This window comes from Pseudomonas sp. UBA2684 (assembly GCA_002354655.1).
In the GTDB taxonomy this organism is placed as follows: Bacteria; Pseudomonadota; Gammaproteobacteria; order Pseudomonadales; family Pseudomonadaceae; genus Aquipseudomonas.
In genome coordinates this window covers 1-55159 of sequence record DELY01000035.1, presented here as the reverse complement: position 1 = coordinate 55159, position 55159 = coordinate 1, and the positions used below count along the sequence as shown (strand labels likewise).

The window sequence follows — 55159 nt, the reverse complement described above, 5'->3', positions numbered from 1 at the left end:
TCTGGCCGGCGGTGGCCTGGGCGCTATCGAAAGCTCGGCCTGGGCAGCCGGCGGTGCCGTAGCCGGTGCGGTGATCGGCGGCCTGATGTGTTATGCCCAAGATGGTGATGCGGACGGCGACGGAGTATTCGATCGCCGTGATCGTTGTCCGAACACGCCCGCCAATACCTGGGTGCACCATGATGGTTGCCCGCTCAGGACGTACCCCGCAAGTGACATAGCGCCCACACCCGCTCCGGTGGTTGCGGACGAAGTGATCGTGCTCAGCGACCTGGGCAATGTGCTGTTTGCCTTCGATTCAGCCGAGCTGACTGCGCCAGCCGAGACGTTGTTGGTCGAGATCGGCAAGCGCCTGGTCACGTCTAGCGCGGTTGGCATCAACGTGACCGGTCACACCGATAGCGTGGGCGCGGATGCCTACAACCAAGGTCTTTCCGAGCGACGCGCGAAAAGTGTCGCGGACTTTCTGCTGCGCCAGGGTATTGCCGCAAGCAAGCTGAGCACGGAAGGGTTTGGGGAAAGTCGGCCGATGGTGGATAACGCAACTGATGCCGGGCGGGCGCAGAATCGCCGGGTTGAGTTGCATGTCGATCGTTAGCGGCTGTTGATGTTTCGTGGCGCAGGCCCGCATCGCGTCACCGCGCGAGCAGGGAAAAACGGGGGCCTTTGCGCCCCCACAGTTTTTCCGGCGGCTGGCCTCACTCCCCCTAAGCAGTTAAGGTGCGGCAAAACAAAAATCGGCAAGGGGCGGACATGAAAACGTTGCTGGGGTTGGGGAAGGCGCTGACGGCGCTGTTTTGGGGTGTCGTGTTGGCCAATCTGTTGAGCCCGTTCGCGCAGCCGTTCGCACTGCTGCTGCACGTGGCAGGTGCGTTGATTCTGCTGATCCACGGGCTGGAATTACTGCTGTTCAATGCCCGCCTGAGCGAGCGTGGGCAGCCGGCGCGGGAGCGTGTGCAGGTCATGCTGTTCGGCATTTTTCACTTGCTGGGCCTGCCGCAACCGCAGGCGCAATCACTGAGCGTCGCGCCGCTGGAGGTTGAGCATGCGTAATCTGCTGTTGCTGGCTGCGCTGGGCAGTCCTGTGGCGCTGGCGCAAGCGATAATCGAAGTCGAATCGCATACGTTGCTGCGATTGCCGGCGACTACCAGCGTGCTGCTGGTCGAGCGCCTGGAAATTGCCGACCACGGCACGTTGTTGATTCCCGCTGGGTTGACCGACATTCGTATTGCCGAGCTGCGCCTGGGGCGTGAGGCGCGTATCGCCATTGCTCCCAGCGAGCAGGCCCTACGCCTAGACGTTGCGGCGGGTGAGATCGCGCCTGGCGCGCAGATCACCGCACGTGGTGCGCCGGGCTCGGTAAGCACGCCAGCGTTGCCGGGGCGCACCCTGAGCATTCGTCTGGAGCGCGTGGTGACACAAACCTTGCTGGTCGATGTCCGTGGCGGCAGGGGCGTGCCCGGTTACGCGGGGCTGGATGGCGCGGATGGCAAAGCTGGCGGTTGTACCTGGGGCCAGGCCAGTCGCGGCCACGATGGTCAGGGCGGCGGCGATGGGCATGCAGGCGCGGCTGGCGGCCAGGTGCGTCTGGAAGTGCCAGCAGACTTTCCGGTCGACGGCGTGCAGGTGCATTTGGCCGGCGGTGCCGGCGGTGCAGCCGGTAGCGGTGGCAACGCCGGTGTCGGCGGTGCGAGCACCGGCTGCTGGCTCTACAGCGTCGACGGTGCGCGTGATGGCCGGCCAGGTCTGGCCGGGCAGCCGGGTGCCGTCGGTGCTGCGGGCGAGCTGAATGTGGTGCGTTTCTAGCAGGCTGTTGAACATGTAGGCGAGGTAAACACAGGCGAGAAACGCAGCGTAGCGGAGTAACAGCCCATGGCTGGCCCGCAGGGTGAGCGCAGCGAATCAAGTGGAGTTAATGAGCATTTTTAGCCTGTTTTTAACGACGCATCGGCAACGTAGGTAGTTTTTCAGTGGCTGTGCTAGAGCGATTGTTGCGCCACTACCTACGTGCCTCGCGCTCCGGCCGCCGCTTCAGAGGCTCGGGCGGGCGGCGGCAATGCTTACCAGAAACAAGCCCAGCAGCAGGTTGATCCCCACCAGGCGGCGAATCCGTCCCAGTACGGCGCCGCCATTCGGCCAGTCTTCGGCCGCTACCGCGCGGCGCAATTCCGGTAATTGCAGGGCTTGTACGCGGATAAACAGCGCCAGCATGGCAATGTACAGGCCCATCATGATGTGCACGTAGCGCGGGGCGCTTTCAAAGCCGGCAAAGCGCTGGTGCAGCATGCCCACGCCGGTAATCGGCAGCACCAGCACGGCGGCCCACACCCAATAGAAGAAGCGCTGGAACACCTCGATCCACAGTTTCAGCCGTGCCGGCGCGTCCAGCGCGCTGACGGCCGCCGGTCTGAGAATCATCCAGGCGAAGAACATGCCGCCGACCCAGACGAGTGCGGCGAGCAGGTGCAGGGCGTAAGTCATGGCGTAAGGGGTCATGCAGGTACTCCAGTCAGGTAGCGGCGCGGCACTGCTGCGGGCATACGCTCGCGGCGGGTACGCGGTTCTGCGCGGGATCGATTAGCGCGCTATGATAGCGGCCGTTTGCAAACACTGAAAATTTATCCAGCCTTTTTGCGCCCAGATCACCATGCTCAGTACCGAACTCAAGTCCCAGATCCAGGGCGCCTACTCCCGTTTTCTCGACGCCAAGGGGCTCAAACCGCGCTATGGTCAGCGGCTGATGATCGCCGAGATCGCCAAGGTGCTGGGGGCAATCGAGACCGACGATGAAGGCAAGCGCGCGGGCGAACCCGCGGTGGTGGCGGTCGAGGCTGGCACCGGCACCGGCAAGACCGTGGCCTACAGCTTGGCGGCGATTCCCACGGCGAAGGCGGCCGGCAAACGCTTGGTCATCGCCACGGCGACGGTGGCGCTGCAAGAGCAGATCGTGCACAAGGACCTGCCGGACTTGATGCGCAACAGCGGCTTGAATTTCACGTTCGCCCTGGCCAAGGGCCGTGGCCGCTACCTGTGCCTGTCCAAACTCGACCTGTTGTTGCAGGAAGGCCAGGCGCACAGCGCCACCGCGCAGCTGTTCGAGGAGGAAGGCTTCAAGATCGACGTGGATGAGCAGAGCCAGAAGCTGTTTACCGCGATGATCGAAAAGCTCGCCGGCAACAAGTGGGACGGCGACCGCGACAGCTGGCCCGAAGAGTTGGAAGACACCCGCTGGTCGCAGCTGACCACCGACCACAGCCAGTGCACCAACCGGCACTGCCCGAACTTCCAGCAGTGCGCGTTCTACAAGGCGCGCGAAGGCATGGGCAAGGTCGATGTGATCGTCACCAACCACGATATGGTGCTGGCCGACCTGGCCTTGGGCGGCGGTGCGGTGCTGCCCGACCCACGCGAAACCCTCTATGTATTCGACGAAGGCCATCACCTGCCGGACAAGGCGATTGGTCACTTCGCCCATTTCACCCGCCTGCGTTCGACCGCCGACTGGTTGGAGCAGACGGCGAAGAACCTCAGCAAGTTGCTGGCCCAGCACCCGTTGCCGGGTGACCTGGGGCGCTTGATCGAACAGGTGCCTGAACTGGCGCGCGAGATCAAAACCCAGCAGCAGTTCATGTTCAACGCCTGCGAGCAGGTGGCCGAGTTCAAGCCTGGTGAAGACATGCAAGGGCGCGAGCGCCCACGTCACCGCTTTATCGGAGGCGTGGTTCCGCCCCATCTGGGCGAACTGGGGGTGGAGCTGAAAAAAGGTTTCAGCAAACTCACCGACCTGTTCACCGGGGTCACCGAAAAGCTTAAAGAAGCGATGGACGGCGAGGCCACCATCGGCATCGCCAGCCACCAGGCCGAGGAGTGGTACCCGCTGTTCGGCAGCCTGTTGGCGCGTGCTCAAGGCAACTGGGAACTGTGGTTGGCGTTTACCGCGGAAGACCCCGAGTCGAGCCCGCCGATGGCGCGCTGGCTGAGCTTGGCCGAGAGCGGCGCGCTGTTCGATATCGAAGTCAATGCCAGCCCGATCCTGGCGGCCGAGACCCTGCGCCGCAACCTGTGGAATGTCGCCTACGGCGCCTTGGTGACGTCGGCGACCCTGACGGCGCTGGGTACCTTCGACCGCTATCGGATGCGCGCCGGCCTGCCCAAAGTAGCCGTGACCACCGTGGTGCCGAGCCCGTTCCACCATGCCGACGCCGGCGTGCTGCGGGTGCCCGATCTCAAGGCCGACCCGCGCGATGCGGTGGTCCACACCGCCGCGATCATTCGCGACCTGCCGGGCCTGGTGGAAGGCTCGCGCGGTACGCTGGTGCTGTTTTCCTCGCGCAAACAGATGCAGGACGTGTTCGAGGGATTGGAGCGCGACTGGCGCAAGCGCGTGTTTATCCAGGGCAACCTGTCCAAGCAGGAAACCCTGAACAAGCACAAGGCGCGGGTCGACAGCGGCGAGGAAAGCGTGTTGTTCGGCCTGGCCAGTTTTGCCGAAGGCGTCGATTTGCCGGGCGCTTACTGCGAGCACGTGGTCATCGCCAAGATCCCCTTCGCCGTGCCGGACGATCCGGTGGAGGCGGCGCTGGCCGAGTGGATCGAAGCGCGTGGCGGCAATCCGTTTATGGAAATCGCCGTGCCGGATGCCTCGCTACGGCTGGTGCAGGCCTGTGGGCGGCTGCTGCGCACCGAAGAGGATCGCGGCATCATCACCTTGCTGGATCGGCGCGTGGTGACGCAGCGTTACGGCAAGGCGATCCTCAATGCGCTGCCACCGTTTCGCCGCGAGATCAGCTAGCCACAGCCGTTTGCCCAGCAGCGGGAACCCAGTGACGCAGGAACGCGTCAGAACCCAGGCGTTTGCCGCGTCCGTCCTGGCGGTCGTTGCGGCGGCGCTTGCCGGGGCGCACGCGCTTTGCCGCGCGTCGGGTAACCGGCGCACTATTGCGCGGGCCATGGACGGGCGTGTTTTTTCTGCTCCGAGCGATGCCGCTCGTGGGTGCTCGATCAATGTTGCGAATGGGGGAGAGTGGTTCGTGAAGGTGAATGTCAGGCTGCAAGCCAATCGACTGAGTGGAGCCCTGCTGGCGGCGCTGCTCGGCTGTTCCGCCGTCGCGATGGCTGAGGATAAGCAGGTGCTGTTCAACTTCGTGCGTCCTCTGGACGCCGTGCAGGTGACCACCCAGGATGCGGTGCTGCCCAGCGTCACCGCCGAGCCCACGCCGGAAGGCGAGATCTTGCGGCGCGTCACTTTCAACCCTGCCGAGCAACCGAGCCTGCGCCTCGCACCGCAGAGCGGCAGCTGGGATTGGTCGCAGCAAGGCGCCATGAGCCTGCGTCTGCAAAGTGCGATGGATTGGGCGCTGACCCTCGATGTGCAGATCGACAGTGCCGACGGCAAACGTCTGAAAACCCGCATCGCCCTGCCGGCCGGACCGGCGCAGACCCTGTTGGTACCGTTGCAGGCCACCTCGCCACGCGACCAGGGCATGCGCGCCGGTGTGCCCATGCCCTGGAACCACAAGGGGCGCCGCTTGCTGCTGGCCGAAACCGTGAGCGGCGAGCTGAACCTCGCACAAGTCACCGCGGTAACCCTGTCGCTGCCCCAGCCGCAGGCGGCGCAGAGTATTCTGCTCGGCCGTTTTGGCGTGCGCAGCGATGCCGAGCGTACCGCCGCCTACCAGGGCATTGTCGATGCCTACGGCCAGTACAGCCGGGGCGATTGGCCGGAGAAAGTCAAAAACGACGAGCGCCTGACACAGGCCGCCGCGCAAGAGCAGCAGCAACTGCAACGCTGGCTGAGCGAGCGCCCGCAGCAGGATGCGTTCGGCGGTTGGCTGGGTGGGCAGCGTTTCGAGGCCAGTGGTTTCTTTCGCACCGAGAAGCGCGACGACCGTTGGTTCCTGGTCACGCCCGAGGGCAATCCCTTCTATTCCCTGGGCGTCAACACGGTCACCGCGCAGCAGAGCCGCACCTATGTCGAAGGCCGCGAGGCGATGTTCAGCGCGCTGCCGCAGCCCGGCGAAGCCCTGGCCGAACATTTCGGCAGCAGCGACAACCGCAGCGATACAGGGGCAAATAAAGGCCGTGCGTTCGCCAACGGCCGCTGGTTCGATTTCTACGGCGCCAACCTTGAGCGCACCTATGGCCAGGCTGCCGATCCGGCGCGTTGGCGCGCGCACAGCCAGGACCGTTTACAGGCCTGGGGTTTCAATACCCTGGGCAATTGGAGCGAGCCGGCGTTCGCGGACGATGCGCGGATGCCCTACAGCATTCCGCTGTCGATTCATGGCGACTACGCCACCATCAGTACCGGTCTCGACTGGTGGGGCGGCATGCCCGACCCGTTCGACCCGCGTTTCGCCATGGCTGCCGAGCGCGCGATTGCCATCGCCTCGCGCGATCACCGCGACGACCCATGGCTGCTCGGCTACTTCGCCGATAACGAGCTGGCTTGGGCCGGGCCGGCGGACGATCCGCCGGCGCGCTATGCCTTGGCCTATGCCACGCTACGGCTGACCACCGACGTGCCGGCCAAACGTGCGTTCCTCAAGCAGTTGCGCGACAAGTACCGCAACCAGAATGGGCTGTCCCGCGCGTGGGGGATCAAGCTCGAAGCCTGGGAGCTAATGGAAGATCCTGGGTTCCAGGCGCCGCCGCCCAGCGCCGAGTTCCCGGCCATCGAAAAGGACATGCAGCGGTTTCTGCGTTTGTATGCCGACACCTATTTCAAGACCATCGCCGATTCGCTGAACTGGCATGCGCCGAACCATCTGTTGCTGGGTGGCCGCTTCGCCAGCAGCATCCCCGAGGCGGTGAGTGCCTGCGCCGAGTTCTGCGATGTGCTGAGTTTCAACTTCTATACCCGCGAGCCGCAGCACGGCTATGACTTCGCCGCCCTGCGTAAGCTCGATAAACCCTTGCTGGTCACCGAGTTCCACTTCGGTTCGCGCGATCGCGGGCCGTTCTGGGGCGGCGTCGCCGAGGTGTACAAGGAAGAAGAGCGCGGCCCGGCCTATGCGCACTTCCTGACGAAAGCGCTGGAGGAGCCGCAGGTCGTCGGCGTGCACTGGTTCCAGTACCTCGATCAGCCCGTCACCGGGCGCCTGCTCGACGGCGAGAATGGTCACCTCGGTCTGGTGGCGATCACCGACCGGCCCTGGGACGGCTTCGTCAGCGCGGTGCGCAAGGCCAACCTGGGCGTTGTCAAGCGTCTGCTCAAGCCTGCCGCCGCGTCGCCGGTGCCGCCTGGTGCAGCGCAACCGGAGGTCGCGATAAGCGCGGCTCAACCCGCGGCACCGCTTGCCGCCGATACGCCAGCGCCCTGATCGATTCGTTGTCTGCGTCCGCTGAGCCGCGAGCCAGGCTCACCGCGCACGTCAGGGGCTGTAACCATTCGCGCAGTATTTTCAGAGGAGCAGAGCGGTGCAGATACAGGGCTATTTCGACCTCAAGTTCGAGGCGTTGAAAGAGGCGTTCGCCGCGTTATTCGATGACCCGCAAGAGCGCGGCATGGCGCTGTGCGTGCAGGTCGGCGGCGAGACCGTGCTGGATGTCTGGGCCGGCACGGCCGATAAGGATGGCCAGCAGGCCTGGCAGAGCGACACCATCCTCAACCTGTTTTCCTGCACCAAGACCTTCACCGCCGTGACCGCCTTGCAACTGGTCGGCGAGGGCAAGCTCGAACTGGACGCCCCGGTCGCCCGCTACTGGCCGGAGTTCGCCGCGGCCGGCAAGGAAAAAATCACCCTGCGCCACCTGCTCTGCCACCAGGCCGGGTTGCCGGCGTTGCGCGAGATGCTGCCGGCCGAGGCGCTGTATGACTGGTCGGCGATGACCCGCGCGCTGGCCGCCGAGCAGCCCTGGTGGGCATTGGGCGAGGGCCATGGTTATGCGCCGATCACCTACGGCTGGCTGGTTGGCGAAGTGCTGCGACGGGTCGAGGGACGGGGGCCGGGCGAGTCCATTGTGGCGCGCACGGCTCAACCGTTGGGGCTGGATTTCCATGTCGGCCTGGCCGATGCAGAGTTCGAGCGGGTCGCGCTGATCTCCCGCGGCAAGGGCAACTTCGGCGACGCCGCCGCACAGCGCCTGCTCAAGACCATGATGAGCGAACCGACCGCCATGAGCACGCGGGCCTTCACCAACCCGCCGTCGATCATGACCAGCACCAACAAGCCGGAGTGGCGGCGTATGCAGCAGCCGGCGGCCAATGGCCATGGCAATGCGCGCAGCCTGGCCGGCTTCTACAGCGGCCTGCTCGATGGCCGCTTGCTGGAAAGCGAGTTGCTCGCCGAGTTGACCCGCGAGCACTGCGTGGGCGACGACAAGACCCTGCTGACCCGCACGCGTTTCGGTTTGGGCTGCATGCTCGACCAGCCCGAGGTGGGCAACGCCACCTACGGCATGGGCCCGCGGGCGTTCGGTCACCCCGGCGCCGGCGGCTCCATCGGCTTCGCCGACCCGCAGCGCGATGTGGCCTTTGGCTTCGTTACCAATAACCTGGGACCGTTCGTCTTAATGGACCCACGTGCGCAACAACTTGCGCGCGTGTTGGCTGATTGTTTGTAGGAAGCTCGGCTAAACTCCGGGCGCACTGTGCTTGCTCTACGTGTTCGTGCTGGCCTTGGGCCGGTTTCTTCTGATCGTTTTGTGTGTGGATAACCGATGCTTGCTAATAAAACTCTCGCTGTCGCCCTGTGTCTGTTGATTGCCGGTTGTGCCGGTTCCGATAAGGTGAAAAAGCCAGAGCCCGTGGCCATGCCTGACCCGAAAATCACCCAGGCCTGGTTGGACGATTACGAGCCGCGCGTGCGGGACGCGATCAAGGACAGCCATTTTGAGCTGGAGCGTCGGGAAAATCTGTTGGTGGTCACCGCGCCGGTGCACGGCTCGTTCAACCCCGACCGTCCGCACATGCTGCTGCCAGTGACCCTCGGGCCGATCAGCCGAGTGGCCAAACTGCTGGAAAACGACAAGAAAATTGCCGTGCTGGTCATCGGTCATGCCGACAGCAGTGGCGCCGCGACCCTCAACCGTGAGCTGAGCCATGAGCGGGCGCGTGCGTTTACCGCGATTTTCCGCCTGAGCGGCCTGAAGCAGGATCGCCTGATGGTCAAAGGCATGGGTTCGGACATGCCGCGCGCCGCCAACGACAGTGTGCAAGGCCGGGAATTGAACCGCCGTGTGGAGATGCTCCTGACCTCGCAGGACACCATGAAGGCGTTGATCGCTAAATACAGCCAGCCGGCTCCCGCTGCTCCAGCGGTGGCCGCAGCTTCGGCCAAGCCGGTTGACAGCAAGCCAGCGAAAATCAAAGTGGCGAAGGCTGCGCCGGTTGCAGGCAAGCAGGTAGTTGCCGCCGATCAAGCCAAGTAATCTAGGCGGTATCCGTTCTAGAGAGTCTTGCGATGACCCAGACCCTGGCCGATATGCGCCGCGACTACACCCGCGATGGCTTGAGCGAGGCGCAGGCGCCGCATGAGCCGCTGCCCCTGTTCGAGCAGTGGTTCGCCGATGCGCTGCAGACCGAACAAGCGCCCGTCGAGCCGAACGCCATGACCCTGGCGACCGTCGATGTCGACGGCCGCCCGCATTGCCGGGTGCTCTTGCTCAAGGGCTTGGATGCCCACGGGTTCACCTTCTTCAGCAACTACGACAGTGCCAAAGGCCAGCAGCTGGCGGCCAAGCCGTATGCGGCGATGACGTTTTTCTGGCCGAGTCTGGAGCGTCAGGTGCGCATTGAGGGCCGCGTCGAACGAGTATCTCCGGCAGAGTCCGACGCCTATTTTCAGGTGCGCCCACTGGGCAGTCGTCTCGGCGCCTGGGCTTCGCCGCAGAGCCGGGTAATCGCCGATCGCGCCGAGTTGGAAAGCCTGCTGGCAAGCACCGAGCAACGTTTTCTCGACGGGGCGCCGGATTGTCCACCGCATTGGGGCGGTTATCGCCTGCTGCCGGAACGCGTCGAGTTTTGGCAGGGGCGCTCCAGTCGCCTGCATGACCGGCTCAATTACCGCCTGCACGCTGGCGCCTGGATTCGCGAGCGTCTGGCGCCCTGACGCAGGCGTTCGTCGCAGCGCTGCAATCGGCGTATCGCCTGAGCAACCCCCTGCCTACAATAGCGGCCTCGTTTCGGAGGCCGCTCGCATGCTCGAACTCGATTCCACCCTGGCTCAGCATATCGTCGACCGGGCGATGGCCATCCTGCCGCACAACATCAATGTGATGGACGCCCAGGGCATGATCATCGGCAGCGGCGATCCGGCGCGTCTGCACACCCGTCATGAAGGCGCGCAACTGGTGTTGGCCAACCGCCGCGTGGTCGAGATCGACGAGCAAGCCGCCGCCTGCCTGCGCGGGGTCAAGCCCGGCGTCAATCTGCCTCTGCTGCATGCCGAACGGTTGATTGGCGTGCTCGGCATCACCGGCGCGCCGGAAACCGTGCGGCCCTATGCCGAGCTGGTACGCATGGCCGCGGAGATGCTGGTCGAGCAGCGTCAATTGCAGGCCGAGCGACATTGGCAGCGCCACCAACTGGAGGCCTGGCTGCGCCAGTTGTTCGATCCTGGCTTGCCATTGGCCAGTCTCGGTGGCGAAGCCGAGCGCCTCGGCCTGGCTCTCAGCTGGCCGCGCCAGGCCTGCTTGCTCGAGCTGACCGAGGAGGGCGATCCGCTGCCGCGGCAGGCACGCCTATTGACGGCGCTGAGCAGCAAAGCCGATTACCTCTGTGCGCCGTTGGGCGCGCGCGAACTGCTGTGGTGCCGCCCGTTGAGTGCCGGGCGTGACGACACGGCCTGGCTGGCCCTGGCCGATGAGCGCGACTGGGGGGTGCATCGTCTGGCGGTCAGCGACCCGGTGCGCAACCTTGGCGACCTGCGCCAAGCCTGCCTGGCCCTGCGTGACTTGCAGGCCTATGGCCGTGCCCGTTTTCCCGCGCAGCGCCTGTTGCGGCTGGAGGAACAGCGCTTGCCGACACTGCTGTATGCGCAACGCAACAGTTGGTTGCTGCAAGGTTGGCTGGCGCCGCTGAAGCAGATGCTGGCCCAGGACAACCATGGCACCCTGCGGGAAACCCTCGAAGCGTGGTGCGCGCATGACGGTCAGGTGCAAGCCTGCGCTCAGGCGCTGGGGATTCACCGCAATACCCTGCGCTACCGCCTGGAGCGGATTGCCGAACTCAGCGGCATCGAGCTGACGCGACTGGATCAGCGTCTGCAGCTGTCATTGGGACTGGGGCTGCTCGAAAACCCGCTATAAATCCTATTGTGCGTATGCACATAAAGCCTTGACCTTGAAGTACCTCCGCTGGTGCGTGGGTACAGGGCTTTGCCCTGTGCGGCTGGGTGACAATGCTGCGCCCTTCGGCATTCCTATACCCATAACAACAACGAGGAGACTGGCATGGCTCTGGTCCTGATACTGGTGGCGTTGATCGCGTTTATCGTGCTGTCCACCACCCGCCTCAAATTACACCCGTTTCTCGCTCTGCTGGCTGCTGCTCTGATCGCCGGTTTCGCCTATCAAGTTCCGCAGGGTGAAATCGTCAAAACCATTACCGCCGGCTTCGGCGGCATTCTCGGCTACATCGGTATCGTCATCGTGTTGGGCACCATCATCGGGGTGATCCTCGAGCGCAGCGGTGCGGCCATCACCATGGCGGAAACGGTGATCAAGCTGCTCGGCGAGCGGTTCCCCACGCTGACCATGTCGATCATCGGCTACCTGGTGTCGATTCCGGTGTTCTGCGACTCCGGCTACGTCATCCTCAACTCATTGAAAAACGCCCTGGCCGCGCGGATGAAAATCTCCGTGGTGGCCATGAGCGTGGCCCTGGCCACCGGCCTGTACGCCACCCACACCTTTGTGCCGCCGACTCCCGGCCCGATCGCCGCTGCCGGTAACCTGGGGCTGGAGTCCAGCCTGGGCCTGGTGATTGCCGTCGGCCTGCTGGTGTCGTTCGTCACCGCCATGGCCGGCATGTGGTGGGCCAACCGCTTTATCGGCAAAGACATCGCCCTGGAAGACGATGGCCTGCCGTTGCCCGCCGAGGAAGATTTCGCCGAGCTGAAAGCCCGCTACGGCACGCTGCCAACCGCCTTTCAGGCATTCGCGCCGATCTTCGTGCCGATTGGCCTGATCTGCCTCGGCTCCGTTGCCGCCTTCCCAAGCAAGCCGCTGGGCGAAGGGACGGTGCTGGCGCTGCTGAGCTTCCTCGGTCAGCCGGTGGTGGCGCTGTTGGTCGGCCTAGTGTTGGCGTGCACCCTGCTCAAGGGCAAAGGCAAGCGCCAGCAACTGCATGACCGGGTTGCCGAAGGCATTCTCGCGGCCGCGCCGATTCTGCTGATCACCGGTGCTGGCGGCGCCTTCGGTGCGATGCTGAAGATCACCCCGCTGGGCGATTACCTGGGCACCACCTTGTCGGCGCTGGGTATTGGCCTGTTCATGCCGTTCGTCGTGGCCGCTGCGCTGAAGACCGCGCAGGGCTCGACCACCGTGGCGCTGGTCACCACCTCGGCATTGGTCGCGCCGTTGCTTGGCCAACTGGGTCTGGACAGCGAAATGGGCCGGGTGTTGACGGTGATGGCGATTGGCGCCGGCGCGATGACCGTGTCGCATGCCAATGACAGCTTCTTCTGGGTGGTTACCCAGTTCAGCCGCATGACCGTGGCCACCGCTTACCGCGCGCAAACCGTCGCCACCCTGATCCAGGGCCTGGTCGGTATCCTCACCGTCTGGCTGCTCAGCCTGGTGCTGCTGTAACCCGCTCCACCACGAGGCGCCGTCAGGCGTCTCGGCGTTTTTGAGGTCGCTTTATGAAAATTGTGATTGCTCCGGACTCCTTCAAAGAAAGCTTGAGTGCGCCGCAGGTGGCGGCGGCCATTGCCCATGGTTGGGCGGCCGTGTTTCCGCAGGCCGAGTTGTGCCTGCGGCCGATGGCCGATGGTGGCGAAGGCACGGTGGATGCCGTGCTGGCCGCGACCGGCGGCGAACGCCGCGAACTGCAAGTGCGTGGCCCGCTGGGTACGCCGGTCATGGCCCACTGGGGCTGGCTGGCGGACGCCACCGCGGTTATCGAGATGGCCGCTGCCAGTGGTCTGCACTGGGTGCCGCGCGAGCAGCGCGACGCCACCGTCACCAGCAGTTACGGTACCGGTGAGTTGATTCGCGCGGCCTTGGACGCCGGCGCGCAACGGATCATTCTCGGGCTCGGCGGCAGTGCCACCAATGATGGCGGCGCGGGCTTGCTACAGGCGCTGGGCGTGCGCTTTCTCGATAGCCACGGGCGTGAGTTGGTGGCAGGTGGTGGGGCGCTGGCCGGGCTCGATCAGCTTGACCTGTCCGGCCTCGATGCCCGCTTGCTCAATGTGCAGGTTGACGTGGCGGCGGATGTCGATAACCCGTTGTGCGGGCCGCGCGGTGCTTCGGCGATTTTCGGCCCGCAGAAGGGTGCCAGCAGCGCACAAGTCAAGGTTCTGGATGCCGCGCTTGGGCGTTTGGCGCGGATCGTCGCCGGTACGCTGGGCGAGGACTTCAGCGAGTTTCCAGGCGTGGGGGCGGCCGGTGGCTTAGGCTTTGCGGCCAAGGCCTTTCTGCGCGCGGGCTTTCGTCCGGGAATCGAGTTGGTTGCCGAGTTGTCCGGCCTGGCCGAGGCACTGGTCGGTGCCGATCTGGTGATCACCGGGGAAGGCCAGTTGGATGCGCAAAGCCTGCATGGCAAAACCCCGGTTGGGGTGGCGCGCATGGCGCAGGCGGCCGGGGTGCCGGTGATTGCCCTGGCGGGCAGTCTCGGCGAAGGTTATCAGCGCATGTATCGGGTTGGCATTGAGGCGGCATTCAGCTTGGCGCCCGGACCAATCAGCCTGGAGCAGGCTTGCGCTACGGCATCCGAGGAATTGCAGGCGCGCACCACCGATATCGCCCGGGTTTGGCATATGGCGCAACAGGTTCGCGTCTGAACCGATTGCCGGACATCGGCTATTGTTGCTCTATGACCGTGACACCGCGCCTCTGGGCGCGGTCTAATGGAGTGACATCCACTGGAGGAATCGTTATGCGTAAACCCACTCTGTTCATCGCCTCGTTTACCGCGCTGGCCCTGACTCTCGGCGGTTGCGCGTCCAGCCTGACCGGTGACAGCTATTCGCGTGACGAAGCGCGTAGCGTGCAGACCGTGCGCATGGGGACTATCGAGTCGCTGCGTCCGGTGAAAATCGAGGGCACCAAGACTCCAATCGGCGCCGGTGCTGGCGCTGTGGTGGGTGGTGTGGCCGGCAGTGGTGTCGGCGGCGGACGCGGCAGCGCCGTGGCGGCGGTGATCGGTGCGGTGGCCGGCGGCCTGCTCGGTGCCGCGGCGGAAGAGGGCATCACCCGCACCCAAGGCGTCGAGATCACCGTGCGTGAAGACGATGGCACGATGCGCGCGTATGTTCAGGAAGTCGAAGAGAACCAAGTGTTCCGGGTTGGCGAGCGCGTCCGCGTCATGAGCGTTAACGGCACCAGCCGCGTTTCCCATTAAGTGAAACGGTAGCCGGATCAGCTGATGCTGATCCGGCTTTTTATTGCGTGTCGCGCCGCTGCAATGAGCGCTAATCGGACGGGTTGCCGCCGACGACCGGCAGCAGCGGGCCGCCGCAGAGCTTTTAGAAATACTTCTATCCATGACGTTGCACCGATAGATATGGATAATCGGCAAATAATCCTGTGCCGACAAAGGCTTAGATCATCAAGCAGGCAAAGATCTGCTCATCGAAGAGGGTACGCCGGCTAAGGTAAACGCGAGTGACCTTGCCCGGTGCAGCCGTTTGGACGCGAACCGCCAGCCATGATCTGGCCGGTGGGCTTTGCAGAAGGGGTTTTGTGTATGGCGCTTGCGCTGATTATCGCCTTGCCATTTCTTGGCGTCATGCTGCCTCTGTTGGCCGAGCGTCTGGGGCGTTCGGCCTGTGCCGTGGCGGCAGGGCTGGCCCCGCTGGCGGCGTTGATCGTGTTGCTGTCGCAGCAATCGGCGGTGTTCGCGGGCGAGCTGGTGCTGGTCAAGTTGAGCTGGTTGCCGACGTTGGGGCTAAACCTCAGCCTGCGTCTGGACGGGCTGGGCTTTCTGTTCGCCTTGCTGATTCTTGGCATCGGCCTGCTGGTGATTCTCTACGCCCGTTACTACCTGTCGAAACAGGAGCCAATGGGGCGCTTCTTTGCCTTTCTGTTGCTGTTCATGGGCTCCATGCTCGGCGTGGTGCTGTCGGAAAACCTCCTGCTGATGCTGATGTTCTGGGAGCTGACCAGCCTCTCGTCGTTCCTTTTGATCGGCTTCTGGAGCGCCCGCTCGGATGCCCGCAAAGGCGCGCGCATGGCCCTGGCGATCACGGGTGGCGGCGGCCTGGCGTTGCTCGCGGGGATCTTGCTGGTCGGTCATATCGCCGGCAGTTTCGAGCTGTCCCAGGTGCTCGCCGCCGGTTATGCGATTCGCGCGCATGAACTGTATCCGTTGGCACTGATCCTGGTGCTGCTCGGGGTGTTCACCAAATCGGCGCAGTTCCCCTTCCATTTCTGGCTGCCTCACGCGATGGCCGCGCCGACACCGGTTTCGGCCTATCTGCACTCGGCGACCATGGTCAAGGCCGGGGTGTTCCTGCTGGCGCGGCTGTACCCGGCGCTGGCCGGTTCCGAGTGGTGGTTCTACCTGGTCAGCATCACCGGGCTGGTGACCTTGCTGGTCGGTGCCGGCATGGCCTTGTTCCAACACGACTTGAAAGGCTTGCTGGCCTACTCGACCATCAGCCACCTGGGCCTGATTACTTTGCTGTTCGGTCTGGATACGCGCCTGGGGGCGGTGGCGGCGGTGTTCCATATCATCAACCACGCGACCTTCAAGGCCTCGCTATTCATGGCGGCGGGGATTATCGACCACGAAACCGGCAGCCGCGACATGCGGCGTATCAACGGCATGTGGAAGTACATGCCGCACACCGCGATGCTCGCCATGGTGGCAGCCTCGGCGATGGCCGGGGTGCCGTTGCTGAATGGCTTCCTGAGCAAGGAAATGTTCTTCAGCGAAACGCTCAATCAGCACCTGCTGGGCAGTTTCAACTGGGTGATTCCGGCGGCGGCGACCTTGGCCGGGGTGTTCTCGGTGGCGTATTCGCTGCGCTTTATTCACGACGTGTTCTTCAACGGCGAGCCGATCAACCTGCCGAAATTCCCGCCGCATGAGCCGCCGCGCTACATGAAGGTGCCGGTGGAGATCCTGGTTTTCCTCTGCTTGCTGGTCGGTATCGTGCCGGCCTATACCGTGGCACCGCTGCTGGCGGCGGCTGCGTCGGCCAGCCTGGGCGGCGAGCTGCCCGAGTACAGCCTGTCGATCTGGCATGGCTTTAACTTGCCGTTGATGATGAGTTTCGTCGCGCTGTTCGGCGGCATTCTCGTGTACACCTGCCGGCAACCGCTGTTTCGCTGGTATGCCGGGTTGCCGAGCATGGACGCCAACCTGCTGTTCGAGCGCGCCATGGTGGTGCTGGTGCGCGGTTGCGTGGCGATCACCCGCGGGCTGGAAAACGCGTCGTTGCAGCGCTACCTGTCGCTGCTGCTGGGTGCCGCGCTGGTGGTGGTGACGCTGGGGCTCGGCCCTTTGCCACAAGTCACCGGACCAGTGGCCTTGACCGCCATCGACGGTATCACCGCGTTGGGCCTGGGCATCATGGCCCTGGCGGCGTTGGTCACCGTGGTGTTCCATCGTCAGCGCCTGGTGTCGCTGTTGATGCTCAGCGTGGTCGGCCTGATGGTGGCCCTGGCCTTTGCCCGCTACTCCGCCCCCGACCTGGCGTTGACCCAATTGTCGGTCGAGGTGGTGACCATCATCCTGTTGATGCTCGCCCTGTTCTTCCTGCCGGCACAGACGCGCAGCGAGTCGAGCAGTATCCGCGGCCTGCGCGATTTCATCCTGGCCGTGGGCAGCGGGGTGATGGTGGCGATGCTGGTGTTCGCCGTGCTGACGCGCCCCTACGACAGCATTTCCAGCTTCTTCCTGGAAAACAGCGTGCCCGGCGGTGGCGGCACCAACGTGGTCAACGTGATTCTGGTGGACTTCCGCGGCTTCGATACCCTGGGCGAAATCAGCGTGCTGGCGATTGCGGGCGTGGGGATCTACGCGATGCTCGATGGTTTACGGCTGTTTCAGCCGCATACCGACGCCCAGGGCCGCAGTTGGGCGCGCGATCGCCATCCCCTGATTCTGGCGACCCTGTCGCGGGTGTTGCTGCCGATGGCCCTGCTGATCTCGGTGTTTATCTTCCTGCGCGGCCACAACCTGCCCGGTGGCGGCTTTATCGCCGGACTGGTCACCGCCGTTGCGCTGATCCTGCAGTACGTCGCCAGCGGCGTGCAGTGGACGCAGTCGCGCCTGCCGCTCAATTATCACCGCATGGCTGGCGCCGGTGTCTTGATCGCCGGGCTGACCGGTCTGGGCAGCTGGCTGTTCGAGCGACCGTTCCTGACTTCGGCCTTCGGGCACTTCGAGATTCCGCTGGTGGGCGAGATCGAACTGGCCACCGCCATGCTGTTTGACCTGGGGGTGTACCTGACCGTTGTCGGTGCGACCCTGCTGATTCTCGCCAACCTGGGTAAGTTGACCCAGGACAAGGCCGGACAAGAGGTACTTTGAGATGGAAGCATTGTTCGCCGCTGCCCTGGGCATTCTCACCGCCAGCGGGGTGTACCTGCTGTTACGGGCGCGCACCTTTCCGGTGGTGATGGGCCTGACGCTGATTTCCTATGCGGTCAACCTGTTCCTGTTCGCCATGGGGCGCTTGCAGACCGGCGTCGCCTCGGTGATTGGCAAGAGTGCCGAATACGGCGACCCGCTGCCGCAGGCGCTGGTGCTCACGGCGATCGTCATCGGTTTTGCGATGACCGCTTTCGTCGTGGTGTTGGCCCTGCGCAGCGTGGGTGAAACGCACACCGACCACGTCGATGGCCGGGAGCCCGCCCAATGAATCACGGGTTGATCCTGCCAGTGTTGCTGCCGATGTTTATCGGCAGCCTGCTGCTGTTTGGCGCCAGGCTGAGCATGGCGAACAAGCGCATCTTGTCGTTGACGGCAACCGCGTTGCTGGTGCCACTGAGTGTCTGGCTGATGTGGCAAGCCGATCAAGGCGACTTGCAGGTGTATGCCCTGGGCAACTGGCAGCCGCCGTTCGGCATCATCCTGCTGCTCGATCGGTTGAGCGCGCTGCTGCTGATGGTCACTTCGGTGCTGGCGTTTTTCGCCTTGCTGTATGCGGTGCGTGGCGACGACGAGCGGGGGCGCAACTTCCATGCGCTGTTCCAGTTCCAGTTGATGGGCATCAACGGTGCCTTCCTCACCGGCGACTTGTTCAACCTGTTCGTGTTCTTCGAAATTCTGCTGATCGCCTCCTACTCGTTATTGCTGCATGGCGGCGGTGCCGAACGGGTGCGTGCCGGTTTGCACTATGTGGTGCTTAACCTGGTCGGCTCGGCGTTTTTCCTGCTGGCCGTGGGGGTGCTCTACGGCATCACCGGCACCCTGAACATGGCCGACATGGCCGTGCGCGTGGCCGCCGCGAATGCCGATCAGGCCCCGCTGCTGGGCGCCGCTGGTTTGCTGTTGCTGGTGGTGTTCGGTTTGAAGGCGGCGTTTTTGCCACTGTATTTCTGGTTGCCCAGGGCTTACGCCTCGGCCTCGGCGCCGGTGGCCGCCCTGTTCGCGATTATGACCAAGGTGGGCCTGTATTCGATCTTGCGGGTGTACACGCTGATCTTCGGCGATGACGCCGGCACCCTGGCCAATATGGCCGAGGACTGGCTCTGGCCACTGGCCTTGCTGACCGTTGGCTTGGGCGTGATCGGCGCGCTGGCCGCCAGTACCCTGCAAGGCTTGCTGGCTTATCTGGTGGTGGTCTCGGTCGGTACGCTGCTCGCCGGTATCGCGCTGGGCACTCCCGCAGCGCTCTCGGCCGCATTGTTCTACTTGATTCACAGCACCTGGATCGCCGGCGGCCTGTTCCTCCTGGCCGACCTGATCGCCCGTCAGCGTGGGGTAAAGCAGGCGCAGCTGGTGCAGGGCCCGGCGTTGCAGAACCCGCACCTGTTGGGCGGTCTGTTCTTTATCGGGGCGATTGCCGTAGCCGGCTTGCCGCCGCTCTCCGGGTTTATCGGCAAGCTGCTGTTGCTGCGCGCGGTGGAGCCGGGCTTGCAGGCGCTGTTCCTCTGGCCGGTGATCTTGGGCGGCGGTTTGCTCACCTTGATCGCGCTCAGCCGGGCGGGTAGCACCTTGTTCTGGCGCGTGGGGCTGAGCCAGCTGGACAGCGCTGAACTGGATTACGGGCGGTTGTCGGCTTGCGCCGCCTTGCTGCTGCTCAGCCCACTGCTGGTCGGGTTGGCGTCGCCGCTGTTGGCGTATGTCGATGCCACGGTCAGCCAACTGCATGACCTGCAACTGTATCGGCAGATCGTGTTGCCTGGAGGTGCCCCATGAGTGCGCGTCGTTGGTTGCCGCACCCGCTGCTGAGCCTCTGTCTGCTGCTGGTCTGGCTGCTCTTGGTGAACGATTTCAGCTTCGGCCACTGGTTGCTCGGGGCGTTGCTGGGCTGGTTGATTCCGCTGGTCACGCAAGTGTTCTGGATCAACCCGCCGCGCGTGCACAAGCCGTTCAAGCTGTGCCTGTTCTTCCTCAAGGTGCTGGGCGATATCGTCATCGCCAATCTACAGGTGGCCAAGCTGATTCTCGGGCCGAGCGCCAAGCTGCGCCCGGCCTTCGTCGAGATTCCCATGCTACTGGAAGACGAACTGGCCCTGACCATGCTCGCCAGCATCATTTCCCTGACCCCGGGCACGGTGTCCGCCGACCTCAGCGACGACCGCAAGATGCTGTTGGTGCATGGCCTCGATGTGGCGGACGAGGTGGCCCTGGTGGCCGACATCAAGGCCCGCTACGAAGCACCGCTGCTGGAGGTATTCACATGCTCGGCTACGTGATTCCGCTGTGCCTGGCGATCATGGGCCTGGCCCTGATGCTGACGCTGGCACGCCTGATCAAGGGCCCGGATATGCCGGACCGCATCCTCGCCCTGGATACCCTGTACATCAACGCCATCGCCTTGCTGGTGCTGTTCGGCATCTGGCTCGGTTCCGACCTGTATTTCGAGGCGGCGCTACTGATCGCGGTGATGGGTTTTATCGGTACCGTGGCGGTGGCCAAGTACCTGCTGCGTGGCGACATCATCGAATAAGGAACTCTGATGACTACTTGGATCGAAGCGCTGATCGCCCTGTTTCTGCTGCTCGGCAGCCTGTTTGCCCTGGTCGGTGCGATTGGCCTGTACCGCCTGCCGGATTTCTTCATGCGCCTGCATGGCCCGACCAAGGCCACCACCCTCGGGGTCGGCGGCATGGTCATCGCCTCGCTGATCTACTTCGGCAGCCGTGGCGACGGCATCAGCCTGCATGAGTTGCTGATCACCCTGTTCCTCTTCATTACCGCCCCGGTCAGCGCGCACATGCTGGCCAAGGCCGCCTTGCAGCAGAAGCTGCGCCTGAGCGAGCAAACGCGCGGCAAGCCGTGGGAGCAGTAAGCGGCGGTCGCCAGGTCGATGGCTGGAGTCCGTAGGGTGGGTTAGGCGCGCATCCAGGGTGTTTGCCGATACCGGTAATTCGTGCGCGCCGTAACCCACCATTGTGGCGCTGCGCCGGGTTACCCCGCGTCAGAGTTGACGGTTTGCTCGGGCCACCGTGTACGCGGCTAACCCAGCCTACGGTTCACCCTCGCTCTTGCGCCGCACACAGTTCGTGCGCCTGACTGTACCTGTCGCCGCTGCCTGAGCCTCTCTACACTGGAGTTTTTGCAGGGAACCGAGCATGCACGGGCAGGGTAGAGGTGGGGCGGTAATCTGCCTGGTGGTGGCGATGGCGCTATGGGGCAGTTCCTTTATTGCCCTCAAGTTGGCCTTTGCCGAATTACCGCCGCTGTGGGTGATCTTCGGCCGCATGCTACTTGGCAGTATGGTGTTTCTGCTGGCCTGGCGCTGGCGTGGGCGCATCGAGTACCGCGGCGGCGACTGGAAATACCTGCTCGGCCTGGCGGCTTGCGAACCCTGTCTGTATTTCATCTTCGAAGCCTTGGCGCTACAAAACACCAGCGCCTCGCAGGCGGGCATGATTACCGCGTTGCTGCCGCTGTTGGTGGCGATGGGCGCCTTTGTCTTTCTCCGCGAGCGAATTACCCGCACCACCCTGGCCGGTTTTCTGTTGGCGATGGTCGGTGCGGTCTGGCTGAGCCTGGCCGGCAGCGCCGATGAGCATGCGGTGAATCCCTTGCTCGGCAACTTCTACGAATTTCTCGCGATGCTCTGCGCCATGGGTTACACCCTGCTGCTCAAGCACCTGTCGGCGCGCTATTCGGCGTTTATCCTCACGGCGATGCAGGCGTTTATCGGCAGCCTGTTCTTTTTACCGCTGGCGCTGCTCAGTGCGCCGCTACCGGACGAGATCACGGCGTTAGGCCTGGGGTCGGTGGTGTATCTGGGCGTGGTGGTGACGGTCGGTGCTTACGGGCTGTACAACTATGGCGTCAGCCAGTTGCCGGCGAGCCAGGCCACCGGCTTTATCAACCTGATTCCGGTATTCACCCTGATTTTCGCTGCGCTGCTGCTCGGTGAGCGGCTGAGCTTCTGGCAGATGCTGGCGGCCGCTGTGGTCTTTGCCGGGGTTTTGCTCAGCCAGTGGCGTACGACGCTCCCCGCCTCGCCGGCGGGCGTACTGGATTGAAGAGGTAAGCCTGAGCGATTCGAGGGGCTCGCGAAGCGATCCGCATCATTGAGACGGATTTCCAGCGTAGCGCCGATACCCACCTGATACCGCTGGCGTTGCCCGGCTTGCCGGGTATCGAACTGTATTTCAAGGACGAGTCCAGCCATCCCACCGGCAGCCTCAAGCACCGCCTGGCGCGTTCGTTGTTTCTCTATGCGCTGTGCAATGGCTGGCTCAAACCCGGCGCGCCGGTGATCAAGGCCTCCAGCGGCTCCACGGCGATTTCCGAGGTCGGCGAGTGGGTGGCTCCAGCGGCACCAACCTGATCGGCGCGTTGCTGGTGGCGCAGCGTATGGTCGCGGCGGACGAGTCCGGCTCGGTGGTGGCGATTCTCTGCGATGGCGGCGAGCGCTATGCTGACACCTACTACAACCCGGCCTGGCTCAGTGAACAGGGTTTCGACCTGAGCGGCTTGATTGCCGCCGTGGCCGATTGTGCGGAGCGGGGCGTCGCTTTGTCGGATGATTTGCCTACAGCGGGGCTGCTGATACCGACACCCTCTGCGCACTGATTTTCGAGCACCGGTCGTCCCTTGAGTCATCTGTCTTATGTCGAGTTGGCGGCTCAGCTCCAGCAGATGTCTGACGGCTTACGGCGTACCACTGTTTGTTATCTGCCACGCCAAAAACTCCGGCTGCCTAAGCTGCCGGAGTTTTCAGTACGTCCGGTTTTCAGGCGGAAAAACCACCATCAATCATCAGGCTGGAACCGGTGATATAGCCTGCTTCTGGACCCGCCAGATAAGCTACGAAGCTGGCAATTTCTTCGGCACGACCGTAGCGGTTGATGGCCATCAGCTGCTTCAGGCTGTCCGCAAACTCGCTGCTTTCTGGGTTCATCTCGGTATCTACCGGGCCTGGTTGCAGGTTGTTCACCGTGATGCCGCGGCCACCCAAGTCGCGCGCCAGCCCTTTGGTAAGGCCAACCAGCGCGGCTTTGCTCATGGCATACACAGCGCCACCGGCAAAGGGCATGCGCTCGGCATTGGTGCTGCCGATGTTGATGATGCGGCCACCATCGCTGAGGTGTTTGGATGCTTCCTGGCTGGCGATCACCACGCTGCGGACGTTGATGGACAGCGTGCGGTCGATGTCTTCGATGCTCATCTGTTCAATCGGCGCGATGGCCAGTACGCCGGCGTTGTTCACCAGAATATCCAGTTGGCCAAAGGTGCTCAGGGTCTGTTGAATGGCGCCGCGAATAGCGCTTTCGCTCGCACTGTCGGCCTGAATGGCGAGGGCTTTGCCACCGGCAGCCTGGATTTCCTTCACCAGTGCTTCGGCGTGCTGAGCGCTCTGGCTGTAGGTCAGGGCAACAGCGGCACCCTCACGAGCCAGGCGTTTGGCGATGGCGGCGCCAATGCCACGGGAACCGCCTTGAATAAAGGCAACTTTGCTATTGAGGGGCAGGGTGGTGTTAGTCATGTCGATCTCCGTACAAGTAAGTGGGTGTCTCGGTACTTCTTGGTGTTGGAGTGAGTATCTGCTTCGGATTGGTTTCTAATAAGCCAGTAATGCGCATATGCTTTCGATCCAAATACTATCGAATTGCCGCGCAGGAATAGCCGATGGACACCCTCAACTGCATCGAATGTTTTATCCGTAGTGCCCAGGCCGGCAGCTTTGCTGAAGCGGCGCGGCGCCTGGGGTTGACGCCGGCCGCAGTCGGCAAGAATGTGGCGCGTCTAGAAGCCAGCCTCGACGTGCGGCTGTTCCACCGCAGTACGCGCAAGCTCAGCCTTACCGAGGCAGGGGAGTATTTTCTGGCTGATGCGGCGGGGGGCTTGAGTGCTCTGCAATTGGCCATGGGTAACCTTACCAGCCTGCGCAGCCAGCCCGCGGGCACCTTGAAGGTAAGCATGGGCTTGTCTTTCGGTCGTGAATATATGGTGCCGCTATTGGGAGAGTTCCTGCGGCGTTATCCGAGCATCATGCCGGATTGGCACTTTGACAACCGCCAGGTTGATCTGGTCGCCGAGGGTTTTGATGCCGCTATTGGCGGCGGGTTTGATATTCCCCAAGGTGTTGTGGCACGCGAATTGGCGCCGGCACATCGCGTGTTGCTGGCGGCGCCGCAGTACCTTGAACAGGCCGCGCCGTTGGATTCACCCGCTGATCTTCCCCAGCACGCCGGCATCTTGATTCGCTCACCACAAACTGGGCGCGTGCGTCCTTGGACATTGCGTAATCGAGAGGGCTTGCTGGCCTCGGTGGAGATGAAAACCCGCATGACGTTCAGCGATCCAGAGGCTGCCTGTGTGGCTGCCGAGGCTGGCTTGGGCATCGCTCTGGTGAGTACCGGGCATGCCCAGACGTATCTGCGGCGGGGCACGGTGCAGCGCGTACTGCCGGATTGGTATGTGGACGCAGGGGCGATTTCGATCTACTTCGCCGGGCAGAAATTGCTGCCGCAAAAGACCCGGGTGTTTATTGATTTTGTCCGCGAGCAATTTCAACAGCAGGGGTTGGCGAAGTTACTGTCAGCCCTTTAAGGGGGTGGCGCCCTGAAAGCAGGGCACCCTGGTTTAGCTGTTTTGCGTGCCCAACATGTCGAGAATCAGCGCTTCGGCCACGCGAATGCCGTCGACTCCGGCGGAAAGAATCCCGCCGGCATAGCCCGCGCCTTCACCGGCCGGGAACAGCCCTTTGACGTTGAGGCTTTGCAGATCCGCGCCACGGGTGATGCGCAGCGGCGAGGAGGTGCGTGTCTCGATGCCGGTGAGCACCGCGTCGTGCAGGGCGAAACCCTTGATCTGCTTGTCGAAGGCCGGCAGCGCCTCGCGGATTGCCGCGATGGCGAAGTCCGGCAGCGCCGCGGCTAGATCGCCGAGTTTCACCCCCGGCTTGTAGGACGGCTCGACGCTGCCCAGGGCCGTCGAAGGCTTGCCGGCGATAAAGTCGCCGACCAGTTGCCCAGGCGCCTCGTAGGTGCCGCCGCCGAGGATATAGGCCTGCGACTCCAGGCGTTCCTGCAATTCCACGCCGGCCAGCGGGCCGCCCGGATAATCCTGCTCCGGGGTGATGCCGACGACGATGCCGGCGTTGGCGTTGCGCTCGTTGCGCGAGTACTGGCTCATGCCGTTGGTCACCACGCGGTGCAGTTCGGAGGTGGCGGCGACCACCGTACCGCCGGGGCACATGCAGAAGCTGTAGACCGAGCGGCCATTCTTGGCGTGGTGCACCAGCTTGTAGTCGGCCGCGCCCAGTTTCGGGTGGCCGGCATACTTGCCCAGGCGTGCGCGGTCGATCAGCCCCTGCGGGTGTTCGATGCGAAAGCCCACGGAGAACGGCTTGGCCTCCATGAAGACGCCGCGGCTGTGCAGCACGCGGAAGGTGTCGCGCGAGCTGTGGCCGAGGGCGAGGATCACATGGCGGCTGAGCAGCTGTTCGCCGCTCGCCAGCACCACGCCGTGCAGTTGACCGTCCTCGATCAGCACATCGCTGACCCGTTGCTCGAAGCGCACTTCGCCGCCCAGCGCTTTGATTTCCTCGCGCATGGTGGCGACCACGCCGGTCAGGCGGAAGGTGCCGATATGCGGCTTGCTGACGTAGAGAATTTCCTCCGGCGCGCCGGCTTTGACGAACTCGTGCAGCACCTTGCGGCCCAGGTGTTTGGGATCCTTGATCTGACTGTACAGCTTGCCGTCGGAGAAGGTGCCGGCGCCGCCTTCGCCAAACTGCACGTTGGACTCCGGGTCGAGCACGTTCTTGCGCCACAGGCCCCAGGTGTCCTTGGTGCGCTGGCGTACTTCCTTGCCGCGTTCGAGGACGATGGGCTTCAAGCCTGCCTGGGCGAGGATCAGCGCGGCGAAGATGCCGCATGGGCCGAAACCGACCACCAGCGGGCGCTCTTCGATACCGGCGGGTGCCGTACCGACCGGTTTGTAGGCGATGTCCGGGGCGCTGCCGACATGCCGATCGTCAGCCAGTCGGGCCAGCAGCGCGGCCTCGTCGCGGACCTCGAAATCGATGGTGTAGATGAAGTGCAGCTCGCTGGATTTCTTGCGCGCGTCGTAGCTGCGCTTGAACAGGGTGAAGGCGAGCAGCTCGCTGGCGTCGATCCCCAGGCGCGCGATCAGCGCAGGTCGCAGGGCGTCTTCGGGGTGGTCGAGCGGCAGTTTCAATTCGGTAATGCGCAGCATGGGACGGTTCACTCTCAGGGCCGGAGGCAACCCGGCAACAGTTACGAGGCGGCGATTATACGCGCGATTACCATCTGATCGTGGCGCCGGTTTGGGCTTGCGCTGTCGAGATCACGCCGCGCGGCTGAACCGCGCCCTAGACCTAGCTATATGTGCTGTCAGGGTTTCAACCACGCCACGAGCACGTCCAGCATGCGGTTGGCGAAGCCCCATTCGTTGTCGTACCAGGCCAGCACCTTGACCAGTTCGCCCTGCACGCGGGTGTGGTTCAGATCGACCACGCAGGACGCGGGGTAGCCGTTGAAATCGCTGGAGACCAGCGGCAGTTCGTTGCACTCCATCACCCCCGGTGGCAGTTGCTGCGCGCCCAGCTGCAAGGCCGCGTTGATCGCCTCGCGGCTGCTCGGGCGTTGCGCGCTGAAGGTCAGGTCGAGCAGGGAGACGTTCGCGGTCGGCACCCGTACGGACAAACCATCCAGGCGTCCGGCCAGTTCCGGCAGGACCAGGCCGATGGTCTTCGCCGCACCGGTGCTGGTGGGAATCATCGACAGCGCTGCGGCGCGGGCGCGATACAGGTCGCTATGGGTTTTATCGAGCAGGTTCTGGTCGTTGGTGTAGGCGTGCACGGTGTTGATCAGGCCCTGGCGAATCCCCACGGCCTGATGCAGCACCATGGCCAGGGGCGCCAGACAGTTGGTGGTGCAGGAGGCATTGGAGACGATCTGTTGGCTGCCGAGCAGTTGATGGTTGACGCCGTAGACCACCGTCAGGTCGGCGCTTTCGAGTGGATGCGAGAGCAGCACGCGCGGGGCGCCGGCGGTCAGGTGCTGTTCGATGTGCGCGCGTTTTTTCAGCTTGCCCGAACACTCCAGCACCAGGTCGATGCCGAGGCGGTTCCAGGGCAGGTCGATCACCTCGCGCTCGCGCAACAGGTGAATCGATTGGCCATTCACTTGCAGCAGGTCGTCGCGCTGGCCGATATTTCCGGGAAAACGCCCGAAGGTCGAATCGAAACGTGTCAGGTGGGCGAGGGTGGCCGCCTCGCCGAGGTCATTGATCGCGACCAGGTGGATCTTCTGCTCCAGTCCCCGCTCGAACAAGGCTCGCAGCAGTGCGCGGCCAATTCGCCCGTAGCCATTGATTGCAATGCGTAGCATAAGACGCCTCCATCGCTGTATTGAGTTCAGCGTAGGTGAGCGCCGCGCCGCTGCGGCGGCAAACTGTATTCAGGTGTGTAGGGGGCGTGGTGGGCCGCAGTCCGCCTTGCAGGGGGAGTACCTTCTTCGGGCTACTCGTTGCGCGCGCCACCCAGGTAGGCGCAGCCACGCATCACTTCACCGTTCAAGCGCAGCTCGGCCGACAGGTGCTGCACGGTGCCGCTCATGCTGTCGACGCAGCGCTGCGGTGCGACCCACAGCTCGACACGTTGGCCATTGGCCTCGCTGGTCAGGTTGAAGCGGCCTTCCGGCAGTTGCTCTTCCAGATAGGGCAGCGCCAGCGGTTGCTGGTCGGGGCGGTTGAGGATCAGGCCTTGGTTGCTGACGGTCACGTTCCAGCCAGGCTCGTGCCCGCCGGCGCGCAGGGTGGTGCGTTTGAAGTTGAGGTCGTCGCAGGCGTGACCTTCGCGCTGCAGGCGATACACCTGGCTGAGTGTCAGTTGCCCATCGACGCCGGCTTTCTGGCTCGCCGCCAAGCGCCCGCGCACATCGGCAAACAGCGGGCCTGGGCCGTCGCGCAACAGCTCGGCGGTTTCGCGCATGATGCCGGTGGCGCCATCGTTGCTGATCACAAAGCGCCGCTGCTCCTGGCAGGGGCGGAACAGCAGTTGTCCGGCATCCCGGCTGAGTTCACCTTGCAGGCGGGTGTGTTTGGCGGAATCGTCGGCGGGTTTGTCGCTGAACACCTGGCAACTGGCAAACAGCGGCAACAGGGCAAACAATAAGGTGCGGCTAGCGTGCATCGAGGCTCTCCTGGCAAGAGCGGCCACGTTACCGAGGCCTATGGGTGATCACAAGGGCGGGGCGGAGATGATCCAGTGCAAGCGGGTATACGAGGACTGGTCTGCAACGGACGGCCAACGGGTATTGGTCGACCGGCTGTGGCCGCGCGGTTGCAGCAAGGCAACGTTGCAGCTGACGGCCTGGCTGCGCGAGGTGGCGCCGTCCAGCGAGCTGCGTCGACAGTTCTGCCACACGCCCGAGCGGTTCGCCGAATTTCGTCAGCACTACCGCCAGGAGCTCGCCGCCCACCCGGCGTATTGGCAAGGTCTGCTGCACATTGCCGAGAATGGCCCGCTGACTCTGTTGTTCGCCGCGCGCGATACGCAGCTGAATAACGCTCAGGTGCTGGCGGAGTTTCTCGAGGAAGAACTGGAGCGTCGGGCGCCACCGAGTTCGGCGGTGTGTTATGCAGATAGGTTTTGACGAGCCTGCGGGTTACCCGCGCTGTTTTCTCAGGCCCTTCACCGACAGATACAGCAGCGGCCCCACGGAAACGAATACGGCGGTGATCAGGAGGTAGGGAAGGATGGCGGCGCTGGATCTGCCGCTCGCTTTGTTGTCGTGATACATCCAGATGCACGCCAGGGCCGCGAGGATATACAGGTCAATGACAACCTGGGCGGTGTCCGGGCTCGACATGAGTTGCATGCCAAACTGAATCAGCGATTGCTCCGTCTGCGCCATGACAAACAGCGTGTACGCGGTAAATGCGATCAGCACGATCAGGGGTAAAGCTGCTTTTTTCATGATGCCTTCCTTGGTATGAGGTGGACTCGGTAGCCGTTAACTGTGCTGCAGTTTCGCGTCTCATGGAAGCGGCGTTAGCCGCGAAAGATGCCCAGTGGTCGACGGTTTTCGCGGATCAATCCGGGCCCACAAGCGTGTGCCGTCTCAAGCATGACGCTACAGTCGTCCTGCGCGCCGCAGCCGCCGCAGCACCCAGCGTTTGTAAGCCCAGGACAACAGCGGTTTCAGCCCCGGCAAGCCGATCAGCCAGGCCAGTGGCTGGAGTAGCGGGGCGCGCGACAGCAACAGGATATAGGCGTCGAGCTCGCGGTGGATGCGGCCTTGGCTGTCCTGCACGTGCAGTTCGGTGAGGGCCTGGTAGGGGTCGATACCGGCCTGGCGTAGTTGTTCCTCTTGCCCGGTGATGTCCAGCCATTGCACCGAGTCGTCGCTGCGGGTGCGGAGTTTTTCGTAGCGGCGGCGATCGGCGATACAGCGCGGACAGGCACCGTCGTAGTAAACCTTGAGGGGAGCTTGCCGGGTGGACATGGCGCAGGCTGGCTGAGGGCTGTGTGTTCAGTATAGAGCGGCCAGGCTTGGCCGCTGCTACGCAGGTGTCTGCGCGGAGTGGTGTGTGCCTGCGGCAGTCATGCCGAGGTGCGATGTTTGGCGAGAGTGTGGGGGCTGGACGAAAAAAGCCCCGCAATGCGGGGCTTTTTAAGCCGGGCGGGACTTAGATCAGCTCGGCCCACATGTCGTATTCGTCGGCATCGACGATGCGTACGCGGACTTTGTCGCCGGGTTTGACCTCGGTGCTGTCGATAAACACGCTGCCGTCGATTTCCGGGGCGTCCGCGTAGGAGCGCGCGACGGCGCCCTGGTCGTCGACTTCATCGATCAGGACGTCGACTTCTGTGCCGATCCTCAATTGCAGGCGTGCGGCGCTGATGGCTTGCTGATGCGCCATGAAGCGGTCCCAGCGGTCCTGTTTGACATCGTCCGGCACGTGGTTGTCGAGCAGGTTGGCCGGTGCGCCTTCCACCGGCGAGTACTGGAAGCAACCGACGCGGTCGAGTTGCGCTTCGCTCAGCCAGTCGAGCAGGTACTGGAAGTCTTCTTCGGTCTCGCCGGGGAAGCCGACGATAAAGGTCGAACGGATGGTCAGCTGCGGGCAGATCGCGCGCCAGTTCTTGATCCGGGCCAGGGTCTTGTCTTCGAAGGCTGGACGCTTCATGGCTTTCAGCACTTTCGGGCTGGCGTGCTGGAACGGGATGTCCAGGTACGGCAGGATCTTGCCGGCGGCCATCAACGGGATCAGCTCGTCGACGTGCGGGTACGGGTAGACGTAGTGCAGGCGCACCCAGATGCCCATGCTGGAAAGTGCCTCGCACATTTCGGTCATGCGGGTTTTCACCGGCTGGCCGTTCCAGAAGTCGGTCTTGTACTTCACGTCGACGCCGTAGGCGCTGGTGTCCTGGGAAATCACCAGTAGCTCTTTCACGCCGGCTTTGACCAGGCGCTCGGCCTCGCTGAGCACGTCGCCGACTGGGCGGCTGACCAGCTTGCCGCGCATCGACGGAATGATGCAGAAGCTGCAACTGTGGTTGCAGCCTTCGGAAATCTTCAGGTAAGCGTAATGGCGCGGGGTCAGCTTGATGCCTTGCGGCGGCACTAGGTCGATCAGCGGGTTGTGCTCGGTATTGGGCGGCACTACTTCATGCACGGCATTCAGCACCTGCTCGTACTGCTGCGGGCCGGTGACCGACAGCACGCTCGGGTGCACGTTACGAATGGCGCTTTCTTCCACGCCCATGCAGCCGGTGACGATGACCTTGCCGTTCTCGGCGAGGGCTTCACCGATCACTTCCAGCGACTCGGCCTTGGCGCTGTCGATAAAGCCGCAGGTGTTGACCACCACGACGTCGGCGTCCTGATACGTGGAGACGACTTCGTAACCTTCCATGCGCAGCTGGGTCAGGATGCGTTCGGAGTCCACCAGGGCTTTGGGGCACCCGAGTGAAACGAATCCGACTTTCGGCGTGGCGGGGGTGGTCATGCGGCGAACCTCAGGCTTTGGATGACGGGCGCTGAAGGCGCCTCTGATCAAAAAGTGCGCAATTCTAGCGGTGGATGACGGGATTGACCAGCGTCAGGCGCAGCCAGCTGACGTACGCCACGATTATTGCCGGTGGCCGGCGCGCTGTTTGCTCTGGTGTTCAGTCTTTGCCTGGCAGAATGCGTGTCAGTGTGTTGTCGCGGCTTATAAAGTGATGGAGCAGGCCCGCGAGCGCATGCAGACCAATCAACCAGTAACCGGCGACTCCGGCCCACTCATGCCATTCCTTGATGGTGCCGGCGAGATCGGGGTTCTTGCCGAGCAGTGCGGGCAGTTCGAGGCCGAAGAACGGGATGGGTTTACCCGCTGCGCTCAGAATCAACCAGCCGGCCAGCGGCGTACCGATCATCAGGGCATACAGCGCCAGGTGCATCAACTGGCCGGGCAGTGCTTGCCAGGTCGGCAGCGCCGGCTCGATCCGCGGGGTAGGGGCGATGACGCGGGCCAGCAGGCGCAGCCAAACCAGAGCGAATACCGCCAGGCCGAGCATGAAGTGCCATTGCTTGAGCAGTTCGCGGGTGTCGCTGCCTTTGGGGAAGTTGCCCTTCAGTTCGATGCAGGCATAGACACCGGCGATCAACACCAGCATCAGCCAATGCAAGGCAATCGATAGGCTGCCGTAGCGCTGTTCGGTATTTTTCCAGGACATGATGGATGCAGCTCCAGCACTGTTTGTTTTAAACAGCTTCAGGTTAGCCTGGCAACGGTTAAGGTTGACTGAGTCGGACCATTGCGACGGCCAAAACAAAAAGGCCACTCGATTGAGTGGCCTTTTTGAGTATCTGGTTGCGGGAGCCGGATTTGAACCGACGACCTTCGGGTTATGAGCCCGACGAGCTACCAGACTGCTCCATCCCGCGACGCCAATTCTATACGGATGAAGGTTTCTGTCAATCGATTTCTACTTTTTAATCAAATACTTAAATCAAAACAGCAGGCATAAAAAAAGGCCACTCAGCTGAGTGGCCTTTTTATGAAACTGGTTGCGGGAGCTGGATTTGAACCAACGACCTTCGGGTTATGAGCCCGACGAGCTACCAGACTGCTCCATCCCGCGGCGCCAATTCTAGCGGCAAACGTTTGGCTGTCAACCTTTAGTTTCTGAAAAACTGTTGTTCGTTCAGGCGCTTAGCGTTAGGCGCTAGCTGCGGTTGAGCGTCAAGCCCTGCCAGGCGGGGGTTTCACCGAAATAAGCGAGTGGCTGAAAAAGGCAGATATTTATCGGCTGAGGTGAGGCTGTGTGCGTTGGCATAGCCCATCGGCCTGCTGTTGGGCTAGAGTCCGCGGCTATTCAATACAGCGACGGGTGAACAGTCATGGGGCTTAAATGTAAAGCGTGCGGTGCCCAGTTAGCGAATGAGGCGTCGACGTGTCCAGCGTGCGGTGCCGAGGTGCCGAAGAAGATGAAATTGCTGCCGCTGGCGGCCTTTATGCTGATCGTGATTTTGGTGATTCAGGCTTATATGGATAAACCCGAGCCGGAAACAGCTGAGCCGGTACCGCCGAGTCAGGCGGCCGAGCAGTAAGCGGCGGCGGGTTCCAGGTTGCGGATGATGAGCGTCAGAAAAATTATCCATGTCGACTGCGACTGTTTCTATGCCGCCATCGAGATGCGTGACGACCCTAGTCTGGCACTCAAGCCCCTGGCTGTGGGCGGCGCGGCGGACCGGCGTGGGGTGATCGCCACCTGCAACTACGAGGCGCGTGCCTATGGCGTGCGGTCGGCGATGGCGTCCGGGCATGCGTTGAAGCTGTGCCCGGACTTGCTGATCGTCAAGCCGCGAATGGACGTATACAAGGCCGTCTCCCGCGAGATTCAGACGATCTTTCGCGATTACACCGAGGTGATCGAGCCGCTGTCGTTGGATGAGGCTTTCCTCGACGTGTCGCAGAGCCTGCACTTTGACGGCAGTGCCACGCGGATTGCCCAGGATATCCGCCGCCGGGTGTCGCAGGAGTTGCATATCACCGTGTCGGCGGGGGTGGCGCCAAACAAGTTTTTGGCGAAGATCGCCAGTGATTGGAAAAAGCCCAACGGGCTGTTCGTCATCACGCCGGATCAGGTCGAGGCGTTCGTGGCCGCCTTGCCGGTGAGCAAGTTGCATGGCGTCGGCAAGGTGACGGCGGACAAGTTGGCGCGTTTGCGGATTCGCACCTGCGATGACCTGCGCGCCTGGAGCAAGCTGGCCCTGGTAAAAGAGTTCGGCAGCTTCGGCGAACGCCTCTGGGGCCTGGCCCGTGGCCTCGACGAGCGGGCGGTGCAGACCGACAGTCGCCGTCAGTCGGTCAGCGTGGAAACCACCTACAACCAGGATTTGCCGGATTTGCCGGCCTGCCTGGAGCAGCTGCCGCAGCTACTGGACGAGTTGGCAACGCGTATGGCACGGCTGGACAGCAGTTATCGAGCGGACAAGCCCTTCGTTAAAGTCAAATTCCATGACTTCACCCAGACCACCCTGGAACAGGCTGGGGCGCGCCGCGACCTGGACAGTTACCGGGTATTGTTGGGCGCGGCGTTTGCTCGCGGCAATAAGCCGGTGCGTTTGCTGGGGGTTGGCGTGCGTCTGCATGACCTGCGCGGGCGGCATGAACAGCTGGAGCTGTTCGCGCCCTAGGCGGGATCGGAGCGGAGCCCGTAGAGTGGCGTTAGGCTGTGCTGGGTTACGCGGCGTTCGGCAGGTGTGTCGTCCGCACGATAGTGGCGGGCGCCGCTAACCCAGCCTACGTTATGTGGTCGCCCGGCGCCTGGCGCGATGCAGTGCGACTCAAGAGTCCTTTCGCGAGTTCGATTAGCCTTCTTCCGGCCACAGGCGTAGCGGCTTGCCTGTGGTGGGCCAGAGGCGCAGTTGCTCGATTGGCGAGATGTCCCAGCGTACGACTTTGCCCAGGCTGTCGAGGAAGCGCGCCTCCTGCTCCATCAAGGCTGGCGCGCACATTTTGCGGGTGCTACCGGCGGCGCCGAAGCTGAGTGTGTCGCCGCTCAGGGTGTAGCTGGCGAACCAGTGGTTGCAGCCGGCGTTGCCATAGGCGCGGCCGTCTTCGCCGAGGGTGATGGTCAGGTGGCTGCGGTCGATCAGCGGGCGTTCGCCGATCCATTCCACCTGATAGGTGCGTTCGGTTTCCAGTTGCGTGGGCGCGCTGGCGCAACCGAGCAGGCTGCTGGCGAGCAGGCCCATGGCGATGGCGTGCTTCATGGGGCTTCCTTCTGGCAAGTGGGGCACAAATGGCGACCTTTCAGGCTGCGCCAGCCCAGTTCGTTGATCCGTGCCTCGGCTGCCGGCGCCTGGGCTTTTTTGCCGAGGGCGGCATCGACGGCGAATTCAAAATCCAGCTGCGCGGCGCAGCCGTCGCAATTGACTTGCCAGTTGAAAATCGCCAGCTCGCCGAACACCGGGCCGTGGGCAACCGCGACCCATTGCCCGGCGGGGTTGATCAGGTGGCGTACTTTCTCGACCTGCAAGCGCATGCTCAGGTCACGACTGCCTTTGAGGGTCACCAGCAGGCTGTCGCCGCTGTGGATCGAGCCGCCGTTGCCGGTGACCTGATAGCGGCCCGGCGCCAGGGCGCGGCATTCGATCAGGGTGTGTTCGGGGTTGAGCAGGTTGTAGCGAAAGTCGTGTTCGGCCATGGTTCCTCCAGATCAGCGCAAATGCTATCACGCGCGGCATGCCGCGGATTGACCAGCGCAGCGTCGGCCGCAGCCTGCATTTTTCAGGCGCTGACCTGCAACGCGTTGGCCAGTCGTTCAATCGCCGCGTCCAGTTCATCCAATGCGTTGTGCGCAGCAGGGTCGTCCTGTTTCAGCAGGGTTTCGCTGCGCTGGCAGGCGGCCCGTAGTTGTGGCACCCCGCAATAGCGGGTGGCGCCATGCAGGCGATGCACGCGTTCGATCAGCGCGTTGCGCTCGCCGGCGGCGCGCGCCTGCTGGATGGCCTGGCGATCTGCCGGCAAGCCAGCCAGCAGCATGTTCAGCATGTCGGCGGCCAGGTCGGCTTTGCCGGCGGCCAGGCGCAGGCCTTCTGCGGCGTCCAACACGTTCAGCACATTGCCTGTTTCGGTGCCTTCGCTGGGGCGTTCCGGGCCGTGATTGCGCAGCGCCAGGCCGGTCCACTTGAGCACCACCTGGGCCAATTGCCGCTCGCTGATGGGTTTGGTCAAGTAGTCGTCGAGGCCGCTTTGCAGCAGGGCGCGCTTTTCGTTGGCCAGGGCGTGGGCGGTCAGGGCGACGATTGGCACCGGTGGCTGGCCGTGTTCGCTCTCCCATTGGCGAATCGCTTCGGTGGTTTGCCGGCCGTCCATGCCGGGCATCTGCACATCCATGAAGATCAGGTCGAAGCTCTCCAGACGGGCTTTCTCCAGGGCTTCGTAGCCGCTGTCGGCAATATTGACCCTGGCGCCCATGTCATCCAGCAGGGTTTGCACCAGCAGCAGGTTGGCCGGATTGTCGTCGACGCAGAGTATCCGTGGTGGCCGGCTTGGGGTGGGTTGGGTGGCTTCGCTGCGTGGCTGGCGTGGGCTGATCAGATCGGCCAGTGCGCGTTGCAGCTTGCGCGTGCAGGCGGGCTTGGCTTGCAGCTGGCTGTGCGCGTCGGGCATCACTTGATGATAGAGCGCTTGCTCGGTGGTGGGGCAGAGCACCACGGTTTTGCAGGCGAGACGGTCGAGGTCCCAGAGCCGTTGACCGAGCCGCTCCGGTGGCAGTTGCTGGGCGGTGACGCCGAGCACGGCCAGGCTGACCGGTTGGCCGCTGTGGCGCGCGGCGGCGACCGTTTCGAGCAGGCTGTCGAGCGTATCGAAGGCGCTGACCTGCAAACCGCAATCCTCCAACTGGTGTTGCAGGGCCTGACGTGCCAGTTCGTGGCTTTCCAGGATCACCGCGCGGCGCCCCAGCAGCGGCGGGCGCGGCAGGTCCTCGGCGTCATCCCGGGCTTTCGGCAAGCTGATGCTGACCCAGAACTCCGAGCCTTCGCCGGGGGTGCTGTCGACGCCGATCTCGCCGCCCATCTGTTCGATCAGGCGCTTGGAAATCACCAGGCCCAGGCCAGTGCCGCCGGCCTGGCGCGACAGCGAATTGTCGGCCTGGCTAAACGCCTGGAACAGGGCGCGCAGGTCTTCTTCGGACAGGCCGATGCCGGTGTCCTGCACGCTGATGCGCAGTTGCGCGCGGTCGGCGCTCTCGTCTTCGAGCATGGCGCGCATGACGATGCTGCCTTCGCGAGTGAATTTGATCGCGTTGCTCACCAGGTTGGTCAGCACCTGCTTGAGCCGCAGCGGGTCGCCGACCAGCGACAGCGGCGTGTCGCGGTAGGCCAGGCAGAGCAACTCCAGCTGCTTTTCGTGGGCGGCCGGGGCGAGGATGGTCAGGGTGTCCTGGAGCAGGTCGCGCAGGTTGAACGGGATATTTTCCAGTACCAGCTTGCCGGCCTCGATCTTCGAGAAATCGAGGATTTCGTTGATGATCGCCAGCAGGCTGTCGGCGGATTTTTCGATGGTGCCCAGGTAATCCTGTTGGCGCGGGCTCAGCTCGCTCTTTTGCAGCAGGTTGGTGAAACCGAGAATGCCGTTGAGCGGCGTGCGGATCTCGTGGCTCATGTTGGCGAGGAATTCGGATTTGATCCGGCTGGCTTCCAGGGCTTCCTTGCGCGCGAAATCCAGCTCGATGTTCTGGATTTCGATGGTTTCCAGGTTCTGGCGTACGTCTTCGGTGGCCTGGTCGATGCTGTGTTGCAGCTCTTCCTGGGCGTTTTGCAGGGACTCGGCCATGCGGTTGATGCCCGACGCCAATTCATCCAGTTCGTGGCTGCCGAGCGGCGGCAGGCGGGTTTCCAGGTGGCCATCCTTGAGCTGGGCGACGCTGTTTTTGATGCGCCGCAGCGGCTCGTTGATGCTGCGGCTCATGCGCATGGCGAGCAGCGCGGTGACGATCAGGCCGGCGGCGATCAGCAGCAGGCTGGTGAACAGGCTGCGGTAGCCGCTGAGCAGGGTGCTGTGGTGCGAGAGTTCCAGTTCGACCCAGCCGAGCAGGCGCTCGCTTGGCTGCGCGATGGCTTCGCCGGTTAGGCTCAGGTGCTGTTCCAGTACCGGCAAGAGAAAGCGCGTGGCGTCCTGGCTGCTGCGTTGCGCCGGCAGCGCGCTGTCGTTGTTCGGCACCTGGTTGAGCATGCTCGGGCCGGCGTGGGCCAGCCGCGTGCGTTCGCTGGCGAGGAAGCTGACGGCGCGTACGTCCGGCTGTTCCAGGGCTTGCGTGGCGATGCGTTGCAGCAGCCCGGCATCGTTGTGTTGCAGCGCCGGGGCGGCCAGCGGGGCCAGCTGTTCGGCAATCATCTGTCCGCGTTGCAACAGTTGCGCCTGCAACCCCGACAGCTGGACCCAGGTGAAATAGCCGCCGAGCACCAGCGCCAACAGGCTGGTGGGCAGCAGGGTGAGCATTAATACGCGGCCTTTGATGCCTAGATCCTTGAACACTCGCTTCCTCCCGCGTTGACGTCTGGGCAGTGTAGCGATTCGAGGGCGGAGAATCTGTAGGTGAGTGCGGCGCGATTAATAGGTAGAATTGTTCGCATTTGCTTTTCGGTGTTCACCCATGTTCGTTAGCCATTTGCCCGCCGCCCGCATCCTCGCCGTCGAGGACGATCCGCTGCTCGCCGCGCATGTGCAGGCGCACCTGCAGGGCAGCGGTTTTGCGGTGACCCTCAGTCATGACGGGCGCCAGGGCTTGCAACTGGCCGAGCAGGAGGATTTCGACCTGGTTCTGATGGATATTCTGCTGCCCGGCACCAACGGGCTGGATGCCTTGCAGCAGTTGCGTAAACGGCGGGGCGTGCCGGTGATTCTGATGTCGGCCCTGGGCGCCGAGCAGGACCGCATCGCCGGTTTCAGCCAGGGCGCCGACGATTACTTGCCCAAACCGTTCAGCCTTGGCGAGTTGAGCGTGCGCATCGAGGCGATTCTGCGGCGTGTGGCCTATGAGCGCCGCGGCCAGTTGCCGCCGCCGCAAGACACCCGTTTGCAGTTCGATGAAGGCCGCGCCGATGTGCGTTTTGCCGGCCAGTGGGCAGGGCTGACGCCGAGCGAATACCGCGTGCTTGAATTGCTTTCGCGCAGCCTGGACGAGGCATTGAGCAAACCGTTTCTCTACCAGCAGGCGTTGCGTCGCGGCTATTCGGTGCACGACCGCAGCCTGGACATGCATGTCAGCCACATCCGCCGCAAATTGCAGGCGCTCGGCGAGACTGGCCTGCGCCTGGATACGGTGTGGGGCAAAGGTTATCTGCTCAGCCGAGAGGAGGCCTGAGGTGGCGCTGCCCGGGCTGCATTCGCTGTTCTGGAAGCTGGCGCTGCTGCTGGTCACCTTCACCTTGCTGCTGATTTCCCTGAGCTGGTTCTGGAGCCAGCGGGTCGAGTTGCACACCTCTTATTTATCCAGCTCGGCCAAGCAGCAGTTGCAGGCGTATGCCGATGAAGCGGAGCAGGCCTGGCGTGCCGGCGGGCCGCCCGGCGCCGAGCGCTTTCTGCAGGCCCTGGCTGCGCGCGAGGCGAGCGAGGCGTTGTTGTTGGACAAACAGTTGCAACCGCTCGGCAGCCAGCCGCTGCGCGATGCGCAGCGCGAGCGCCTGACCTTTATGCGTCAGCTCGATTGGCCCATGAGCCGGCGCTCGTCGACGCTGCCGTATATCGACATCCCGTTCACCGACAAGGCTGGCCATCTGGTAATCCAGTTGCCGGAGCGCTTTCGTCCCTGGGCCTACCGTGGGCCGTTGCTGCTGTTGACGCGTGCGCTATTGCCCGGTGTGTTGGCGTTGTTGTTCTGCGTGGGCCTGTATTGGGTGCTGATTGCGCCACTGGTGCGCCTGCGCGAGCAGGCCAATGCCTTGCACGCCGACGACCTGTCGGCCCGCGCCGGCGTGGTGGCGCAACGCCGCGACGAACTGGGCGAGTTGGCCCGCGCTTTCGACCACATGGCCGAGCGCCTGCAAGGTACGGTCGCGTTGCAGCGTCAGTTGCTGCGCGATGTGTCGCATGAACTGCGCACGCCGCTGAGTCGCCTGCGCGTGGCCAGCGAGAGTGGCCTGGACAGCGTGCAGCTGAGTCAGCGGGTGCTGCACGAGGTGCAGCTGATGCAGCAATTGGTCGGCGACACCCTGGAGTTGGCCTGGTTGGATACCGAGCGGCCGCGGCTGGCGCCGGAGCCGGTGCAACTGGCGGCGCTGTGGGATGTGTTGCGGGAGAACGCCTGCTTCGAAAGTGCCTGGTCGGCGCAGCGTTTGGTCTACGCGGTCGAGGCGGACTGTTGGCTGTACTGCAACCTGAATGCTTTGGCACAGGCGCTGGAGAACATCCTGCGCAACGCCATTCGTTTCTCGCCGACCGGCGGCGTGGTTCGCCTCGCCGGGCGACGCGAGGGCGCCGACTGGCACCTGTGGCTGGAGGATCAGGGGCCCGGGGTGGCCGCGCAGCACCTGCAACGGATTTTCCTGCCGTTCAGTCGGCTGGACGGCGCGCGGCCAGGCGACGGTGGTTTTGGCCTGGGCCTGAGTATCGCCCGTAGCGCCGTCACCGGGCAGGGTGGGCGGATCGTCGCGGAAAACGCCGAGCCGGGTTTGCGTATGCACCTCTATTTGCCCGCGCTGCCTGCCGAGGCATGAGGGCGCTGCGCAGCAGCATGCGGTTATGGCCGTAGGCGGTTTGCCGGTATCATAGGTGCCCCTCTTGCCGTCCGGACTCGATCGACGCCATGACTCTGCAATACCCCACCATTGCCGATTGCGTCGGCAACACCCCGCTGGTGCGTTTGCAGCGCCTGCCGGGTAACACCTCCAACACCTTGCTGGTGAAGCTGGAAGGTAACAATCCGGCCGGCTCGGTAAAAGATCGCCCAGCGCTGTCGATGATCACCCGTGCCGAGCTGCGCGGCGATATTCAGCCGGGCGATACCCTGATCGAAGCCACCTCCGGCAACACCGGCATCGCCCTGGCGATGGCGGCGGCGATCAAGGGCTACAAGATGATCCTGATCATGCCCGACAACATGAGCGCCGAGCGCAAGGCGGCGATGACCGCCTATGGTGCCGAGCTGGTGTTGGTGTCGCGCGAGGAAGGCATGGAAGGTGCCCGCGACCTGGCGGAAAGCCTGCAACGCGGCGGTCGTGGCAAGGTGCTCGATCAGTTCGCCAACGGCGATAACCCCGAGGCGCATTACGTCGGCACCGGCCCGGAAATCTGGCGGCAGACCGCGGGGCAGATCACCCATTTCATCAGCTCCATGGGCACCACCGGCACCATCATGGGCGTGTCACGCTACCTCAAGGAGCAGAGCGCACAGGTGCAGATCGTCGGTTTGCAGCCGATGGAAGGCGCGGCGATTCCCGGCATCCGCCGCTGGCCGCAGGAGTACCTGCCGAAGATCTACCAGGCCGAGCGCGTTGACCGGATCATCGACATGGCGCAGCGCGAGGCCGAGGATGTGATGCGGCGACTGGCCCGGGAAGAAGGCATTTTCTGTGGCGTTTCTTCCGGTGGCTCGGTGGCGGCGATGCTGCGCCTGTCCGCGGAAGTGGAGAACGCCGTGATGGTCGCGATCATCTGCGACCGCGGCGACCGTTACCTGTCCACGGGCGTGTACGACACGCCGGATCACTGATGGCTAAGAAACCCAGCGGTCTGCGTTTCCAGCCCAGCGGCGGTACGCGCGCAACGCCCATTCCGGTGGGCAAGAAGCAACTGCTGACGATCGAGCGCCTGGCCAACGACGGGCGCGGCATCGCCTTCCTGGACGGGCGCACCTGGTTCGTCAGTGGCGCCTTGCCTGGCGAGCAGGTCGAAGCCCGTGTGCTTGGCGCCCGCAGCCAGGTGGTCGAAGCGCGCGGCGAGCGGGTTTTGCGCGCCAGTGCCGAACGCCGCGTCGAGCCCTGCGCGCACGCGCGCACCTGCGGTGGTTGCAGCGTGCAGCACATGCCCCACGGCGATCAGCTCGCCCTGAAACAGCGCATGCTCAGCGAGCAGCTCCAGCGCCTGGCCAACTTGCAGCCCGAGGTCTGGGCCGCGCCGCTGGTCGGCCCGGAGTTTGCCTACCGCCGCCGGGCCCGCATCGCCGTGCGTTGGGATGTCAAAGCCAAGCACCTGGACGTCGGCTTTCGTGCGGCCGCCAGTCAGGAGATCGTCGCCATCGCCGATTGCGCGGTTCTGGTACAGCCCTTGCAGCCGATCTTGCAGCAATTGCCGGCAGTGCTGCGCAGCCTGGACAAGCCGCAGGCCATCGGCCACGTCGAGTTGTTCAATGGCAGTGCCAGTGCGCTGCTGGTGCGCCATACCGCGGCCCTTAGCGAGGCCGACCTGGCGCGCTTGCAGGCGTTCTGCGTGGCCCAGGCCGCGCAACTCTGGCTGCATGGCATAGGCGAGCCGCAGCCATTCGAGCCGGCCCATACCCTGGGCTATCGGCTCGACAGCTGGGGGTTGCAGCTGGCGTATCGCCCCGGTGATTTTGTCCAGGTCAACGCGCCGGTCAACGAGGCAATGGTCGCGCAGGCGCTAGACTGGTTGGCACCGCAGGCGCACGAACGGGTGCTGGATCTGTTCTGTGGCCTGGGCAATTTTGCCTTGCCGCTGGCGCGTCAGGTGCGCGAGGTGGTGGCGGTCGAAGGGGTGCAGACGATGGTCGAGCGGGCCACCCAGAATGCGCAGAGCAACGGCCTGAGCAACGTGCACTTTTTCCAGGCCGATCTGTCCAACCCGCTGGCCGAAGCCGACTGGGCGCAGGGCGGTTTTGCCGCCGTGTTGCTCGATCCGCCACGTGACGGCGCGTTGCAGGCGGTCAAACAGGTGGCGGCGCTGGGTGCTGAACGGGTGCTGTATGTGTCATGCAACCCGACCACGCTGGCGCGTGACAGCGGCGAGTTGCTGGCGCAAGGTTATCGGCTGGAGCGGGCCGGTATCCTCGATATGTTTCCGCAAACCGCGCACGTTGAAGCGATGGCGCTGTTTGTCAGGCAGTAGATAAACGCGCTGGGATACGGCGGCAGGGTGCTTGGTTTTATCCGGCTCCGCCCTTATCTCAGTGCAGCAGGGGTGCATAGGGATTGCGCCTTACGTGGTTAAACCGACCGGCTCATAGAAGGCGGCGACTGTTCGGTGTGCATGCCGCGCACCGTAGGGAAGGTAAGCAAGATGGTTCAGGTGAGAGCGCACCAGCCGATCAACGATGACGGCAGCATCAACCTTGAGGCCTGGCTGACGCATGTGCTCAGCGTCGACCCGGCGCTGGATCACGATGCCCTGCGCGATGCCTGCGAGTTCGCCCGCGAGGCCGAACAGCAGGCCAATGCCGCGCAGAATCTGTGGTCCGAAGGCGCGTCGAGTTTCCGCGCCGGTCTGGAAATCGCCGAGATCCTCGCCGACCTCAAACTCGATCAGGATTCGCTGGTCGCCGCCGTGATCTACCGTGGCGTGCGCGAGGGCAAGGTCACCCTGGCCGCGGTGCACCAGCGCTTCGGTCCGGTGGTGGCCAAGCTGATCGAGGGTGTGCTGCGCATGGCGGCGATCAGCGCCAGCCTGAATCCGCGCGACTCCCTGGTCCTCGGCTCGCAGGCGCAGGTGGAAAACCTGCGCAAGATGCTGATCGCCATGGTCGACGACGTACGCGTGGCCCTGATCAAGCTGGCCGAGCGCACCTGCGCAATCCGTGCGGTCAAGCACGCTGACGACGAGAAGCGTCAGCGCGTAGCCCGCGAAGTTTTCGACATCTATGCGCCGCTGGCCCATCGCCTGGGCATCGGCCATATCAAGTGGGAGCTGGAAGACCTGTCCTTCCGCTACCTGGAGCCCGAACAGTACAAGCAGATCGCCAAGCTGCTGCACGAGCGCCGGCTGGATCGCGAGCAGTACATCAATGAGGTGATGAGCCACCTGCGCCAGGAGCTGGAAGCCACCGGGGTCAAGGCCGATATCAGCGGGCGGGCGAAGCACATCTATTCGATCTGGCGCAAGATGCAGCGCAAGGGCCTGCAATTCAGCCAGATCTACGACGTGCGTGCGGTGCGCGTGCTGGTGCCGGAAATGCGCGACTGCTACACCGCGCTGGGCATCGTGCATACCCTGTGGCGGCACATCCCCAAGGAGTTCGACGACTACATCGCCAACCCCAAGGAAAATGGCTACCGCTCGCTGCACACCGCCGTGCTCGGCCCGGAAGGCAAGGTGCTGGAAGTACAGATCCGCACCCACGCCATGCACGAGGAAGCCGAGCTGGGCGTGTGCGCGCATTGGCGTTACAAGGGCACTGACGTCAAATCCGGCTCCAACCATTACGAAGAGAAGATTTCCTGGCTGCGCCAGGTGCTCGAATGGCACGAGGAACTCGGCGACATCGGCGGCCTGGCCGAGCAGCTGCGCGTGGATATCGAGCCGGATCGGGTGTATGTGTTCACCCCGGACGGTCACGCCATCGACCTGCCGAAAGGCGCTACGCCGCTGGACTTCGCCTACCGCGTGCACACCGAGATTGGCCACAACTGCCGTGGCGCGAAGATCAACGGGCGCATCGTGCCGCTCAGCTACAGCCTGCAAACCGGCGAGCAGGTGGAGATCATCACCAGCAAGCACGGCACGCCGAGCCGCGACTGGCTGAACTCCAACCTCGGTTATGTCACCACCTCGCGGGCGCGGGCGAAGATCGTGCACTGGTTCAAGTTGCAGGATCGCGACCAGAACGTCGCCGCCGGCAAGGCATTGCTCGAGCGTGAGTTGGGCCGCCTGGCGTTGCCGCACGTGGACTTCGACAAGCTGGCCGACAAGGCCAACCTGAAGACCAGCGAAGACCTGTTCGCCTCCCTCGGTGCCGGCGACCTGCGCCTGGCGCACCTGGTCAACCTGGCTCAGCAACTGGTCGAGCCGGAGCGCGGCAGCGAGCAGCTCGAGTTGATTCCGCGCAAGGCGTTGGGCTTCAAGCCGGGCCGGCGCGGCGATATTCAGATTCAGGGCGTCGGCAACCTGTTGACGCAGATGGCCGGTTGCTGCAAGCCGCTGCCGGGCGACCCGATTGTCGGCTACATCACCCTCGGGCGTGGCGTCAGTATCCACCGTCAGGATTGCGCGGCAGTGCTGCAACTGGGCGGCCGCGAGCCGGAGCGGATCATTCAGGTCAGCTGGGGACCGGTGCCGGTGCAGACCTACCCGGTGGACATCATCATTCGCGCCTACGACCGCTCCGGTCTGCTGCGTGACGTGACCCAGGTGCTGCTCAACGAAAAGCTCAACGTGCTGGCAGTCAACACCCGTTCGAACAAGGAAGACAACACCGCGTCGATGTCATTGACCGTGGAGATTCCCGGGCTCGATGCCCTGGGTCGGCTGCTCGGGCGTATCTCGCAGTTGCCCAATATCATCGAGGCCCGTCGTCACCGGGTCTCCTGAGTCGCGACGCTCGGGATCGACTGTTGTAGGGCGTAGGATGGGTCTGGCGCATGCCACCGTTAGGGTAGCGAGCGCTGAGCCTGGTGCGCCGTAACCCATCATCGGCATATGGCGCGGCATTGGTTCGATGGGTTACGCGGTACGCTGGTTTTATCATGGCGGCGAAATTCGTGCCCCGCGCCGCTAACCCATCCTACGACCTACGATGCGCAATACGTATTAACCGGAACCTGTCATGTACCAACTCGACGACCTGCTGCACCTGATGGCCCGCCTGCGCGACCCGCAGCATGGCTGCCCGTGGGACCTCAAACAGAGCTACGCGAGCATCGTGCCGCACACCATCGAGGAGGCGTACGAGGTGGCCGATGCCATCGAGCGCGGCGACTTCGAGCACCTGCCGGGCGAGTTGGGTGACCTGCTGTTTCAGGTGGTGTATTACAGCCAGCTGGCACGCGAGGAAGGGCGCTTCGAGTTCGCCCAGGTGGTCGACGGCATCACCCGCAAATTGCTGCGTCGGCATCCGCACGTGTTCCCGGATGGCGATCTGTACGGCGTAGCCGATGCCAGCCAGTTGGCCGAGGCGGCGGTCAAGCAGCGCTGGGAAGAGCTGAAAGCGGAAGAGCGCGCCGAGAAAGCGGCAGCTCCCGAGCAGTTGTCGCTGCTGGACGATGTACCCAATACCTTGCCGGCGTTGAGCCGCGCGGTGAAATTGCAGAAGCGCACCGCGCAGGTTGGTTTCGACTGGCCCGCAGCCTTGCCGGTGGTGGACAAGGTGCGCGAAGAACTGGACGAAGTGCTCGAGGCCATGAGCGAGAACGACCCACAGGCGATAGCCGAAGAGCTCGGCGACCTGTTGTTTGTGGTGACCAATCTTGCCCGGCACCTTAAAGTCGACCCGGAGTCGGCCCTGCGTGCGGCCAATGGCAAGTTCGAGCGGCGCTTTCGTTTTATCGAGCAGGCATTGCGCGAAGCCGGTCGGCCCATCGAAGATTGCAGCCTGGAAGAGCTGGATGCGCTCTGGGGCGAAGCCAAACGACAGGAAAAGAACATACTCAGCTGCGGCTGATTCGTAGGGCGGAGAGGGCGCAGCCTTGTCCGCCTTTATGCCATCCGGTGGGCAAGCTGCGCATGTTCCACCCTACACCTCACATTCATTCGTCCGACGCAGGTAGTTATGAGTCTTTCACTACGCGATCAGTTGCTCAAAGCCGGGCTGGTCAACGAAAAGCAGGCCAAGCAGGTCGGCAAGGAAAAGCAGAAGCAACAGCGCCTGGAGCATAAAGGCCAGGTCGAAAAAGATGAGTCGCAAAAGCTCGCCGCGCAGCAGGCGATGGCCGAGAAAGTGGCCCGCGACCAGGAGTTGAACCGCCAGCAGCAGGAAAAAATCGAGCAGAAGGCCCGCGCCGCGCAGGTCAAGCAACTGATCGAGGTGTCCCGTCTGCCCAAACTGACCACCGAGGATTACTACAACTTCGTCGACGACAAGAAGGTCAAGCGCCTGTCGGTGAACACCCTGATGCGCGACAAGCTCAGCCGTGGCTCGCTGGCCATCGTGCGCAGCGGCGGCGGTTACGAAGTTATCCCGCGCGAGGCGGCGCTGAAGATCCAGGAGCGCGACCCGCGCCGGGTGGTGCTGCTCAATACGCCGACCGAGGCCCCGGATGCCGACGATCCATACGCGGCCTATCAGGTGCCTGATGACCTGATGTGGTGAACGCCAATCGCGTTGACGAGCCGGGCAATGCCCGGCTTTTTCATGGTGCCGCGCCAGTTACGTGAGCTGGGCGCAGAGCAACGAGCGCGCGACCAAGGTCCCTGCTACCCCGCTCGCGCACGGCGCCTGGCGGTCAGCATTTGCGGTTAACCAGCAGTACCCGGCCAAAACTGGCGCCTGCGTTCAGCGGGGTGATGGCGCTCAGCTGATCGAGGCGCAGGCGCTGTTCGCCGCTGGCGCTGCGGACGATGAGGAATTCTTCCTTGCTCGGTGTGGTTTCGGTGGTCAGCGCCTCGGCTTCGAGGCTGTCGCCGTCGACCTGCTCGATAAACAGCTGGTAATGGTGCAGGCAGGCGATCTCAAGGTAGTCGTACAGGTCGCAGGCCAGGGGTTGGTAGCGTTCGTTCATCGTCGGCCCCACGTCGGGAGATACAGACAAGCGTAGCCGCGAATGGCAGGCAGTAAAAAGCCGGGCATGGCCCGGCTTTTCAAGTGCTGGCTCGCTCAGTCGCGGCGGCCTTGCACCGGTTTGCCGTCGACCGTGCCGTCTTTGAGCATGATCTGGTATTCCTTGCCGTCTTTTTCCACCTGATGCAGGCGTACCAGCAGGTGGCTCCAGTCCTTGGCGAACCACAGCACGGTCTTGCGGCTGCTTTGGGTCGGGTCGCGTACGCGCTCGACCTTGATCGCATCGATCAGGCCGGCCTTGGTGCGCACGACCTCTTCGCCGAGCACGCGAAAGTCGTAGGTTTCGATTTCGTCGCCATCGACCACTTGGTAGCTCATGCTTTGCTTGCCGGCGGCCACGTCGTATTGCAGGGCCAACTGGTAGGTCGATTTGTCTTGCAGGCCACGGTTGAGCGGAAAGCGCACGGGGTTGCCGCGGTCGTTGCCGATCACCTGTTTCGCGCTCCAGTCGAAGTCCTGTTCGATTTCCTTGCCCTTGCCCAGGCCGCTGCGCTCGAAGCGGTAGGTCAGCGGCAGGAAGGCGCCATTTTCGACGCGAAAGGTACTTTCTTCGCTCAGGCTGGCAACCAGCATGGAGGCTTCGAAGCTGAGCTGCCAACGGCCATCGTCGAGTGCCTGCAAGCCGCGTTCGGCGGTGCCGCTGATGGGCAGTTGCTTCCAGTCAGCGGTGTAGCTGGCGGAAAACGGTTTCAGCTCTGCGGCAAGGGCCGGCAGGCTGAATAAAGCGAGAGCGAACAGTAAGGCGCGACGCATGGTGTCTCCTAAGTTCGGATCGTGTGGCCGGTACTCGGCAACGATTGGCCATCCAGCATTGCGCCTTGCTCGCCAAGGCGCAAGCGGCCTTCGGCAAACCAGCGCACGGCCAGCGGATAGATCAGGTGTTCTTGTTGATGAACGCGCTTGGCCAGGCTGTCCGGCGTGTCGTGCGGCTGTACCGGGACTACAGCTTGTACGACCAGGGGGCCACCATCGAGTTCCTCGGTAACGAAGTGCACGCTGCAGCCGTGCTCGCTGTCGCCCGCGTCCAGCGCCCGCTGATGGGTGTGCAGGCCTTTGTATTTGGGCAGCAGCGAGGGATGGATGTTCAGCAGGCGCCCGCTGTAGTGGCGGACGAAGCCTGGGCTGAGGATGCGCATGAAACCGGCCAGCACCACCAGCTGTGGCTCGAAGCCATCGATGGTCTCGAGCAGCGCCGTGTCGAAGGCTTCGCGGCCGTCGAACTGGCGGTGATCGAGGGTCCGTGTGGCGATACCGGCCGCCGTTGCGCGCTGCAAGCCGTACGCTTCGGCGCGGTTGGAAATCACCGCGCAGATACGGGCGGGCGTCTCAGCAGCGGCCAAGCTGTCGATCAATGCCTGCAGGTTGCTGCCTGTGCCTGAGAGCAGCACCACCACATTGCAGGATGTCGGCATCAGTGGCTTTTCAGGTTATTCAGCACGACACGCTCGGCGCCTTCGGCTGCGGCGGCGATCTGGCCAATCACCCACGGCTGCTCGCCCGAGGCGCGCAGGGTTTCGAGGGTGAGTTCAACCTGATCATGGGCAACGCAGATGACCATGCCGACGCCACAGTTGAGCACGCGGTGCATCTCGGTCTCGTCGACATTGCCTTGCGCCTGCAGCCAATCGAAGACCGCCGGGCGGGTCCAGCTGGCCACGTCGACTACCGCTTGGGCGCCTTCCGGCAGGACGCGTGGGATGTTGTCGAGCAGGCCGCCACCGGTGATGTGGGCCATGGCTTTGACTGCGCCGGTGTCCTTGATCAGCTTGAGCAGCGGCTTGACGTAGATGCGCGTCGGCGCCATCAGCAGGTCGGTCAGTGGCTTGCCATCGACCTCGGTGGTTTCGATGTCGGCACCCGCGACTTCGATGATCTTGCGGATCAGCGAGTAGCCATTGGAGTGCGGGCCGGAGGACGGCAGAGCGATCAGCGCGTCGCCGCTGGCGACTTTCGAACCGTCGATGATTTCGGCTTTTTCCACCACGCCGACGCAGAAACCGGCCAGGTCGTAGTCTTCGCCTTCGTACATGCCTGGCATTTCCGCGGTTTCACCGCCGACCAGCGAGCAGCCGGCCAGTTCGCAACCGGCGCCGATGCCGGTGACCACGGTGGCCGCGATGTCAACGTTGAGTTTGCCGGTGGCGTAGTAGTCGAGGAAGAACAGCGGCTCGGCGCCACAGACGACCAGGTCGTTGACGCACATGGCGACCAGATCCTGGCCGATGCTGTCGTGTTTGTTCAGGTTCAGCGCCAGGCGCAGCTTGGTGCCGACGCCGTCGGTGCCGGACACCAGTACCGGCTGCTTGTAACCGGCCGGGATCTCGCAGAGCGCGCCAAAGCCGCCCAGGCCACCCATGACTTCCGGACGGGCGGTGCGCTTGGCCACGCCTTTGATGCGTTCGACCAGGGCTTCGCCCGCGTCGATGTCTACACCTGCGTCCTTGTAGCTGATGGAGGGTTGCTTGCTCATAGATCCAGGCCTTTAAGGGAAAATCGGATGTGCACCGGCGCGCAAGCGCTCGGTCTGCGAAGGCGCGCGATTTTATCAGGCTTGCCAGGCAGCGACCACCCGCGTGGCGCTGTGGTTGCCGGGGCGCGGGCGGCTGTTTAAGGTATAAGCCTGTGCGTGTGGCCTGTCAGGCTGCTGCGCGTCGCCTTCCGTCCGTCGAGAACCTCTTCAATGCGCCCGATCGTTCGCCTGCTTGTTGTGTGTCTGTGGTTGTTCAGTGTGCCCGGCTTCGCGGCGACGGTGAGTGACCTGTATCAGGTGCGCGAACCCGTTGCCAGCCAGCAACCGGAAGCGCGCAATGCCGCTTTGCAGGGCGCGCTGGAGACCCTGGTGCTGCGCCTGACCGGCAGTCGCGAGGCGGCGCAGAGCGCGGCGCTGGCCGAGCTGCGCAAGGACCCGCAACAGATCGTCAGCCAGTACGGCTATGAAGATGACAGCCTGCTGGTCGACTTCGACCCGGTCAGCACCGACCGCAGCCTGCGCCAGGCCGGTCTGGCGCTGTGGGGCGCCAACCGCCCGGCGATCCTGGCCTGGTGGCTGAACGACGCCAGCAGCGGCTCGAACATGGTCGGCGATGGCCAAGGCAGCGCCGCGCCGTTGCGTCAGGCGGCGCAGCACCGCGGCTTACCGCTGCGCTTGCCGTTGGCCGACCTGAGCGAGCAATTGCTGGCGACCCCGGAAAATTTGCAGGCCACTGACCCCAGCGCATTGCGTACGGCGTCCGAGCGTTACGCGGCCGATGCCCTGCTGGCGGTGCATGCCCGTGAAGAGAGTGGCCAGTGGCAAGCCGAATGGCGCTTGTGGCTGGGCGATGCCCGTGAGCAGGGCAAGGTCCAAGGCGCCGATCAGGCGGCATTGGCCGATGCCGTGCTGCTGGCGGTGAGCGAGCGCCTGGCGCCGCGTTTTGTGGTCGCGCCGGGCGCGGCATCCAGCCTGACCCTGGAAGTGCAGGGCGCCGATCTGACGCGCTATGCCGAGTTACAGCGGATTCTCGAACCGTTCGGCGCGCAATTGCGCAAGGTCGAAGGGGATCGTCTGACCTATCGGGTCAACGCCAGCGCCGAACAACTGCGCGCGCAATTGGCTTTGGCGCGCCTGCAGGAGGCGCCAGCCGAAGCCGCACCGGTCGACGCCAGTCAGGCCCCCGCTGGGCAGCCGGCCGCTGAGCCGGCGCCGCAAGTGCTGCCGCGCACGGATGTGCTGCGCTTTCGCTGGTAGACTGCGGCGCAGCGCTATTCATCGTTGTTGGTAAAGAAACCGCTGCACACTGGCAGCGGTTTCTTTTTTCACGTTGTGGCGGGCGTTTAGGGTTGGGCGTCGCTAACCGTCTGTTGCGTACATTGAGGGCTGGGCATGATCGATTCACCTCGCTGGCTATGGATAGCTGGGCTGTTACTGCTCGGCTGGTTGCTGTACCTGCTGCACCCGATCCTTTCGCCGTTCCTGATTGGTGTGCTGCTGGCCTATCTGGGTGACCCGCTGGTGGATCGCCTGGAGCGGTGGAAGCTCTCGCGGACCTGGGGAGTGGTGGTGGTCTTCGCGCTATTCAGCCTGCTCATGGCGATCTTGCTGCTGGTGCTGGTGCCGATGCTGGGCAAGCAATTGATGCGCCTTTACGAGCTGGCGCCGCAGATGCTCGACTGGGCTCAACACGAGGCCTTGCCGTGGGTACAGGCGAAGTTGGGTCTGGCCGATGGCTTCTGGCGCTTCGATCAGTTGAAGGCGGCCTTTTCCGAACACTTGGGAAAAACCACCGATATCGTCGGGGTGCTGCTGTCGAAATTCACCGCCTCAAGCATGGCGCTGATGGGCTGGCTGGCCAACTTGCTGCTGATACCGGTGGTGAGCTTTTACCTGATGCGCGACTGGGACCTGATGGTCGCCAAGCTGCGTGGCCTGTTGCCGCGCAGTCGTGAAGGGTTGGTGGTGCAATTGGTCGGCGAGTGCCATGAAGTGCTCGGGGCTTTCCTGCGCGGGCAGCTGTTGGTGATGCTGGCGCTGGGGGTGATGTATGCCGCCGGGCTGATGCTGATCGGCCTGGAGTTGGGCTTGTTGATCGGTGTGCTCGCCGGCCTGGCCAGCATCGTGCCGTACCTGGGCGTGGTCGTGGGGATTGGCGCGGCCTTGACCGCCGGGCTGTTCCAGTTCGGCGGCGATTTCTACCCATTGCTGGCGATTGCCGCGGTATTTATTGTCGGGCAGATGCTCGAAGGCATGCTGCTGACGCCATGGCTGGTCGGCGATCGCATCGGCCTGCACCCGGTCGCGGTAATCTTCGCGATCATGGCCGGCGGTCAGCTGTTTGGCTTCAGTGGTGTGCTGCTGGCCCTGCCGGTTGCCGCGGTGATTATGGTTTTAGTGCGTCATGCCCATGATTTCTATAAACTTTCTGACCTTTATCAAGAGTCTCCCGACGGCCCTGACGAGCCGCACAGCCCTGCATGACACCCATTCAACTGCCGCTCGGTGTGCGTCTGCGCGATGACGCCACCTTTGCCAATTACTACCCCGGTGCCAACGCTGCGGCGCTCGGCTATGTCGAGCGCCTGTGTGAGGCGGATGCGGGCTGGACGGAAAGCCTGATCTACCTGTGGGGCGGCGAGGGCGTGGGCCGTAGTCATCTGTTGCAAGCCGCGTGTTTGCGCTTCGAGCAGCGTGGTGAGCCGGCGGTGTACCTGCCGTTGGCCGACGTGGTCGAGTTCGGTCCGGCGTTGCTGGATAACCTGGAGCAGTGCGAGCTGGTCTGCCTCGACGATGTGGATGCGGTGGCCGGGCGCGGGGAGTGGGAAGAGGCGTTGTTTCACCTGTTCAACCGCCTGCGCGACAGCGGGCGACGCTTGCTGCTGGCGGCCAGCACTTCGCCGCGCGAGCTGCCGGTGAAACTGGCCGATTTGCAGTCGCGGCTGACCTTGGCGCTGGTCTTCCAGCTGCAATCGCTGTCCGATGAAGACAAGTTGCGCGCGCTGCAATTGCGCGCGTCACGGCGCGGCCTGCACCTGGGCGATGACGTCGGGCGCTTTATCCTGACCCGTGGCGAGCGCAGCATGAGTGCGCTGTTTGAGTTGCTCGAGCGCCTGGACCAGGCCTCTCTGCAAGCCCAACGCAAACTGACCATTCCCTTCCTTAAAGAAACCCTGGGCTGGTAACCGCTGCGGTTACTGCGGGTCGAGCAATGACGCGGTAAACAGGTCGATGTTCTTTTCCAGCACGTCGCACAGGCCTTGTGCCGCACTCGACAGTTGTTGGTCGGCAAGCCGCAGCAGGCCAACCCGGCGCTCGACTATCGGCTCCACCAGCGTTACGCAACGCGCGCCGATCTCTTCCATCTGGCGGATGCACAGGCTCGGTACGGCGCTGACGCCCAGACCGTTGGCGACCATGCGGCCGACCGTGACCAACTGATGACTCTCGAATGCCACCGGCAGCCCGCCGAGTTGTGCGCTGACGGCGTCCTCGAGGAGCAGGCGCAGAGCCGAGGGGCGCTGCAAGGTGATAAAGCTCTGGGTCAGCAATTGCTGCCAACTGATCTGCTGGCGGCTCGCCAGTTCCGAGTCGGCGGGCACCACCGCGACGAAGCGGTCGTTGTAAAACGGCGTGAAGCACAACCCGTCGAGGGCGTCCGGTTCAAACAGGATGCCCAGTTCGACGCGCCCGTTGCGCACCATCTCCAGCACCTGTTCGTTGATCACGTCATGCACCGTCACATTGACCCGTGGATGGCGGCTGCGAAACTCCTTGAGGGCGACCGGCAAGAGGTTGCCGGCGAAGGAGGGCATGGCGGCGATCGACACCTTGCCCAACTGCAAGGTGAAGTGCTGACGCAGCAGTTCTTCGGTGTTGTCCCAGTCGGTCAGCAGGCGGCGCGCCAGCGGTAGCAGGGTTTCGCCCTCTGCCGTCAGGCTGACGCTGCGCGTGGTGCGCACCAACAGCGGGCCTCCGAGGGATTCCTCCAAGCTCTTGATCGCCAGGCTCAGCGCTGGTTGCGACAGGTGCAGGCGTTCGCCGGCCTGGGCGAAGCTGAGGGTTTGGGCGACGGTGAAAAAGGCGCGCAGTTGTTTGATGGTCATTAATTTGAATTGTTTATTAATGGATTAGAAAAACAAACTTAACAAATTAGTCCTGGCCGGTGAAGCTGTGATCCGCTTCCCGGCAGCCTGGCTGCCGCCTTAATAAATACAAGAGGTACGGTGCATGGCAGGGCTCGATAAACGCGTAGGCAGTTATGCAGAGGCACTTGCCGGTCTGGCGGATGGCATGACGGTGCTGGCCGGCGGATTCGGTCTGTGCGGCATTCCGGAGAACCTTATCGCGGAAATTCGGCGGCGCGGCACACGTGAGCTGACCGTGGTGTCCAACAACTGCGGAGTCGACGGCTTTGGTCTTGGGTTGCTGCTTGAAGAGCGCCAGATCCGCAAGATGGTCGCCTCGTATGTCGGCGAAAATGCGCTGTTCGAGCAGCAACTGCTGAATGGCGAGCTGGAGGTCGAGTTGACCCCACAAGGCACGCTCGCAGAAAAATTGCGTGCCGGCGGAGCCGGGATTCCGGCGTTCTACACCGCAACCGGTTATGGCACCCCCGTGGCCGACGGTAAGGAAACCCGCACCTTCGATGGTCGCCACTTTATCCTTGAGCGCGCCATCACCGGCGACTTTGCCATCGTCAAGGGCTGGAAAGCCGACCATTTCGGCAACGTCGTCTATCGCCATACCGCGCAGAATTTCAACCCGCTGGCCGCCGCCGCCGGGCGTATCACCGTGGTCGAAGTGGAGGAAATCGTCGAGCCGGGCGAGCTGGAGCCGAGCCAGATCCACACCCCGGGCATCTTTGTCGACCGCGTGATCCTGGGGCGTTTTGAGAAACGCATCGAGAAACGCACCGTCAGCGCCTGATTCGTCGCCCCCCACGTTCAAGAGGTTTCGTACTATGGCTCTGTCCCGCGAGCAGATGGCTCAGCGCGTTGCGCGCGAGCTGCAAGATGGTTATTACGTCAACTTGGGTATCGGTATTCCCACCCTGGTGGCCAACTACGTCCCGGAAGGCATCGACGTAATGCTGCAGTCGGAAAACGGCCTGCTCGGGATGGGCGCGTTCCCTACCGAGGCCGAGGTGGACGCCGATATGATCAACGCCGGCAAGCAGACGGTGACCACGCGCCGTGGTGCTTCGATCTTCGATTCGGCCGCGTCTTTCGCGATGATTCGCGGCGGTCATGTCGATCTCACGGTGCTGGGTGCCTTCGAGGTGGATGTCGCCGGCAACATCGCGTCGTGGATGATCCCTGGCAAGCTGATCAAAGGCATGGGCGGCGCGATGGATCTGGTGGCGGGGGCCGAGAACATTATCGTGACCATGACCCACGCCTCCAAGGACGGTGAATCCAAGCTGCTGCCGCGCTGCTCGTTGCCGCTGACCGGCGCCGGCTGCATCCGCAAGGTGCTGACCGATCTGGCCTACCTGGAGATCGCGGACGGTGCCTTCATCCTCCGCGAACGCGCACCGGGCGTCAGCATCGAGGAAATTGTCGCGAAAACGGCAGGCCGCCTGATCGTCCCGGACGATGTTGCGGAAATGACCTTTTAAATGCTTGCCCTGGACAGGAGAACGCACATGCACGACGTCGTCATCGTCGCCGCCACCCGCACCGCTATCGGCAGCTTTCAGGGTGCGCTGGCGAATATCCCGGCACCGGAACTGGGCGCAGCGGTGATCCGCCGCCTGCTGGAACAGACCGGCCTGGACGGCGCGCAGGTCGACGAAGTGATTCTCGGCCAGGTGCTCACCGCAGGCTCCGGGCAGAACCCGGCGCGCCAGGCGGCGATCCTCGCCGGTCTGCCGCATGCGGTGCCGGCGCTGACCCTCAACAAGGTCTGCGGCTCGGGCCTGAAAGCCCTGCACCTGGGCGCCCAGGCGATCCGCTGCGGCGATGCCGAGGTGATCATCGCCGGCGGCATGGAAAACATGAGCCTGGCGCCCTACGTCATGCCCGGCGCGCGCACCGGCCTGCGCATGGGCCACGCCCAACTGGTCGACACGATGATCACCGACGGCCTGCGGGACGCCTTCAACGACTACCACATGGGCATCACCGCCGAGAACCTAGTCGACAAGTACGAAATCAGCCGCGAAGCGCAGGACGCCTTCGCCGCCGCCTCGCAGCAGAAGGCCGTGGCCGCCATCGCGGCCGGGCGCTTTGTCGATGAAATCACCTCGATCCTGATTCCCCAGCGCAAAGGCGACCCCGTGGCCTTCGCCACCGACGAACA

The 55159-nt window shown here is 63.7% G+C and carries 53 protein-coding genes, 2 tRNA genes and 2 pseudogenes (1 of these 57 cut by a window edge); 38 read left to right on the top strand and 19 right to left on the bottom strand.

The genetic code is table 11. The features are described from left to right. The 3 genes from B3M58_RS11775 to B3M58_RS11765 all read left to right on the top strand — a co-directional run. A protein-coding gene (locus B3M58_RS11775) for an OmpA family protein (protein ID WP_296219319.1) crosses the window boundary here: on the top strand, positions 1-598 show its 3' portion. Its footprint begins 137 nt before the window's first position; the window shows 598 of its 735 coding nt (coding positions 138-735); its start codon lies off the left edge, out of view; its stop codon occupies positions 596-598. Between the two features lie 155 nt (positions 599-753). Continuing rightward, positions 754-1053, top strand: a complete 300-nt coding sequence (locus tag B3M58_RS11770) for a DUF1145 domain-containing protein (RefSeq protein ID WP_296219318.1) — start codon at positions 754-756, stop codon at positions 1051-1053. Further along, entirely contained in the window at positions 1046-1807 is a 762-nt protein-coding gene (locus tag B3M58_RS11765) for a collagen-like protein (protein ID WP_296219317.1), read from the top strand. The genes B3M58_RS11770 and B3M58_RS11765 overlap by 8 nt, the downstream gene beginning before the upstream one ends. 225 nt (positions 1808-2032) lie before the next feature. Here B3M58_RS11765 and B3M58_RS11760 read toward each other — a convergent pair whose 3' ends face one another. Next, a complete protein-coding gene (locus tag B3M58_RS11760; RefSeq protein WP_296219316.1) occupies positions 2033-2497 on the bottom strand; it encodes a CopD family protein in 465 nt (154 codons plus the stop codon). Between the two features lie 151 nt (positions 2498-2648). On the opposite strand from B3M58_RS11760, the gene dinG reads away from it, so the two are divergent. From dinG to B3M58_RS11675, 17 genes and pseudogenes are all read left to right on the top strand, one after another. After that, entirely contained in the window at positions 2649-4793 is a 2145-nt protein-coding gene (gene dinG / locus B3M58_RS11755; RefSeq protein ID WP_296219315.1) for an ATP-dependent DNA helicase DinG, read from the top strand. 319 nt (positions 4794-5112) lie between these two features. Beyond that, positions 5113-7323, top strand: coding sequence for a beta-agarase (locus B3M58_RS11750; protein ID WP_296219335.1), 2211 nt, complete (start codon positions 5113-5115; stop codon positions 7321-7323). A 97-nt stretch (positions 7324-7420) separates the two neighbouring features. Beyond that, entirely contained in the window at positions 7421-8566 is a 1146-nt protein-coding gene (locus tag B3M58_RS11745) for a serine hydrolase domain-containing protein (RefSeq protein ID WP_296219313.1), read from the top strand. A gap of 96 nt (positions 8567-8662) precedes the next feature. Then, complete coding sequence (locus B3M58_RS11740) at positions 8663-9373, top strand: OmpA family protein (protein ID WP_296219312.1); 711 nt, start codon at positions 8663-8665, stop codon at positions 9371-9373. A 32-nt stretch (positions 9374-9405) separates the two neighbouring features. Beyond that, a complete protein-coding gene (gene pdxH, locus B3M58_RS11735; RefSeq protein ID WP_296219311.1) occupies positions 9406-10053 on the top strand; it encodes a pyridoxamine 5'-phosphate oxidase in 648 nt (215 codons plus the stop codon). A gap of 88 nt (positions 10054-10141) precedes the next feature. Continuing rightward, positions 10142-11251: a sugar diacid recognition domain-containing protein gene (locus B3M58_RS11730; protein ID WP_296219310.1), complete on the top strand. Its 1110-nt coding sequence runs from the start codon at positions 10142-10144 to the stop codon at positions 11249-11251. Between the two features lie 144 nt (positions 11252-11395). Then, positions 11396-12754 carry a GntP family permease gene (locus B3M58_RS11725; protein ID WP_296219309.1) on the top strand — a complete coding sequence of 453 codons (1359 nt, stop codon included), beginning with the start codon at positions 11396-11398 and terminating at the stop codon, positions 12752-12754. Positions 12755-12807: 53 nt separating this feature from the next. Beyond that, entirely contained in the window at positions 12808-13950 is a 1143-nt protein-coding gene (locus tag B3M58_RS11720) for a glycerate kinase (RefSeq protein ID WP_296219308.1), read from the top strand. Positions 13951-14045: 95 nt separating this feature from the next. Continuing rightward, positions 14046-14510: a glycine zipper 2TM domain-containing protein gene (locus B3M58_RS11715; protein ID WP_296219307.1), complete on the top strand. Its 465-nt coding sequence runs from the start codon at positions 14046-14048 to the stop codon at positions 14508-14510. Between the two features lie 345 nt (positions 14511-14855). Then, on the top strand, positions 14856-17648 hold the full coding sequence (locus tag B3M58_RS11710) for a monovalent cation/H+ antiporter subunit A (RefSeq protein ID WP_296219305.1): 2793 nt from the start codon (positions 14856-14858) through the stop codon (positions 17646-17648). Between the two features lies 1 nt (position 17649). Then, on the top strand, positions 17650-17979 hold the full coding sequence (locus B3M58_RS11705) for a Na+/H+ antiporter subunit C (protein WP_296219303.1): 330 nt from the start codon (positions 17650-17652) through the stop codon (positions 17977-17979). Next, entirely contained in the window at positions 17976-19481 is a 1506-nt protein-coding gene (locus B3M58_RS11700; RefSeq protein WP_296219300.1) for a monovalent cation/H+ antiporter subunit D, read from the top strand. Before B3M58_RS11705 ends, B3M58_RS11700 begins: the two co-directional genes overlap by 4 nt. Next, entirely contained in the window at positions 19478-19981 is a 504-nt protein-coding gene (locus B3M58_RS11695) for a Na+/H+ antiporter subunit E (RefSeq protein WP_296219298.1), read from the top strand. Before B3M58_RS11700 ends, B3M58_RS11695 begins: the two co-directional genes overlap by 4 nt. Beyond that, positions 19966-20235 (top strand): K+/H+ antiporter subunit F, encoded by a 270-nt coding sequence (locus B3M58_RS11690; RefSeq protein WP_296219297.1) that lies wholly within the window; start codon positions 19966-19968, stop codon positions 20233-20235. Before B3M58_RS11695 ends, B3M58_RS11690 begins: the two co-directional genes overlap by 16 nt. Positions 20236-20244: 9 nt before the next feature. Continuing rightward, complete coding sequence (locus tag B3M58_RS11685) at positions 20245-20577, top strand: Na+/H+ antiporter subunit G (protein WP_296219296.1); 333 nt, start codon at positions 20245-20247, stop codon at positions 20575-20577. 283 nt (positions 20578-20860) lie between these two features. Continuing rightward, positions 20861-21769, top strand: coding sequence for a DMT family transporter (locus B3M58_RS11680; RefSeq protein WP_296219295.1), 909 nt, complete (start codon positions 20861-20863; stop codon positions 21767-21769). Between the two features lie 17 nt (positions 21770-21786). Next, positions 21787-22322: pseudogene (locus B3M58_RS11675) on the top strand (pyridoxal-phosphate dependent enzyme). Between the two features lie 160 nt (positions 22323-22482). Here B3M58_RS11675 and B3M58_RS11670 read toward each other — a convergent pair. Beyond that, positions 22483-23235: a 3-oxoacyl-ACP reductase family protein gene (locus B3M58_RS11670; RefSeq protein WP_296219294.1), complete on the bottom strand. Its 753-nt coding sequence runs from the start codon at positions 23233-23235 to the stop codon at positions 22483-22485. A gap of 143 nt (positions 23236-23378) precedes the next feature. Between B3M58_RS11670 and B3M58_RS11665 the strand changes: the two genes are divergently transcribed. Continuing rightward, positions 23379-24302, top strand: a complete 924-nt coding sequence (locus B3M58_RS11665; protein ID WP_296219293.1) for a LysR family transcriptional regulator — start codon at positions 23379-23381, stop codon at positions 24300-24302. Between the two features lie 33 nt (positions 24303-24335). On the opposite strand, the gene B3M58_RS11660 is transcribed toward B3M58_RS11665, so the two are convergent. From B3M58_RS11660 to B3M58_RS11650, 3 genes are all read right to left on the bottom strand, one after another. Beyond that, positions 24336-25952, bottom strand: coding sequence for an NAD(P)/FAD-dependent oxidoreductase (locus B3M58_RS11660; RefSeq protein ID WP_296219292.1), 1617 nt, complete (start codon positions 25950-25952; stop codon positions 24336-24338). 158 nt (positions 25953-26110) lie between these two features. Then, entirely contained in the window at positions 26111-27109 is a 999-nt protein-coding gene (gap, locus tag B3M58_RS11655) for a type I glyceraldehyde-3-phosphate dehydrogenase (protein WP_296219291.1), read from the bottom strand. Between the two features lie 131 nt (positions 27110-27240). Continuing rightward, complete coding sequence (locus tag B3M58_RS11650) at positions 27241-27912, bottom strand: COG3650 family protein (protein WP_296219289.1); 672 nt, start codon at positions 27910-27912, stop codon at positions 27241-27243. Positions 27913-27979: 67 nt separating this feature from the next. On the opposite strand from B3M58_RS11650, the gene B3M58_RS11645 reads away from it, so the two are divergent. After that, the gene (locus tag B3M58_RS11645) at positions 27980-28375 is read left to right on the top strand and encodes a DUF488 domain-containing protein (protein WP_296219333.1); all 396 of its coding nucleotides are present in this window, start codon (positions 27980-27982) and stop codon (positions 28373-28375) included. A gap of 12 nt (positions 28376-28387) precedes the next feature. Here the strand turns inward: B3M58_RS11645 and B3M58_RS11640 are convergent, their stop codons facing one another. The 6 genes from B3M58_RS11640 to B3M58_RS11615 all read right to left on the bottom strand — a co-directional run bounded on the left by B3M58_RS11640 (position 28388) and on the right by B3M58_RS11615 (position 31851). Then, entirely contained in the window at positions 28388-28699 is a 312-nt protein-coding gene (locus B3M58_RS11640; protein ID WP_296219288.1) for a DUF2834 domain-containing protein, read from the bottom strand. 156 nt (positions 28700-28855) lie between these two features. After that, complete coding sequence (locus B3M58_RS11635) at positions 28856-29227, bottom strand: thiol-disulfide oxidoreductase DCC family protein (protein WP_296219287.1); 372 nt, start codon at positions 29225-29227, stop codon at positions 28856-28858. A 184-nt stretch (positions 29228-29411) separates the two neighbouring features. After that, positions 29412-30734 carry a 30S ribosomal protein S12 methylthiotransferase RimO gene (gene rimO / locus B3M58_RS11630; RefSeq protein WP_296219285.1) on the bottom strand — a complete coding sequence of 441 codons (1323 nt, stop codon included), beginning with the start codon at positions 30732-30734 and terminating at the stop codon, positions 29412-29414. Positions 30735-30894: 160 nt separating this feature from the next. Further along, positions 30895-31443 (bottom strand): cytochrome b, encoded by a 549-nt coding sequence (locus tag B3M58_RS11625; protein WP_296219284.1) that lies wholly within the window; start codon positions 31441-31443, stop codon positions 30895-30897. Positions 31444-31577: 134 nt separating this feature from the next. Then, a tRNA-Met gene (locus B3M58_RS11620) sits at positions 31578-31654 on the bottom strand. Positions 31655-31774: 120 nt separating this feature from the next. Next, a tRNA-Met gene (locus B3M58_RS11615) sits at positions 31775-31851 on the bottom strand. Between the two features lie 259 nt (positions 31852-32110). Between B3M58_RS11615 and B3M58_RS22615 the strand changes: the two are divergent. From B3M58_RS22615 to dinB, 3 genes and pseudogenes are all read left to right on the top strand, one after another. Continuing rightward, positions 32111-32182 (top strand): annotated as a pseudogene (locus B3M58_RS22615) (zinc-ribbon domain-containing protein); the annotation flags it as partial. A 15-nt stretch (positions 32183-32197) separates the two neighbouring features. After that, positions 32198-32320 (top strand): hypothetical protein, encoded by a 123-nt coding sequence (locus B3M58_RS11610; protein ID WP_296219283.1) that lies wholly within the window; start codon positions 32198-32200, stop codon positions 32318-32320. A gap of 27 nt (positions 32321-32347) precedes the next feature. Next, positions 32348-33409: a DNA polymerase IV gene (dinB, locus tag B3M58_RS11605; RefSeq protein WP_296219282.1), complete on the top strand. Its 1062-nt coding sequence runs from the start codon at positions 32348-32350 to the stop codon at positions 33407-33409. 174 nt (positions 33410-33583) lie between these two features. Here the strand turns inward: dinB and B3M58_RS11600 are convergent, their stop codons facing one another. From B3M58_RS11600 to B3M58_RS11590, 3 genes are all read right to left on the bottom strand, one after another. Continuing rightward, complete coding sequence (locus tag B3M58_RS11600) at positions 33584-33988, bottom strand: META domain-containing protein (RefSeq protein ID WP_296219281.1); 405 nt, start codon at positions 33986-33988, stop codon at positions 33584-33586. Then, positions 33985-34422 (bottom strand): hypothetical protein, encoded by a 438-nt coding sequence (locus B3M58_RS11595; protein WP_296219280.1) that lies wholly within the window; start codon positions 34420-34422, stop codon positions 33985-33987. Before B3M58_RS11595 ends, B3M58_RS11600 begins: the two co-directional genes overlap by 4 nt. Before the next feature lie 83 nt (positions 34423-34505). Continuing rightward, complete coding sequence (locus B3M58_RS11590; protein ID WP_296219279.1) at positions 34506-37259, bottom strand: response regulator; 2754 nt, start codon at positions 37257-37259, stop codon at positions 34506-34508. Positions 37260-37377: 118 nt separating this feature from the next. Between B3M58_RS11590 and B3M58_RS11585 the strand changes: the two genes are divergently transcribed. The 7 genes from B3M58_RS11585 to B3M58_RS11555 all read left to right on the top strand — a co-directional run bounded on the left by B3M58_RS11585 (position 37378) and on the right by B3M58_RS11555 (position 45918). Then, positions 37378-38088, top strand: coding sequence for a response regulator transcription factor (locus B3M58_RS11585; protein WP_296219278.1), 711 nt, complete (start codon positions 37378-37380; stop codon positions 38086-38088). Between the two features lie 7 nt (positions 38089-38095). Further along, positions 38096-39439, top strand: a complete 1344-nt coding sequence (locus B3M58_RS11580) for a sensor histidine kinase (protein WP_296219331.1) — start codon at positions 38096-38098, stop codon at positions 39437-39439. 89 nt (positions 39440-39528) lie between these two features. Further along, positions 39529-40434 carry a cysteine synthase CysM gene (gene cysM / locus B3M58_RS11575; protein WP_296219277.1) on the top strand — a complete coding sequence of 302 codons (906 nt, stop codon included), beginning with the start codon at positions 39529-39531 and terminating at the stop codon, positions 40432-40434. Then, positions 40434-41786, top strand: a complete 1353-nt coding sequence (rlmD, locus tag B3M58_RS11570) for a 23S rRNA (uracil(1939)-C(5))-methyltransferase RlmD (RefSeq protein ID WP_296219276.1) — start codon at positions 40434-40436, stop codon at positions 41784-41786. The genes cysM and rlmD overlap by 1 nt, the downstream gene beginning before the upstream one ends. A gap of 171 nt (positions 41787-41957) precedes the next feature. Continuing rightward, entirely contained in the window at positions 41958-44201 is a 2244-nt protein-coding gene (relA, locus tag B3M58_RS11565; RefSeq protein ID WP_296219275.1) for a GTP diphosphokinase, read from the top strand. Positions 44202-44436: 235 nt separating this feature from the next. Continuing rightward, positions 44437-45270, top strand: coding sequence for a nucleoside triphosphate pyrophosphohydrolase (gene mazG / locus B3M58_RS11560; protein ID WP_296219273.1), 834 nt, complete (start codon positions 44437-44439; stop codon positions 45268-45270). Positions 45271-45378: 108 nt separating this feature from the next. Continuing rightward, positions 45379-45918 carry a DUF2058 domain-containing protein gene (locus B3M58_RS11555; protein ID WP_296219271.1) on the top strand — a complete coding sequence of 180 codons (540 nt, stop codon included), beginning with the start codon at positions 45379-45381 and terminating at the stop codon, positions 45916-45918. Between the two features lie 133 nt (positions 45919-46051). On the opposite strand, the gene B3M58_RS11550 is transcribed toward B3M58_RS11555, so the two are convergent. The 4 genes from B3M58_RS11550 to purM all read right to left on the bottom strand — a co-directional run bounded on the left by B3M58_RS11550 (position 46052) and on the right by purM (position 48856). Next, positions 46052-46327 (bottom strand): Rho-binding antiterminator, encoded by a 276-nt coding sequence (locus B3M58_RS11550; protein ID WP_296219270.1) that lies wholly within the window; start codon positions 46325-46327, stop codon positions 46052-46054. 95 nt (positions 46328-46422) lie between these two features. Continuing rightward, a complete protein-coding gene (locus B3M58_RS11545; RefSeq protein WP_296219269.1) occupies positions 46423-47139 on the bottom strand; it encodes a DUF3108 domain-containing protein in 717 nt (238 codons plus the stop codon). An 8-nt stretch (positions 47140-47147) separates the two neighbouring features. Then, positions 47148-47798 carry a phosphoribosylglycinamide formyltransferase gene (gene purN, locus B3M58_RS11540; RefSeq protein WP_296219267.1) on the bottom strand — a complete coding sequence of 217 codons (651 nt, stop codon included), beginning with the start codon at positions 47796-47798 and terminating at the stop codon, positions 47148-47150. Continuing rightward, positions 47798-48856 carry a phosphoribosylformylglycinamidine cyclo-ligase gene (gene purM / locus B3M58_RS11535; protein WP_296219264.1) on the bottom strand — a complete coding sequence of 353 codons (1059 nt, stop codon included), beginning with the start codon at positions 48854-48856 and terminating at the stop codon, positions 47798-47800. The genes purN and purM overlap by 1 nt, the downstream gene beginning before the upstream one ends. Positions 48857-49066: 210 nt before the next feature. Between purM and B3M58_RS11530 the strand changes: the two genes are divergently transcribed. The 3 genes from B3M58_RS11530 to hda all read left to right on the top strand — a co-directional run bounded on the left by B3M58_RS11530 (position 49067) and on the right by hda (position 52041). Continuing rightward, a complete protein-coding gene (locus B3M58_RS11530; protein WP_296219263.1) occupies positions 49067-50113 on the top strand; it encodes a DUF2066 domain-containing protein in 1047 nt (348 codons plus the stop codon). A 135-nt stretch (positions 50114-50248) separates the two neighbouring features. Then, positions 50249-51340, top strand: coding sequence for an AI-2E family transporter (locus B3M58_RS11525; protein WP_296219261.1), 1092 nt, complete (start codon positions 50249-50251; stop codon positions 51338-51340). Then, entirely contained in the window at positions 51337-52041 is a 705-nt protein-coding gene (gene hda / locus B3M58_RS11520) for a DnaA regulatory inactivator Hda (RefSeq protein ID WP_296219260.1), read from the top strand. Before B3M58_RS11525 ends, hda begins: the two co-directional genes overlap by 4 nt. Positions 52042-52050: 9 nt before the next feature. On the opposite strand, the gene B3M58_RS11515 is transcribed toward hda, so the two are convergent. Continuing rightward, entirely contained in the window at positions 52051-52962 is a 912-nt protein-coding gene (locus tag B3M58_RS11515) for a LysR family transcriptional regulator (RefSeq protein ID WP_296219258.1), read from the bottom strand. A 124-nt stretch (positions 52963-53086) separates the two neighbouring features. Between B3M58_RS11515 and B3M58_RS11510 the strand changes: the two genes are divergently transcribed. The 3 genes from B3M58_RS11510 to B3M58_RS11500 form a co-directional block, all read left to right on the top strand. Beyond that, positions 53087-53785 (top strand): CoA transferase subunit A, encoded by a 699-nt coding sequence (locus B3M58_RS11510; protein WP_296219257.1) that lies wholly within the window; start codon positions 53087-53089, stop codon positions 53783-53785. Between the two features lie 34 nt (positions 53786-53819). Next, positions 53820-54476, top strand: coding sequence for a CoA transferase subunit B (locus B3M58_RS11505; protein ID WP_296219255.1), 657 nt, complete (start codon positions 53820-53822; stop codon positions 54474-54476). A gap of 27 nt (positions 54477-54503) precedes the next feature. Continuing rightward, on the top strand, positions 54504-55159 hold a 656-nt coding region (locus B3M58_RS11500; RefSeq protein WP_296219253.1), incomplete at its 3' end, for a beta-ketoacyl synthase N-terminal-like domain-containing protein.

Coding starts and splice junctions, on each gene's coding strand:
- B3M58_RS11770 (WP_296219318.1), top strand. CDS start 754: ATGAAAACGTTGCTGGGGTTGGGGAAGGCGCTGACGGCGCTGTTTTGG.
- B3M58_RS11765 (WP_296219317.1), top strand. CDS start 1,046: ATGCGTAATCTGCTGTTGCTGGCTGCGCTGGGCAGTCCTGTGGCGCTG.
- B3M58_RS11760 (WP_296219316.1), bottom strand. CDS start 2,497: ATGACCCCTTACGCCATGACTTACGCCCTGCACCTGCTCGCCGCACTC.
- dinG (WP_296219315.1), top strand. CDS start 2,649: ATGCTCAGTACCGAACTCAAGTCCCAGATCCAGGGCGCCTACTCCCGT.
- B3M58_RS11750 (WP_296219335.1), top strand. CDS start 5,113: ATGGCTGAGGATAAGCAGGTGCTGTTCAACTTCGTGCGTCCTCTGGAC.
- B3M58_RS11740 (WP_296219312.1), top strand. CDS start 8,663: ATGCTTGCTAATAAAACTCTCGCTGTCGCCCTGTGTCTGTTGATTGCC.
- pdxH (WP_296219311.1), top strand. CDS start 9,406: ATGACCCAGACCCTGGCCGATATGCGCCGCGACTACACCCGCGATGGC.
- B3M58_RS11730 (WP_296219310.1), top strand. CDS start 10,142: ATGCTCGAACTCGATTCCACCCTGGCTCAGCATATCGTCGACCGGGCG.
- B3M58_RS11725 (WP_296219309.1), top strand. CDS start 11,396: ATGGCTCTGGTCCTGATACTGGTGGCGTTGATCGCGTTTATCGTGCTG.
- B3M58_RS11720 (WP_296219308.1), top strand. CDS start 12,808: ATGAAAATTGTGATTGCTCCGGACTCCTTCAAAGAAAGCTTGAGTGCG.
- B3M58_RS11715 (WP_296219307.1), top strand. CDS start 14,046: ATGCGTAAACCCACTCTGTTCATCGCCTCGTTTACCGCGCTGGCCCTG.
- B3M58_RS11710 (WP_296219305.1), top strand. CDS start 14,856: ATGGCGCTTGCGCTGATTATCGCCTTGCCATTTCTTGGCGTCATGCTG.
- B3M58_RS11705 (WP_296219303.1), top strand. CDS start 17,650: ATGGAAGCATTGTTCGCCGCTGCCCTGGGCATTCTCACCGCCAGCGGG.
- B3M58_RS11700 (WP_296219300.1), top strand. CDS start 17,976: ATGAATCACGGGTTGATCCTGCCAGTGTTGCTGCCGATGTTTATCGGC.
- B3M58_RS11695 (WP_296219298.1), top strand. CDS start 19,478: ATGAGTGCGCGTCGTTGGTTGCCGCACCCGCTGCTGAGCCTCTGTCTG.
- B3M58_RS11690 (WP_296219297.1), top strand. CDS start 19,966: ATGCTCGGCTACGTGATTCCGCTGTGCCTGGCGATCATGGGCCTGGCC.
- B3M58_RS11685 (WP_296219296.1), top strand. CDS start 20,245: ATGACTACTTGGATCGAAGCGCTGATCGCCCTGTTTCTGCTGCTCGGC.
- B3M58_RS11680 (WP_296219295.1), top strand. CDS start 20,861: ATGCACGGGCAGGGTAGAGGTGGGGCGGTAATCTGCCTGGTGGTGGCG.
- B3M58_RS11670 (WP_296219294.1), bottom strand. CDS start 23,235: ATGACTAACACCACCCTGCCCCTCAATAGCAAAGTTGCCTTTATTCAA.
- B3M58_RS11665 (WP_296219293.1), top strand. CDS start 23,379: ATGGACACCCTCAACTGCATCGAATGTTTTATCCGTAGTGCCCAGGCC.
- B3M58_RS11660 (WP_296219292.1), bottom strand. CDS start 25,952: ATGCTGCGCATTACCGAATTGAAACTGCCGCTCGACCACCCCGAAGAC.
- gap (WP_296219291.1), bottom strand. CDS start 27,109: ATGCTACGCATTGCAATCAATGGCTACGGGCGAATTGGCCGCGCACTG.
- B3M58_RS11650 (WP_296219289.1), bottom strand. CDS start 27,912: ATGCACGCTAGCCGCACCTTATTGTTTGCCCTGTTGCCGCTGTTTGCC.
- B3M58_RS11645 (WP_296219333.1), top strand. CDS start 27,980: ATGATCCAGTGCAAGCGGGTATACGAGGACTGGTCTGCAACGGACGGC.
- B3M58_RS11640 (WP_296219288.1), bottom strand. CDS start 28,699: ATGAAAAAAGCAGCTTTACCCCTGATCGTGCTGATCGCATTTACCGCG.
- B3M58_RS11635 (WP_296219287.1), bottom strand. CDS start 29,227: ATGTCCACCCGGCAAGCTCCCCTCAAGGTTTACTACGACGGTGCCTGT.
- rimO (WP_296219285.1), bottom strand. CDS start 30,734: ATGACCACCCCCGCCACGCCGAAAGTCGGATTCGTTTCACTCGGGTGC.
- B3M58_RS11625 (WP_296219284.1), bottom strand. CDS start 31,443: ATGTCCTGGAAAAATACCGAACAGCGCTACGGCAGCCTATCGATTGCC.
- B3M58_RS11610 (WP_296219283.1), top strand. CDS start 32,198: ATGAAATTGCTGCCGCTGGCGGCCTTTATGCTGATCGTGATTTTGGTG.
- dinB (WP_296219282.1), top strand. CDS start 32,348: ATGAGCGTCAGAAAAATTATCCATGTCGACTGCGACTGTTTCTATGCC.
- B3M58_RS11600 (WP_296219281.1), bottom strand. CDS start 33,988: ATGAAGCACGCCATCGCCATGGGCCTGCTCGCCAGCAGCCTGCTCGGT.
- B3M58_RS11595 (WP_296219280.1), bottom strand. CDS start 34,422: ATGGCCGAACACGACTTTCGCTACAACCTGCTCAACCCCGAACACACC.
- B3M58_RS11585 (WP_296219278.1), top strand. CDS start 37,378: ATGTTCGTTAGCCATTTGCCCGCCGCCCGCATCCTCGCCGTCGAGGAC.
- cysM (WP_296219277.1), top strand. CDS start 39,529: ATGACTCTGCAATACCCCACCATTGCCGATTGCGTCGGCAACACCCCG.
- rlmD (WP_296219276.1), top strand. CDS start 40,434: ATGGCTAAGAAACCCAGCGGTCTGCGTTTCCAGCCCAGCGGCGGTACG.
- relA (WP_296219275.1), top strand. CDS start 41,958: ATGGTTCAGGTGAGAGCGCACCAGCCGATCAACGATGACGGCAGCATC.
- mazG (WP_296219273.1), top strand. CDS start 44,437: ATGTACCAACTCGACGACCTGCTGCACCTGATGGCCCGCCTGCGCGAC.
- B3M58_RS11555 (WP_296219271.1), top strand. CDS start 45,379: ATGAGTCTTTCACTACGCGATCAGTTGCTCAAAGCCGGGCTGGTCAAC.
- B3M58_RS11550 (WP_296219270.1), bottom strand. CDS start 46,327: ATGAACGAACGCTACCAACCCCTGGCCTGCGACCTGTACGACTACCTT.
- B3M58_RS11545 (WP_296219269.1), bottom strand. CDS start 47,139: ATGCGTCGCGCCTTACTGTTCGCTCTCGCTTTATTCAGCCTGCCGGCC.
- purN (WP_296219267.1), bottom strand. CDS start 47,798: ATGCCGACATCCTGCAATGTGGTGGTGCTGCTCTCAGGCACAGGCAGC.
- purM (WP_296219264.1), bottom strand. CDS start 48,856: ATGAGCAAGCAACCCTCCATCAGCTACAAGGACGCAGGTGTAGACATC.
- B3M58_RS11530 (WP_296219263.1), top strand. CDS start 49,067: ATGCGCCCGATCGTTCGCCTGCTTGTTGTGTGTCTGTGGTTGTTCAGT.
- B3M58_RS11525 (WP_296219261.1), top strand. CDS start 50,249: ATGATCGATTCACCTCGCTGGCTATGGATAGCTGGGCTGTTACTGCTC.
- hda (WP_296219260.1), top strand. CDS start 51,337: ATGACACCCATTCAACTGCCGCTCGGTGTGCGTCTGCGCGATGACGCC.
- B3M58_RS11515 (WP_296219258.1), bottom strand. CDS start 52,962: ATGACCATCAAACAACTGCGCGCCTTTTTCACCGTCGCCCAAACCCTC.
- B3M58_RS11510 (WP_296219257.1), top strand. CDS start 53,087: ATGGCAGGGCTCGATAAACGCGTAGGCAGTTATGCAGAGGCACTTGCC.
- B3M58_RS11505 (WP_296219255.1), top strand. CDS start 53,820: ATGGCTCTGTCCCGCGAGCAGATGGCTCAGCGCGTTGCGCGCGAGCTG.